The 57,671-nt window shown below is 47.1% G+C and carries 53 protein-coding genes (2 of these 53 only partly in view); 20 read left to right on the top strand and 33 right to left on the bottom strand.

From position 1 onward, the window contains the following. The 11 genes from OH773_RS06730 to OH773_RS06780 form a co-directional block, all read right to left on the bottom strand. Positions 1–190, bottom strand: partial view of a hypothetical protein gene (locus OH773_RS06730; protein ID WP_270144169.1) — the 5' portion only. The gene continues 53 nt to the left of window position 1, outside the view; the window shows 190 of its 243 coding nt (coding positions 1–190); it begins with the start codon at positions 188–190; the stop codon falls past the left edge of the window. 188 nt (positions 191–378) lie between these two features. After that, the gene (locus OH773_RS06735) at positions 379–579 is read right to left on the bottom strand and encodes a hypothetical protein (protein WP_270144171.1); all 201 of its coding nucleotides are present in this window, start codon (positions 577–579) and stop codon (positions 379–381) included. Then, positions 579–2,840, bottom strand: coding sequence for a portal protein (locus tag OH773_RS06740; RefSeq protein ID WP_270144173.1), 2,262 nt, complete (start codon positions 2,838–2,840; stop codon positions 579–581). Before OH773_RS06740 ends, OH773_RS06735 begins: the two co-directional genes overlap by 1 nt. 38 nt (positions 2,841–2,878) lie before the next feature. Continuing rightward, entirely contained in the window at positions 2,879–3,736 is an 858-nt protein-coding gene (locus OH773_RS06745; protein WP_270144175.1) for a phage terminase large subunit family protein, read from the bottom strand. 26 nt (positions 3,737–3,762) lie between these two features. Continuing rightward, positions 3,763–4,290: a hypothetical protein gene (locus OH773_RS06750; protein WP_270144177.1), complete on the bottom strand. Its 528-nt coding sequence runs from the start codon at positions 4,288–4,290 to the stop codon at positions 3,763–3,765. A 223-nt stretch (positions 4,291–4,513) separates the two neighbouring features. Continuing rightward, positions 4,514–5,197 (bottom strand): terminase large subunit domain-containing protein, encoded by a 684-nt coding sequence (locus tag OH773_RS06755; protein WP_270144179.1) that lies wholly within the window; start codon positions 5,195–5,197, stop codon positions 4,514–4,516. Position 5,198: 1 nt separating this feature from the next. After that, positions 5,199–5,549, bottom strand: a complete 351-nt coding sequence (locus tag OH773_RS06760; protein ID WP_270144181.1) for a hypothetical protein — start codon at positions 5,547–5,549, stop codon at positions 5,199–5,201. A 216-nt stretch (positions 5,550–5,765) separates the two neighbouring features. Continuing rightward, positions 5,766–6,302 carry a hypothetical protein gene (locus tag OH773_RS06765; RefSeq protein ID WP_270144183.1) on the bottom strand — a complete coding sequence of 179 codons (537 nt, stop codon included), beginning with the start codon at positions 6,300–6,302 and terminating at the stop codon, positions 5,766–5,768. A 277-nt stretch (positions 6,303–6,579) separates the two neighbouring features. Beyond that, positions 6,580–7,329, bottom strand: a complete 750-nt coding sequence (locus OH773_RS06770) for a helix-turn-helix domain-containing protein (RefSeq protein ID WP_270144184.1) — start codon at positions 7,327–7,329, stop codon at positions 6,580–6,582. Continuing rightward, a complete protein-coding gene (locus OH773_RS06775; protein ID WP_270144185.1) occupies positions 7,310–7,486 on the bottom strand; it encodes a hypothetical protein in 177 nt (58 codons plus the stop codon). Before OH773_RS06775 ends, OH773_RS06770 begins: the two co-directional genes overlap by 20 nt. Next, entirely contained in the window at positions 7,486–7,749 is a 264-nt protein-coding gene (locus tag OH773_RS06780) for a hypothetical protein (RefSeq protein WP_270144187.1), read from the bottom strand. Before OH773_RS06780 ends, OH773_RS06775 begins: the two co-directional genes overlap by 1 nt. Positions 7,750–8,793: 1,044 nt before the next feature. Between OH773_RS06780 and OH773_RS06785 the strand changes: the two genes are divergently transcribed. The 5 genes from OH773_RS06785 to OH773_RS06805 all read left to right on the top strand — a co-directional run bounded on the left by OH773_RS06785 (position 8,794) and on the right by OH773_RS06805 (position 12,266). Continuing rightward, positions 8,794–9,225, top strand: a complete 432-nt coding sequence (locus OH773_RS06785; RefSeq protein WP_270144189.1) for a hypothetical protein — start codon at positions 8,794–8,796, stop codon at positions 9,223–9,225. Between the two features lie 532 nt (positions 9,226–9,757). Next, complete coding sequence (locus OH773_RS06790; protein ID WP_270144191.1) at positions 9,758–9,994, top strand: hypothetical protein; 237 nt, start codon at positions 9,758–9,760, stop codon at positions 9,992–9,994. A 433-nt stretch (positions 9,995–10,427) separates the two neighbouring features. Continuing rightward, on the top strand, positions 10,428–11,648 hold the full coding sequence (locus tag OH773_RS06795; RefSeq protein ID WP_270144193.1) for a hypothetical protein: 1,221 nt from the start codon (positions 10,428–10,430) through the stop codon (positions 11,646–11,648). Between the two features lie 74 nt (positions 11,649–11,722). Next, complete coding sequence (locus tag OH773_RS06800) at positions 11,723–11,974, top strand: hypothetical protein (RefSeq protein ID WP_270144195.1); 252 nt, start codon at positions 11,723–11,725, stop codon at positions 11,972–11,974. 85 nt (positions 11,975–12,059) lie between these two features. Next, complete coding sequence (locus OH773_RS06805; RefSeq protein ID WP_270144197.1) at positions 12,060–12,266, top strand: hypothetical protein; 207 nt, start codon at positions 12,060–12,062, stop codon at positions 12,264–12,266. A 698-nt stretch (positions 12,267–12,964) separates the two neighbouring features. Here the strand turns inward: OH773_RS06805 and yejM are convergent. Further along, positions 12,965–14,728 (bottom strand): LPS biosynthesis-modulating metalloenzyme YejM, encoded by a 1,764-nt coding sequence (gene yejM / locus OH773_RS06810; protein ID WP_270144198.1) that lies wholly within the window; start codon positions 14,726–14,728, stop codon positions 12,965–12,967. Between the two features lie 19 nt (positions 14,729–14,747). After that, positions 14,748–14,975, bottom strand: coding sequence for a YejL family protein (locus OH773_RS06815; RefSeq protein WP_034458713.1), 228 nt, complete (start codon positions 14,973–14,975; stop codon positions 14,748–14,750). Positions 14,976–15,237: 262 nt separating this feature from the next. Here OH773_RS06815 and yejK point away from each other — a divergent pair, with 262 nt between their 5' ends. Then, a complete protein-coding gene (gene yejK, locus OH773_RS06820; protein ID WP_270144199.1) occupies positions 15,238–16,245 on the top strand; it encodes a nucleoid-associated protein YejK in 1,008 nt (335 codons plus the stop codon). 49 nt (positions 16,246–16,294) lie between these two features. On the opposite strand, the gene rplY is transcribed toward yejK, so the two are convergent. After that, on the bottom strand, positions 16,295–16,579 hold the full coding sequence (gene rplY, locus OH773_RS06825; protein ID WP_183269964.1) for a 50S ribosomal protein L25: 285 nt from the start codon (positions 16,577–16,579) through the stop codon (positions 16,295–16,297). A gap of 126 nt (positions 16,580–16,705) precedes the next feature. Continuing rightward, positions 16,706–18,466: a DEAD/DEAH box helicase gene (locus OH773_RS06830; RefSeq protein WP_270145712.1), complete on the bottom strand. Its 1,761-nt coding sequence runs from the start codon at positions 18,464–18,466 to the stop codon at positions 16,706–16,708. A 188-nt stretch (positions 18,467–18,654) separates the two neighbouring features. Here OH773_RS06830 and rsuA point away from each other — a divergent pair, with 188 nt between their 5' ends. From rsuA to OH773_RS06845, 3 genes are all read left to right on the top strand, one after another. Beyond that, positions 18,655–19,362, top strand: a complete 708-nt coding sequence (rsuA, locus tag OH773_RS06835) for a 16S rRNA pseudouridine(516) synthase RsuA (protein WP_270144200.1) — start codon at positions 18,655–18,657, stop codon at positions 19,360–19,362. A gap of 15 nt (positions 19,363–19,377) precedes the next feature. Continuing rightward, positions 19,378–20,574, top strand: a complete 1,197-nt coding sequence (locus OH773_RS06840) for a Bcr/CflA family multidrug efflux MFS transporter (RefSeq protein ID WP_270144201.1) — start codon at positions 19,378–19,380, stop codon at positions 20,572–20,574. Positions 20,575–20,923: 349 nt separating this feature from the next. After that, complete coding sequence (locus tag OH773_RS06845; RefSeq protein WP_183269960.1) at positions 20,924–21,268, top strand: YejG family protein; 345 nt, start codon at positions 20,924–20,926, stop codon at positions 21,266–21,268. A 16-nt stretch (positions 21,269–21,284) separates the two neighbouring features. Here the strand turns inward: OH773_RS06845 and yejF are convergent, their stop codons facing one another. The 9 genes from yejF to OH773_RS06890 form a co-directional block, all read right to left on the bottom strand. After that, positions 21,285–22,874 (bottom strand): microcin C ABC transporter ATP-binding protein YejF, encoded by a 1,590-nt coding sequence (yejF, locus tag OH773_RS06850; RefSeq protein ID WP_270144203.1) that lies wholly within the window; start codon positions 22,872–22,874, stop codon positions 21,285–21,287. A 1-nt stretch (position 22,875) separates the two neighbouring features. Next, positions 22,876–23,901 (bottom strand): microcin C ABC transporter permease, encoded by a 1,026-nt coding sequence (locus tag OH773_RS06855; protein ID WP_270144205.1) that lies wholly within the window; start codon positions 23,899–23,901, stop codon positions 22,876–22,878. Continuing rightward, positions 23,898–24,995: a microcin C ABC transporter permease YejB gene (locus OH773_RS06860; protein ID WP_270144207.1), complete on the bottom strand. Its 1,098-nt coding sequence runs from the start codon at positions 24,993–24,995 to the stop codon at positions 23,898–23,900. Before OH773_RS06860 ends, OH773_RS06855 begins: the two co-directional genes overlap by 4 nt. Before the next feature lie 8 nt (positions 24,996–25,003). Beyond that, positions 25,004–26,812, bottom strand: coding sequence for an extracellular solute-binding protein (locus tag OH773_RS06865; protein ID WP_270144209.1), 1,809 nt, complete (start codon positions 26,810–26,812; stop codon positions 25,004–25,006). A gap of 179 nt (positions 26,813–26,991) precedes the next feature. Continuing rightward, positions 26,992–28,578 (bottom strand): cyclic di-GMP phosphodiesterase, encoded by a 1,587-nt coding sequence (locus OH773_RS06870; RefSeq protein ID WP_270144211.1) that lies wholly within the window; start codon positions 28,576–28,578, stop codon positions 26,992–26,994. Between the two features lie 243 nt (positions 28,579–28,821). Further along, a complete protein-coding gene (gene mepS, locus OH773_RS06875) occupies positions 28,822–29,388 on the bottom strand; it encodes a bifunctional murein DD-endopeptidase/murein LD-carboxypeptidase (RefSeq protein WP_183269953.1) in 567 nt (188 codons plus the stop codon). Positions 29,389–29,809: 421 nt separating this feature from the next. Continuing rightward, on the bottom strand, positions 29,810–30,517 hold the full coding sequence (locus OH773_RS06880) for a phosphatase PAP2 family protein (RefSeq protein ID WP_270144214.1): 708 nt from the start codon (positions 30,515–30,517) through the stop codon (positions 29,810–29,812). A gap of 42 nt (positions 30,518–30,559) precedes the next feature. Then, positions 30,560–31,540 (bottom strand): CobW family GTP-binding protein, encoded by a 981-nt coding sequence (locus OH773_RS06885; RefSeq protein WP_270144216.1) that lies wholly within the window; start codon positions 31,538–31,540, stop codon positions 30,560–30,562. Between the two features lie 131 nt (positions 31,541–31,671). Further along, positions 31,672–33,135 (bottom strand): mannitol dehydrogenase family protein, encoded by a 1,464-nt coding sequence (locus OH773_RS06890; RefSeq protein ID WP_270144218.1) that lies wholly within the window; start codon positions 33,133–33,135, stop codon positions 31,672–31,674. Positions 33,136–33,343: 208 nt separating this feature from the next. Between OH773_RS06890 and uxuA the strand changes: the two genes are divergently transcribed. Further along, the gene (gene uxuA, locus OH773_RS06895) at positions 33,344–34,537 is read left to right on the top strand and encodes a mannonate dehydratase (protein ID WP_270144220.1); all 1,194 of its coding nucleotides are present in this window, start codon (positions 33,344–33,346) and stop codon (positions 34,535–34,537) included. A gap of 61 nt (positions 34,538–34,598) precedes the next feature. Here uxuA and OH773_RS06900 read toward each other — a convergent pair whose 3' ends face one another. From OH773_RS06900 to yeiP, 5 genes are all read right to left on the bottom strand, one after another. Then, entirely contained in the window at positions 34,599–35,135 is a 537-nt protein-coding gene (locus OH773_RS06900; protein WP_270144222.1) for a hypothetical protein, read from the bottom strand. 175 nt (positions 35,136–35,310) lie between these two features. Then, positions 35,311–35,850, bottom strand: a complete 540-nt coding sequence (locus OH773_RS06905; protein ID WP_270144224.1) for a hypothetical protein — start codon at positions 35,848–35,850, stop codon at positions 35,311–35,313. Between the two features lie 13 nt (positions 35,851–35,863). Next, complete coding sequence (locus OH773_RS06910; protein ID WP_270144226.1) at positions 35,864–37,495, bottom strand: LysM peptidoglycan-binding domain-containing protein; 1,632 nt, start codon at positions 37,493–37,495, stop codon at positions 35,864–35,866. After that, the gene (tssI, locus tag OH773_RS06915) at positions 37,492–39,753 is read right to left on the bottom strand and encodes a type VI secretion system tip protein TssI/VgrG (RefSeq protein ID WP_270144228.1); all 2,262 of its coding nucleotides are present in this window, start codon (positions 39,751–39,753) and stop codon (positions 37,492–37,494) included. The genes OH773_RS06910 and tssI overlap by 4 nt, the downstream gene beginning before the upstream one ends. Positions 39,754–40,051: 298 nt before the next feature. After that, positions 40,052–40,624 carry an elongation factor P-like protein YeiP gene (gene yeiP, locus OH773_RS06920; protein ID WP_183269948.1) on the bottom strand — a complete coding sequence of 191 codons (573 nt, stop codon included), beginning with the start codon at positions 40,622–40,624 and terminating at the stop codon, positions 40,052–40,054. Between the two features lie 143 nt (positions 40,625–40,767). Here yeiP and OH773_RS06925 point away from each other — a divergent pair, with 143 nt between their 5' ends. Continuing rightward, complete coding sequence (locus OH773_RS06925; protein ID WP_183269947.1) at positions 40,768–41,022, top strand: YkgJ family cysteine cluster protein; 255 nt, start codon at positions 40,768–40,770, stop codon at positions 41,020–41,022. On the opposite strand, the gene setB is transcribed toward OH773_RS06925, so the two are convergent. After that, positions 41,019–42,200 (bottom strand): sugar efflux transporter SetB, encoded by a 1,182-nt coding sequence (gene setB, locus OH773_RS06930; RefSeq protein ID WP_270144231.1) that lies wholly within the window; start codon positions 42,198–42,200, stop codon positions 41,019–41,021. The two genes, OH773_RS06925 and setB, sit on opposite strands and share 4 nt — an antisense overlap. 404 nt (positions 42,201–42,604) lie before the next feature. Between setB and fruB the strand changes: the two genes are divergently transcribed. The 3 genes from fruB to fruA are packed head-to-tail and all read left to right on the top strand — an operon-like array spanning position 42,605 to position 46,381. After that, on the top strand, positions 42,605–43,738 hold the full coding sequence (gene fruB / locus OH773_RS06935) for a fused PTS fructose transporter subunit IIA/HPr protein (protein WP_270144233.1): 1,134 nt from the start codon (positions 42,605–42,607) through the stop codon (positions 43,736–43,738). After that, positions 43,735–44,673 (top strand): 1-phosphofructokinase, encoded by a 939-nt coding sequence (gene fruK, locus OH773_RS06940; protein WP_183269944.1) that lies wholly within the window; start codon positions 43,735–43,737, stop codon positions 44,671–44,673. The genes fruB and fruK overlap by 4 nt, the downstream gene beginning before the upstream one ends. 16 nt (positions 44,674–44,689) lie before the next feature. Then, on the top strand, positions 44,690–46,381 hold the full coding sequence (gene fruA / locus OH773_RS06945; RefSeq protein WP_270144235.1) for a PTS fructose transporter subunit IIBC: 1,692 nt from the start codon (positions 44,690–44,692) through the stop codon (positions 46,379–46,381). 49 nt (positions 46,382–46,430) lie between these two features. On the opposite strand, the gene nfo is transcribed toward fruA, so the two are convergent. After that, positions 46,431–47,288, bottom strand: coding sequence for a deoxyribonuclease IV (gene nfo, locus OH773_RS06950; RefSeq protein WP_270145714.1), 858 nt, complete (start codon positions 47,286–47,288; stop codon positions 46,431–46,433). Positions 47,289–47,353: 65 nt separating this feature from the next. Beyond that, the gene (locus tag OH773_RS06955) at positions 47,354–48,403 is read right to left on the bottom strand and encodes a YeiH family protein (protein ID WP_270144237.1); all 1,050 of its coding nucleotides are present in this window, start codon (positions 48,401–48,403) and stop codon (positions 47,354–47,356) included. 229 nt (positions 48,404–48,632) lie between these two features. On the opposite strand from OH773_RS06955, the gene yieE reads away from it, so the two are divergent. The 4 genes from yieE (at position 48,633) to cirA (ending at position 54,771) form a co-directional block, all read left to right on the top strand. Beyond that, positions 48,633–49,499 carry a DNA-binding transcriptional regulator YeiE gene (gene yieE / locus OH773_RS06960; RefSeq protein ID WP_270144239.1) on the top strand — a complete coding sequence of 289 codons (867 nt, stop codon included), beginning with the start codon at positions 48,633–48,635 and terminating at the stop codon, positions 49,497–49,499. Positions 49,500–49,723: 224 nt separating this feature from the next. Then, positions 49,724–50,833 (top strand): SDR family oxidoreductase, encoded by a 1,110-nt coding sequence (locus tag OH773_RS06965; RefSeq protein ID WP_270144241.1) that lies wholly within the window; start codon positions 49,724–49,726, stop codon positions 50,831–50,833. A 204-nt stretch (positions 50,834–51,037) separates the two neighbouring features. Then, a complete protein-coding gene (locus OH773_RS06970; RefSeq protein ID WP_270144243.1) occupies positions 51,038–52,507 on the top strand; it encodes an amino acid permease in 1,470 nt (489 codons plus the stop codon). A 293-nt stretch (positions 52,508–52,800) separates the two neighbouring features. Further along, on the top strand, positions 52,801–54,771 hold the full coding sequence (gene cirA, locus OH773_RS06975; protein ID WP_270144245.1) for a catecholate siderophore receptor CirA: 1,971 nt from the start codon (positions 52,801–52,803) through the stop codon (positions 54,769–54,771). A gap of 93 nt (positions 54,772–54,864) precedes the next feature. Here the strand turns inward: cirA and fghA are convergent, their stop codons facing one another. Next, positions 54,865–55,695, bottom strand: a complete 831-nt coding sequence (gene fghA, locus OH773_RS06980) for an S-formylglutathione hydrolase (protein WP_270144248.1) — start codon at positions 55,693–55,695, stop codon at positions 54,865–54,867. Between the two features lie 107 nt (positions 55,696–55,802). Between fghA and OH773_RS06985 the strand changes: the two genes are divergently transcribed. Further along, positions 55,803–56,927, top strand: a complete 1,125-nt coding sequence (locus OH773_RS06985; protein WP_270144250.1) for a YbfB/YjiJ family MFS transporter — start codon at positions 55,803–55,805, stop codon at positions 56,925–56,927. Between the two features lie 116 nt (positions 56,928–57,043). Continuing rightward, on the top strand, positions 57,044–57,671 hold the 5' portion of the coding sequence (gene folE / locus OH773_RS06990) for a GTP cyclohydrolase I FolE (protein WP_270144252.1). Its footprint extends 38 nt past the window's final position; 628 of the gene's 666 nt are visible here — the first part of the coding sequence; its start codon is at positions 57,044–57,046; its stop codon lies off the right edge, out of view.

Below are 57,671 nucleotides of genomic sequence, written 5' to 3' on the forward strand. Positions count from 1 at the left end.
TTAGCTCGCCTACATTGTTATATTTATGAAAGATCTTTTCCCTGTCACTAGATTTAGGAGTAAGGAAAATAGATTCGTGCAATTCCTTTTGAAGATACTTTAAAAGGGTAATTGCCTTATCACCGTTAGCTATACATTCAGCTTTAAATTCTGCCTCTGTGCTAATAGTCATTGTGTTTAGAGTTTGCATTGATTATTATCCTATGGGATAAGAGGTAACTAGAATGCTTATTTATCTAGCCCCTCTATAGTGTCTGTAACGCTCTGTAAGCGTTTTTAAGGCTTGTTTTTAGCTAAGGTAGGCAAAGGTATTACCTACCTAATTTTGAGGTCTTAAAATGGCTTAGAATGCGTTACAATGGCTTATTTGAAGGGTTTTTAGAGAATTTCAAAAAGTCCGAGACTTTCTAAATGCTTTTCAGCCTTATCATTAAGAAAGGCGTTTAAATACTCTCCGTTATTACATTCAAACTTATAGTAAGAATCTTTATCAGTTCCCCACAATTCATTATCTTCAATCAGATCCTGAATGAGATTAAACATTTTAATTGTCTTAATTTTATGTGTAATCACTTTCATTACCTAACCCCATTAATGCGAGGTGTAGTAATATCTGCTTGGTGTTTCTGTGCTGCTAAAATAGTCTCATAGTTAACGGCTTTATTTTTTACTGCTACCTCTTGCGCCTTAACCTGAATTTCATTAGCTTTATTCTGTGATTCAGTCATAATCTTTTGCATCTTAGCAGCACTATCAGCCTGATCTTTAGATACTGTATTATGTGCCTCTAGTGTTGCTTTCTCTGCTTCACTTAGAAGTTTCTGAACCTCTGCGCCAATCTTCCAGTTATTCAGAATTTCAGCTTGTAATGCTACGCTATGGCGTTCTGATTCAATAGCCTGCGCTCTTGCCTGTTCTTCTGCTGCATGAGGATCTTGATTCTGTGAAGGATCAGTAAGGTACTGTGTAGAATCAATATCAAATTTCTCTAGCATATCACGGGCAATAGAATAGATATTCTGAGGTGTGATAACAGGGCTATTTAACTGTGCTGCTTGAAGTACAAAAGAAGCCACATTATTTATTTGCATGTTTTGTGCAAAATCATCATGCGTTGTGTTTGTATCGACAATGAAATCATAAACATTAGGTAGTTCAGCACCACTAATAATAGATCCATCTGGAGCAAAAAGATTAAATCCTTCATCTTTAATAATCTCATAAATTTTAATCATCAGAGGATGTACTAAAGTACGCTTGATGTTATTAGTTAAACTCTTACCCTTTAGAGATTCCTGATATAGTGAAAGATAAGCAGTAGCGGTAGCTACTTGTGGAACTCCACCATCACTATTAGCAAAATCTACAGCCTGTGCTACGGTCTGTTGCATTGATTCTTTAATAGCTTCTGTAGCCACTACGAAAGATTGATCAAGGCTCATAGGCTGGAACCGTTCCAACATTTCAGGGGCGTTAACTTCAATCACTGCACCCGGTCTATTATTTAAAAGGCTCTGGCGATCATACTGACCCTTAACAGCTTTATATTGTGGCCATGTAGTTTTCATAGCTACTTGCTGTTGCATACGCTGTGCAAGGCTTAGAGCGTCCTGATAAGGCTTACATACATCAAAGAAAGACCTACCAAAGAAATTACCCTGAACAGGTTCACCCTGACCATGTACAAACGGGAAGTGTTTAATCTCTACTGGATCTGCTACTAACTCATTATGTGTAGTGATTACCTGATATTTACGGGATTCACCTTTCTTATTAGGGAAAGAAGAATAAATATAATGCTCATACAGGCAAATAGGGCGCTCATTAGGATCAGTAGAAGCACCACGATCTAAACGGTTGTTCTGTGCATAGTTAGGGTTTTGATACATGGTGGCGCTGAAATACATTTCAGGTAATTGTGTATCTTCTGTTTGCACATCAGCAGCATTTTTAATAGCTTCTTCATCAAAGCCACGTAACAGGGCTTCACCTACTGTAGTACGGATACGATGGCAAATATAACGACACTTACCAAAATCTGTAGCGTAGTTAATATCAAACCAAAGATCATTTGGTTCACACTGTTCTACTACTAATTTCTTTTCAATATTCTGTAGTGGAATTTTACCGCGTACTAGATAAATAGATTGCTCTGCTACTTGTCCTGTTTGTGGATCTTGCTGCTTAATCTTTTCTTCTTTCCACTCAAAAGCACCCTTAGACCCTGAACCATTCAAGAAGCCTTTAGGCGCTGCAATGTTCCAACCTTCAGCAAGTTCACCCATAAAGGCGGATAACTCGATCCAATCTTCTACGCTTGCTACTTCCTTGTGTGTTACTTCATCTACAAAGACTTTAAGGAAAGCATCACCAGTTACTAGAATCTCTTTAAAAGCATTCTCTAAGATCCCGTAACCATCCTGATCACGTAGGAAGATTTTATTAATGTTATATTCTACCAGTGCTTCTACTACTGGATTCTTTCTAAAGCCACGGTTACGGAAAGCTACGGCTAATGAATCATCAGTAGTGAAAGAATCTAGTAGCTGTGGTAGTGCTGCTTTAACAGCATTGAACAATACAGGCTCTACGTACTCTTGATGACCTACTTTAAACGTATCACCGCCTGTAACATCACTAGAATTTTTAGTAGTGGCTGCTGGTAGCTGTGCTGTGTAGTACAGATAAGCGTTATTAAACTTCATCATATTAAGAGAGCGATAACTATCACCCTCATTTTTAGAATGGAAACACTGATCTAAAAGTCGTTCTTTCCATTCTTCTTTATTCTTACTAACTTGTTTTGCTAGAATATCTACTAGCGGTTTACTGTTTGCCATTCCTTAGCAATCTCCCTTTCTAATCCCTTATAAGGCAATTAGAAGTTATTAAATTGTACGGTATCAAAAGATCTAAACTGACAAGAAGCCATATTAGATCTATCACTCCAGTTACAGCCCTTATTATTAATAAGGCTCATAACTGCATATCGTGAAGCATCAATAGTATGATCTGCGCCACTTGGTTTAACTTCATTTGTTACGGGGTTATGTTTCCAGTAATAACTACGCTTCTCTTTAAACCAGTGATAACAGGATTCTTTAATTTTTAATTGCCCCTGATTAAACATCAAACGCATTTCCTCTAAACCTGTATCAATCTGCCTTACTGATTTGTTGTTATTATTGAATTTAGTAATCTGTAATTGTGAGTCAGTAGGATTACGGAAGATCAAAGCAGGTGAAGTATTAACACCCATACGCTGTAAGATCTTACCTTTCGTATCATTTGCGCTACTGCTCATTCCTGAATCATGAGGGTTAATTACAGGCACTGCACAATATTCAGATTTTAAAATAAACTGTGCAAGGTTTTCAGGGCTTCTAGCTTCTTCACTTTGATCAAAATAATATTCATCTATCACATAATATTTATCATTATCTGGATCATAAACAGCGATAACTAGAACCGTAGGATCTTTAACGTTACCCCAATCAATAGCCGCTACTACTTGCCAGTGTGCAAGAGGGTAGACGTTTTCACACCTAATCAATTCATCAGCTATAGTAAATACTGCACCAGTACCAAAAATTGGAATACCTTTAATACGCATTTCCCTTTGATATTCTGGAATAGCTGCAATATGTTTTTCTAACTGTTCTGGTGTGAATGTTGGATTGTCATAAACACTTGCTGTTTGCAAATACAATACGCCTGATTCGTCGTTATCAAACATTTCATTTAGTGGCGTGTTCGTTATGTTCAGTGTAGTACGCTACTACTACACCCGTTATTATTTCTGTATAGTCTCCAACCTTTGCAAGTTTGATATTTACCCTTAACCATTTTAGAGAAGTTGCCCCAATCAAGATTATTCTCACTACAGAATGTGCGTAACCCTCTAACGTGGATTACTTCACCTGCTGGAGAAATAAGATCTAATTCTTTCTTAACAGTGTTATAAAAACCTGTATCACTTGACTGTTTCATGTTCATCTTTTGATCACCCCATTTGAGATTATCCAAACTAAAGTTAGTTCGGTTATCATCTAAATGAAGTACCTGATCAAATTGCTTAGGGTTATCAATAAATGCTTTTGCTAATTCAACATGAATCATAGCTTTCTTTGTTTTAGCACCTCTGCCTTTATCTAGGCGCAAGGTAACGCAAGGATAGCCACCGTTATTTAATTGGTGTTTGATTGTGTTTAATGTTTCTTTGTTTCTAACTTCACCATTCTGATTAATTTCAAACAAAGGTGCATTAGCAATAGTTTTAAATACTTCCATGTGTATTAACTCCTTATAGAGTAGAAATAATAACTGCTATACATTTCTGTATAGTCCAGACTATATCTTAACTAATTAAATTAGTTTCTCCCGTTTCCATGCGCTTGCATGTACGCCTTGCGGCTAGTCGTTGAACGTTCCTATAAATAGGCTTCGCTGCTGATTGTCTTTAACTTAATAGTAAGAGTTTCCAGCAATTAGAGAGATTTATACAGAGCTAATATCAACCCTGTTCTGGTGTGGCTGTGAAGATTAGAAAACCATCTACACCGTTACCACCTGCATTAAGCAAACGTGTTTTAATCTGGCTGTATATCTCTAAGGATCTGTGTTCTGGTTCTTCATCGAACATACAGCCCCTTACTTTCTGACCCATCATTACAGCTTCATTTTGTGAACCATAGAAGTTAAGCGTATTGATTGATCCATCTTTATGACGTACACAAATAGATTTAACTGCGTTACCATCACGGCTAATAGAATCTAAATCTAAACAATCGCGGGGTAATGCGCCTGATCCTATTTCCTCTAATATCTTAGCGTTTTCTGTTCCTAGTAATTCCTTTTGAAGAACACGCCGTACAGAGTCTAAAGTAACACCTACACACCAGTAAGTATGACCACCATCAGGAACTACTAAGCCTTGCCACCAATCAGGGTAACGGCCTGTAAGGTGCATAGCAAATTCATTAGCAGCACCAAAAGTTTTACCACACCTGTTACCGGCTCTTAGATAGCGTATGTTATGTTCTTTACCAGCAGCCATAAATTTACGCTGATAAGGGAAGGGATCAAAGTATTCAATACGATTGTATTTTTGAAATGCTTTTACCCTTTGCTGTGTTTGTTTTAATTCAGTGAGAAGATCTAATAGTTCCTCATCGGAAAGGGTAGAAAGATCAATCATATTACTTAACCGCTTTAAGCTGGCTTACTAGCTCTAGCATGTTACGTACTTCACCCTCTGCCTGATCACGGCTTGTAATTGTCTCTACCACATCTTCATAATGTTCTTCTGACACTGTTTGATAGAGGTAAGAACCAATCTTAGCAATAATATTAATTAGCTCTGACATCTTCACTGATTCAGGATTATTATCTAAGCGGTTATTAATCTCTGTTACTGCTTTAAAAATAACATTTGTATTCATTAGGTGTTTGCGTAACTGTTCATTACGTTCACGAGTGCTTTTATTAATAGCACCCATTTTACGCCCACCTTCACCTTTTTTAAGTGGGATTAGATTAGCTGTATTCATTGTGGTTTATCTTCCTTGATATGGGTTAATAAAAAGAAAAAGCCACTAATAATAAATACACACCCTTACACCGAAAGAAGGGAGCATAGTTATTAGAAGTGGCTTTAAATAGTGCCTACATTTAGTTTTTATTCACCCTTTGTAGTAGGGCTTTCTTTTTTGGTTTAATAAGGCGGGAAGCATAACCCGCAGATACTGACAATAGGAGATCGCTTTTTAAATACTGCTTTCAATAAACTTAGAAAGTGAAGGAGGGAAAATAAATGTATTAGGGTATAACAGATCCTTTACTTTCCATGTTGCAAAGATTGCTTCATCCTCTGTATCAAACAACCCAATGTAACGAGTTTTACCACCTAAACTAACTTGAGCTTTATAACGATTACATTTTCTAGTTTTATTATAGATAGTTGTTACTTTGATCTTATTGAATCGTTTAGGGTGAGTGATAGTTTGTACAGAAGATTTATCAATATCTTTAAGATTCTTAAAGCGATAATCTGTTTTATCTTCTGAATCAATGAACACGTTTTCACACCATTCCCCAGTAACAAACCAGTACATAACATGGTGTGCTTTATATGCTTTAGCTTTATAGGTAATATCTGTAAATCCTGTAGTGCGGTTAGCACCAACTTTACTACAACCTAGTTTAGCAATTCGTTTCTTATTCTCTGGAATACTTTTCCAGTAAAAATAACCATCTTCACCAATAGTAAGAAGTTCTTTTAATCCTTCATCTGGCTTATTCACTTTAATTCCCTCGGTTGTACATCCATCACGACAATAGAACGTGTTTTATTATGTAGACCATTGTCACCATAATGGATATAAATTAAATCATTCTCTACAAACTTTGCTAACATGTAATTGATGTTAGGCAACTCATGTTTTTGTAGGTTGTACTTATTCAGTAGATGATCAATGATTCTACTGTTAGTAGGATTGTAATTCTTTCCATTATCTACAGCCCAATAGTAACCACGGTGTAGGTACTTAAATACATCCTTTTCTATTTCCGTATATTGCATTATCCGTAGATCCTTTTAATTGAGATGTTTAATTCTGGTTCTTCATATTTCATAGTAGATCCAAAGATATAATTAAAATCTTTCTCTTTAATCTGAGAACCCATAGAGCGTACATAGCTATATGCTTCATCTCCTGATCTAAATTCAGGAACCACGGTTAAGCTAGACACTGAATCAGCCTTAACAGGCTGTGACACTGTAGAAAGGAAAGACACTGTAGAAGGGCTATCCATTTCAATTTCTTTTTCTTTAACATAAGCTGTAGCTTTAGATTCAAATGGTTTCATTTCTTCTACTCCTTCTTCCTCTATTACTTCTTTAATCTTATCTTTAATATTATGAATAGTATTATCCATATTCTTATAGAGTGCTGTTGGCTGCACCTCTAGAGGTGAACTCATTGCACTAGGGGGTGAAGTGGCTTCACTAGGGGGTGAACTCATTGCACCTCTAGTATCTTCAACTCCCCATTCATTAACTGTATAAATGTTGCTGTTATTGTATTGACGTTGCTTTTTAATAAGCCCCATCCTTTCTAGTTCTGCTGTATTGTCGATTACTGCGCGTTTGCTTATTCCTATTTCATCAGCGATATACTGATTAGATGGAAATGCTTTTCCCGCGTTCTCTTGAAAACCTAACAATACACAATAAACTAACTTTAAATTCTGTGTTATCTTACCCTTGCAAGGTGTTCTCATTACCTTGTGATAAGATTTAATAAACGTATTACTTACTTGTTCCTTCATCTTTAGCAATCCTCTTTGATTCCTCAATACCTAAAGTGTACGCAACATGACAAGCTACCAACTCACGAATATATTGATAAGCGTTCATATCGTTTTCATTAGCAATCTTAATAACCTGATCAAACAAGCGATCATTAAATTCAATGTTTGCTTTCATTATTCCTCTCTATTCTTCATTACAAATTCAAAGAATTTATAGAACCTTTCAAACTCTATTTCTTTCTTTTGAAACATAATAGCCATTTCTATTAGATTCTTAGTGTAGTAATACATAGAGCAATCATTAGCTAGAGCTATATCATTCAGATCGTGTAACTGTTCACGGGTTAGCCTAATGCTAATTTCCTTTTCATCAGCGTATGGATCTGAACTCTGTTTAAATCGTTTCTCTCTAGTAGGAGAGCTATTAGCAGTTATCACAATGGCTACCTCTAGATAAAGGTAAGGGAGAGAATCTTATGGGTTTTTACCACTCTCCCTAATTCCTTAATTACATTCTATTTATATAGTAAATTGTGTATACACTGGCAATAAATTATAGGGTTTATATTAAGTGTATGTGAACGTCATATACATTGAAAATGTATAATTATCTAACGAACATAATAGATATATAGGATATACTTAGATCGCTTGAAAACATCTATAAACTTTCTTTTAATTATCTTCTAAATGATCTAAAAATCTCTGTTATGTGACGACATAATACAGAGGGGTTATTCCTCACAAGCAATTGACTAACACGGAAGGAAAGAAGAAAAGATAAACCACGTAGTGATAAGATTATTCCTCACTCACTATTACGTGTTCAATATTCCTTATGGTAAGGTGTGGTGAATAAGCTGGACGATGTGAGCAATAACATTATCAATTGAAGTTAACGTTAATCCCTCTGGTGTGCGATGTAAGAAAAAATAATAACTAGCCACCTAATAATGATCCTGCTAACTATTATTATCTATCGTGCAGGGTCGGTTCTCTCCATAACTTAATTGGCCTTCAACTCACACACATAATAACACGATCATGATCCAATGTGCAAGCACTTTATTTACTGATACGCGGTTTAGCTGTGTGACGTGGCACAAGAGGGAACCTATTCACACCGTTCACTGTGAACAGATACGGCTAAGTGATTGAATGAATAGAGATTAACCCATACTTAAACAGACTGTGCCTAGTCATCCCATTCGTTTAGCCGTCTAAACGTCCAGACATCTAGAAGGCCGGAAGGCTAGAGGGCTAGAAGTCCAGGCGGATCAGACACACCCCCCGCCCCCCACTTTCCCTTTTAGCCTGTGCTTTTATTTTTATCGGTTCTGATATAGAAAATTTTTAAATCAGAAATAATCGCCCAGTAACAATGAGTTAGCCCCTCACTAAAAATTTTTAATGCTATGTATTGCAATCATGAGATCATGATCATACACTGTTTGCAGTTAGGTTAATTGAGAGGGTTGTAAAATGTTTATTCCTGTATGGGTTCTGGTAGTTTGTGTAGTCGGTTGCATCAGTGCAATGATTCAGTATCACAAGGCAGTAGATCAGGTTGCTAAACTGAAAGAACAAAACAAAGAAATTACTAATTTCCTTAGTGTGCAAAGTAGGAAATTAAAGAACCTTCACAATGTTGCACAAAGTAATAGAACCAGTATACACCTTAAAGAAATGATTGAATCAGGGCATAAGCTAGATATTGCTAATTTCAAATTAAACTCTATTGATCCAGATGCAGACTTTTTAAAACATTGTGAAGCAGAGAGAGTTAGAAACGAGCATTCAGAAAACTTTAAAATGTATAAGCAGCGTTTAGAAAATGGTATTGATGATTTAACTAGAGGGATCATAGGTGTTTATGATTACAATACTGATTACTCACCTCTTAGGGCTAAGTAATGTTTAAATACAGTGCTAAAGAGATTCACAATAAACCATTGCACCACCTCTTACAGAATGGCTATAGGTTTTCTTTAGTCAGTGCTACAGGTGCAATCTTAAAGAGTGTGCGCTATTCGTATCAACTGGAGACAATGAAAAAGAGTTTCCCACGGTCTAAAATAGTAGAGATTAAGGATCTGTTAATTCATGACTAATGCACATATTAGCGCTATTTTATTTCTTACAGGTTTTATTATTGCTCTGAGTCTGCACATATGAAAGGATGTTTGTTTATCCTGTTAGTGTGCCTGTTCTTCTGGTTCAGTGTAATTAGTTCTATCTATTTTTATTAATGTACAAACATGATCTCATGATCATAAATGGAGGGTTTAAGATGATTACCGTGCTAATTATCCTTGCTGTACTACCTTTGATCTAAATCAATCTTTACTTAAATTGACACATTCACCGCGTTTATTTATTTGTGTCTAAAAATAAGTCTATCGTATATTTGTTTAAACCTTGAATAGTTTACTTGGGTAATTAAAAAATGAAAAAGATGTTAATGATTGTAGTAGCTTCTTCTGTTGTCCTGCTTGCTGGCTGTTCTACTCCTGAACAACGTAGGGCAGAGTGTGAGGCGCAAGGTATCTCTAAAGATACTTGCTATCTTGCTGAGGTTCAGCACAAGGAAGCGATCAACACTGCCGCATATAACGCACAATGGGCTAATGCCCGTGATGCAGCAGCAGGTACAGGTATTTGGGCTAAGAAGAAAAAGAAATGAAAGGGTTAATATTTTCAGCCTGTTTAGCTCTTTGCGGCTGTGCTGATTCTGTACCCGTGCAATCCTTTGTTACTCCGTTTGTGCCTCATGTATCGCGTTCTAATGCGGAAATAATCGCACGATACAAGAAAGCTAGAGAAAATGGATTTAGTCACGGTTCAGCGTATCAGTACGCAAGAGGGGATCGGACATACACCGATGAACAGCTAGACGTGATCGGACTAACTGAAATGTTAGGTAGTGTGCAATTAGTTTAAAGCGATAGTAAGCCTGTTAGTAGTTGATTTCTACAGCCTTTAGTTACCTGTTCGCGTAGGTTCTAGAGGCTTTTTTACGTCTGCATGAAAAACTAGTTGCAAGGTATCATGATCACATTGTACTATCTTCTCATTGAGGGCGCATAGGGCGCTTGAATCTTTGAGAGGTAGTAAAAATGTTTGATTTAAACTCTGTAGTAACTGGTCTGGTACATGCTCTTGAATCTATCCGTAATGAAGATCCAGAAGTACGGGAAGAAGGCTATAAACTGTTCAATGCTGAAAACAATGAACTGAAAGGGAACACCACTGTAGATAGTGAAGATTTCCGCGCTGTTCTGGTTCAGATGGGTATTGATATTCCGCGTTTTCAGGATGATTTTGCTACTGCTGAAAAGTTCATCCATGATCGCTATAACGCAGAGTGTGAACAGAAAGCAGAGTTAGCGAAAGCTACCGCCTTTGCTTCTACCGTGATTGATGAAATGAAACAGCAGGTAGAAACAGCAGCAGGTACGGATCGTAAAGCTATTATTGCTGGTGTGTCGGTTGATGTGTTCATAGCTATCACCAACTACGAAAACAACCGCGATGTAGAAAAACGTGCAGAGAAACAGGCTAAAGCAGGTGCTGAAATGGCACACCAGACGGGCGACACTGTAGCGATCGTAATGCTCGATCCTGTACGTAATGCTGCATTGTGGGAGCGTACAGAGCGTGTAGCTAAAGAGGCTGGTTTACCTCACACCCTGCCGTTTATCAAAGTAGATGGGCACACCCGCGCCTATGGCTGGAAAACTCCACACCCTAAAGAAGCAGGTAAACACCTGTTTAAACGTCCTGAATGCCTGTTCTTAACCGTGTACAAGAATCAGGAAGATCAGGAGATCTATCAACTGGTGCAAGACTATTGCAGCGGCGTTAACAAGGCTACTAATGGTGAGTTACAGCAAATGGGGATGAAGCGTGTAGAGTTTTCCCCTCAATCTGACTTCATCAAAAAAGATAGCTGGAAAACAGCTTTCCGTACTATCAAGCCTGAGTACGGTAAAGATGTAGATTTAGCTATTGAGACTTTCCGTGATGAACTGGAGGCTATCGACGCTGCAAACATCCAGACCAAAACCACACACCGTAAATTATCTGGTGTACGTGCTGCTATGATCACCACCTATAACGCTAAAGCGGTTGGTAAGTGGCGCGGGTTCTGGTCTATGTTCTTCAACCCTAAAACCCGTTCTGATCTGTTCCTTGATTTGCTGGAATGGTTAGAAATGAACTCTACAGAATCTTCCCGCAAGGTTAAGGAGAAAGTAGAGGAAGCATTTGCAGCGCACACCGGAAAGCCTGTAGCGGCTGCTAACTGTGATTCAGCAGAGGAAACGCAAGTAGCCTAAGATTGAACAGTGAAAGGGAAGGGCTACGGATAGCCACACCCTTTACAGTGTCCGATTGTTTAATGAGGTTTAAAATGGGTAAGTTTGAATTTCTGTTTTCTTGTGCTGAACGTGCAGTAGATGAAGTTAAGGAAGTAAACAAGGCTATAGACGTTTTGACGGCAGAAGCTAACATAGTTGCTTTACGTTTCCTGATTGGTGCAAAAGAAACTCACAAACAGTTTTTCAATGGAATGATTGATGAAATGAGTGAACTACCTGATCCGCTTACAGATGAACAAGCAACACAAGTAGCAGATCTGATAGAACAAATGGAAGAACTATAATTAGGTGGGGCGGGTTAATTCCCGCCTTTTCTATTGGAAAAGATCATGATACAATACGGCTTTGTTAGGTAGAGGATTAGAGACAATGGCAGGTAACAGAAGGCCGGAAGGTAAATCCGCTTTGCAGGTGTGGATCGATGATGAAACACACATGAAGTTCAAAATGCTTTGCACTATGCGAAAGCTGAAAATGACGCAAATCACGGAAGAATTAATTAACGAATACGTAGCCAGAGAAACAGATAAAATCTCATGGATGCAAAAAGCTATCAGAGATAGCAAAGAGAGTTAATGAAACTTAGTAATGATGCACCACGGCTACGCCGTCTGTATCTTCTCCTTTGTGACAAGGCACGGGAAAGGAACGGCAAGCCGTCCAGACTATCAGACACAAAACAGGGATATGAGAATCACCATATTCAGCCTGTGAAGTGGGGAGGGGTAGATCATCGGCATAACCTGATCAGATTTACCTACCGTGAACATTACGTAGCTCACCTGATTCTATCCGCGTTAATGGGTTCTAAGTTCAATATGAACGGGGGATCTAGTCGTGGTTATGCAGCGATGAAGGAGAGCATACGCGAGAAACTAAAGGCACTGGCAATAACACCAGAAGCCATAGCGCGAGCAGCAGAGAGGGCAAAGGTTCAGGACAATAGCCAACGGGCAAAACCTACTAAGCATAGTAACGGCTTGCGTAGTGAGTCACTGAAAGGGAGAGTTTACACTTGCCCCCATTGCGGGAAGGAGGGCGGGGGCGGTATGCTTAGGTGGCACTTTGACAGGTGCAAATTTAGAAAATAGGCGGTGTGAATTCACACTTAGGAGGGGTGAAAATACTTTATAAAACAGGTATTTACACCCTATGACTGTTACCCCATGACGATGCGCTACCAGGCTGCGCTACGTGCCGACTGAAAAATAATACTACCTATTTTGCCATTGTTTGCAAGATTACACGTTGCTAACTGGTTCATAAATAAACAATCAATTGGCGATGAAGCGTTTCTCGTCGGTCAGGACTTGCAGCAATAAACCCAGCTGTGGCTTGGTTTCTTTGATGGTTTCGCCTTTCAAATCGTACATCCGATAGTTGCCGTTGTTATCGAGCACTAACGTCATGGTCGGCAAAGTAATCGCAAGGCTATTATTGTCCGCACCCACTACCCAGTTATTACGTCGAGTTGCAGCAAACAGGTCTTCACCTTGTGAATACTCATTCGCTGGGTTTTTGACGTGCAGCAGACGTTGCATCAACGTGGTCATCACATCCTGATGATCGGTGAGTTTTGCGATGTTTTGCGCTGGAGTACCCGGCCAATGAATAACCAGAGGTACCTGAATACGCGAGCGCGACCAGGCGAAAGAATCCTGCTCTTTACCCAGTGGTACACCGTGACCTGCGGTAATGATCACCACCGTATTCTGGAGTTTTCCGGAAGCTTCCAACGCATCCAGCACGCGTTTAATTTGCTCATCAACGTTACCTGCCGCACGGGTATAGCGACGCGTGAAGGCTTGCTGATTGCTGTCTGCCGTGATGTTGGTGCCATTAAAGGCAACCCAGGAGAACCAGCGGTTATCGTCAGAGGCGTATTGAGTCAGCCAGTTAATCCATTGCGAAGCAGTTTGTGCGTCAGACTGGCTTTGCGCAGAAGGCAAAGAGAAGTCAGATAACAAAGCCTGGCGATACATTGAAGAATCGAAGCCATCGGAAGCAAAAAGCCCCAATTGATAGCCTTGCTGGTTCAATGCCGTAATCAATGCCGCAGGGGTGCGGGAGGATAAAACACCGTCCATGTAGGCCGGCGAGATACCATAGAACAGGCCAAAGATGCCGTTATCGGTACCATTACCCGCGCTCATATGCTGCGTGAAGTTAATGTTGTTGCTTGCGAATTGGCTCAGATTCGGCAGATCTTTCTGTGCATGTTCGGCATTCAGACCATCGACAGTAATCAGCAATACATTACTGCCCGTTCCCATATCGCGGAATTGCAGGTCACTCAGCGGATACTGTACCGAAACGGCTTCAGGATTACCCTGTTCCACGAGGCGGCGCTGGTACTCTTTCGCATCCAGCAGGCCATGTTTTTCGAGGAAGCGGCGGGCCGTCATCGGGTAAGAAAGTGGGAGGTTCGCGCGCTGCATGGTAATCGGGCGATAGAAATTCGCATCTGCCCAGATATACATAATGTGGCTGCTGAAGAAGGCGACAAAGAACAGCACGACGACCGGTTTTGCATAGTGCCTGCGACGCCCGAGGCTGCGCAGTTTCTGCCAACTCCAGGTCGCAAACAGCATTTCAATCAGTAAAATCACCGGCACGCTGATAAACATCAGCTGCCAGTCTCGTGCCATCTCACTCTGGTCTGGGTTAATCACCAGTTCCCAGACAATCGGATTAAGATGGAGATGGAAACGAGTAAAGACTTCACTGTCGATAAGCAGCAGCGTCATACCTGCGGTGGCAAGCGCTGCAGAGACAAAACGCATCAAACGTTGTGACATCACAACAAACGTCAACGGGAAGAGGATCAGCAAATAGGTGGCGAAGACCACAAAGCTGAAATGGCCGATAACCGTCAACCAGGAATAAATACGACCCGTGAGCGTTGTCGGCCAGTCGGCGACAAACAGATAGCGGCTACCCAGCAGCGTTGCCAGCAGGATATTGAACAGGGCGAACCAATGTCCCCAACTGACCATCTGGGAAACTTTTTCGCGGTAGCGCTGACGGTTAGTCACCATAACGTGTAACTACGATCCCTTAATGAGCTTTGTCTTCGCTCACGGAGGCTTGCAACGCCTCAGCGAAAGAGCGAGCCAGCGAGCGACGCTGAGCAGAAGCTACGCTGGTATTAATCAGGTTGGTGACCATATTTCCCAGTACCATCAGGGAAAGATCGGTTGGCGTTTGGTGCTTTTCCAGCACGCTTGCCAGTTCACTCAACAGTTCTTCGACGCGTTCGTCACTATAACGGGATATTTGTGGCATAAATTAACAATCAATTAGAATCGGGAAAGGGCGTTATCTTACCGTAGCAGGCGCGATTTTTCTGCTTTTTTATCTCCCCGTCATACTTTGAGTCACAGGTGCGTTGGCTGCTCTCCCTCACCCGAATCACTTACTAAGGTAAGCTCATCGGGATTTACTCAATTGCCGCCTTCCTGAGCCTCAAATTATTTAGGGGATGGAGATGTTGCAGAAGGCTTCTGGCAATGGTTGAATACCGCCGAGTCTAAAAGGAGAGTTTATCATGAGTCTGGATATCAACCAGATTGCCTTACACCAGTTGATCAAACGCGGCGAACAGACACTTGAAGTTGTGCTGCGCGATTCTCTGTTGGCAACGAACGGCGCCGTAGAAGAAATGATGGCCGAATTGCACCGCGTCTACAGTGCAAAAAATAAAGCATATGGTCTGTTCAGCGAAGAGAGTGAATTAGCGGAAGCGTTGCGCTCGCAGCGTAAAGGCGAAGAGGATTTCCTGGCGTTCAGTCGTGCTGCGACGGGGCGCTTACGTGATGAGCTGGCGAAGTATCCTTTTGCTGACGGCGGCATCGTGCTGTTTTGCCAATACCGTTATTTGGCCGTGGAATATTTGCTGGTGGCGGTGCTGAATAATTTAAGCAGCATGCGTGTCAACGAAGAGCTGGATATCAGTTCCACCCATTATCTGGACATCAACCACGCAGATATCGTGGCGCGTATTGATTTGACCGAATGGGAAACCAATCCTGAATCCACTCGTTACCTGACTTTCCTGAAAGGGCGAGTAGGGCGCAAAGTGGCCGATTTCTTTATGGATTTCCTGGGTGCCAGCGAAGGTTTGAACGCCAAAGCGCAAAACAAGGGCCTGTTGCAGGCGTTAGATGATTTCACTAACGAAGCGCAACTGGATAAAAACGAGCGTCAGGCTGCGCGTCAGCAGGTTTATGCGTATTGCAATGAGCAGCTCCAGGCGGGAGAAGAGATCGAGCTTTCTTCACTTGCGGATGAGTTGCCGTGGGCAGTTGATGATAAAAACTTCCAGCAGTTCACTGCTGATAAAGGCTATGAGCTGGAAGAGAGTTTCCCGGCTGACCGTAGTACGTTGCGTCAGTTAACCAAATTCGCCGGTAGCGGTGGTGGGTTGACGATTAGCTTTGATTCGATGTTATTAGGCGAACGCATTTTCTGGGATCCCGCGACCGATACGCTGACCATTAAAGGCACACCGCCGAATCTGCGCGATCAGTTGCAGCGCCGGAGCTCTGGTAAGTAACCATAAAAAAACCCGCCGAGGCGGGTTTTTTTTCGAGCTAAATTCGCGATCAAGCGCGAACGAAGTCGATGTGGCTCAGTTTTGGCTTGAACGGGTGACGCTGAACAGCCTGAACTTTAACCTTAACTTCTTTACCGTCTACAACCAGAGTCAGAACTTCTTCGTAGAAACCTGGTTTAGTTTGCAGGTTCATTACGTTGTCGTGATCCAGTTCGATAGAGATCGCAGCTTCGGAACCACCATAGATGATTGCCGGGAATTTGTTAGCTGCACGCAGGCGGCGGCTCGCACCCTTGCCCTGCTCTTTGCGTTCTACTGCATTGATAGTAAACATTAACTGTTTCTCTCTTAAATAATCCTGTTACAGGCGACCCAGCAACAGGTAAGTGATCTGCCTTGCGGATGCAAAAGCGGGCGGGATTATAGCCATATCTGACCCTGGCTTCAATGAAAAGTACCTTTAGCCGCGCAATTCATTCGCACGGCGGAAGCGGCCTTCGTAATCAAATACCTTTTCGCGCACGTTCCAGAAGTTGCCGTTCTTACGCGCAACGACAAAATCTGGATGACGAAGAGCGGACTGCTGTGCCACGACATCCGCGGCGTTTATCCAGCGTAACGGCACGCCGGGGGTACGGCTGTGTGGCCGAATAAAGATCTGTTCAAACGCCATTCGCTGGGCGGGTGTTTGCAGGCGGAATCGCTCGCTGACATCCGCGCCATCTTCATCAAAGTAGGTAATCTTTAGCCACTCGCCTTTGTCATCACCGCCATGTTGCAGCGTCATGCCACCACAGCGCAGCACCAGCGCATCTTTTAATTTCAATGCAGCTTTCAACATATCATCAGGATCGACCAAAACCTGGTCGCACTGGTGGCAGCGGCGCGCGGCAATATCATTTTCAGCATTACATTGTGGGCAATTTTTGAAGCGGAAGCGGAAATCGCATTGTTCACGCGTCCCTTCGTCATCTTCAAACCACCCCTGGCAGCGGCGGCCAAAATGTTCAATCAATGTGCCATCGCTGGTGGTTTTGCCCCAGAACGTGTTGGCAAAACCACAGGATGGACAGAATACCTGCACGGGTACATTGTCGCTTTTGCCTTTCGCGGCCCCGACTTCAGGGGTGAATAAATCATGAGGATTACCCGCGTAATCCAGAATCAAACAATCTTTTTTTCCCGGAGCCAGACGCAACCCACGACCCACAATTTGCTGATACAGACTCACGGACTCGGTCGGCCGTAAAATAGCAATCAAATCGACATGAGGAGCGTCAAAACCGGTGGTGAGCACCGAAACGTTGACCAGAAAACGAAATTGCTGGTTCTTAAATGCTTCTATTAACGTATCGCGCGCAGGGCCAGGGGTATCGGCGGTAATCAGTGCCGCATCGGTTGCGGGCAGCAGCGCGGTGACTTCTTTCGCATGTTCAACCGTCGAGGCAAAAATCATTACGCCGCGTCTGTCGGTCGCAAACTCAACAATCTGGCTGATGATGTGCGGCGTTATGCGCTTTTGCTGTTTTAACTCGCGATTAAGATCCGCTTCGCTGAACAAACCGTTAGATTGCGCCTGCAAACGGCTGAAATCGTACTGCACGACGGGCATATCAAGCCGTTCAGGTGGCGTTAAATAGCCGTGCTTAATCATATAGCGCAGTGGGAGTTCATATATGCAGTCACGGAACAGGGCATTTTCGTTACCCCGGACCATGCCGTGATAGTGAAAATGGTAAATCCAGCCTTTCCCAAGACGATAAGGTGTAGCGGTCAATCCGAGCAGACGCAGCTTAGGATTTGCCGTGCGTAAATGGGCAAGGATTTGCTGATACTGGCTGTCGTCGGAGTCGCCGATGCGATGGCATTCGTCAACAATCAGCAAGGAAAACTCACCGTGGAACTGCTCCAGATTGCGCGCCACCGATTGTACGCTGCCAAAAACCACTTTGCCGTGGCTCTCTTTGCGTTGCAGACCCGCTGCAAAAATGTCGGCTTCCAGTCCAAGCGCACAATATTTAGCGTGGTTTTGTGCGACTAACTCTTTGACATGCGCCAGCACCAATACGCGCCCACGTGCCACTCGGGCGAGTTCGGCGATGACCAGACTTTTCCCTGCCCCCGTAGGCAACACAATTACCGCGGGCGTAATGTGTTTGCGGAAATAGTGCAGGGTGGCGTCTACAGCTTCTTGTTGGTAGGGGCGTAAGGTAAAGGGCATCATCACTCAGTCTGAAGAAAAATAACGCGTTCAATTATGCCATGGTAAGCGTTTTACCTTGAGAGAGTTTTTGTTACCGCTATACTGGCAAACTAATTAACAGGCGAACGATTTTTACCACTTGTAAACGGGCTTATGCCCTGTCGGCCATTTCGTGCTGGCACCTCTTTGAAACAGGCAATATTTTAATGCGACTCGATAAATTTATCTCTCAGCAGCTTGGCGTGAGCCGTGCTATTTCTGGCCGTGAAATCCGTGCGAGCCGTGTCACCATTGATGGTGAAGTTGTGCGTGACGCCTCTTTCAAACTGAACCCTGAACATCAGGTTGAGTTTGATGGTCGTTCGTTGACTCAGCAAAATGGCCCTCGCTACTTTATGCTTAATAAGCCGCAGGGGTATGTTTGCTCCACCGAAGACCCGGATCATCCAACCGTGCTGTATTTTCTGGATGAGCCGATGGCGCATAAACTGCACGCTGCCGGGCGTCTGGATATCGACACCACTGGCCTTGTGCTGATGACCGATGATGGCCAATGGTCACACCGTATTACTTCTCCGCGCCATCATTGCGAAAAAACCTATTTAGTCAGCCTTGAGAATCCGATCTCCGATGACACGGCAGAACAATTCGCTGCCGGAGTTCAACTGCATAATGAAAAAGATCTGACGCTGCCTGCGGTACTTGAAGTCATTACCCCGCAGGAAGTCCGTCTGACCATCAGCGAAGGGCGTTATCACCAGGTAAAACGCATGTTCGCGGCCGTGGGCAACCATGTTGTTGGCTTGCACCGTGAACGTATTGGTGCCATTGCCATGGATGCGGATCTCGCGCCGGGTGAATATCGTCCATTGACTGAAGAAGAAATTGCAAGCGTCGGCATGCCGCCACGTTGATTTCAGGAGGATGTGTTGAGCAGTAAGCAAAACTCGTCAATCGGTATTGTGGTGATACTTGGCCTGCTGGCCATGTTGATGCCCTTATCAATAGATATGTATCTGCCAGCGTTACCGGTCATCGCCTCGGAATTTGGCGTGCCAGCAGGCAGCGCGCAAATGACACTAAGTACATATATTCTTGGCTTCGCTATTGGTCAGCTATTTTATGGCCCGATGGCTGATAGTATTGGCCGCAAGCCAGTTGTGCTCGGTGGTACGTTAATCTTTGCGGCAGCGGCGATTGCTTGTGCGCTTTCACAAACCATTGATCACCTGATTGCGATGCGCTTCTTGCATGGTCTTGCTGCGGCTGCCGCAAGTGTCGTTATCAATGCTTTGATGCGTGATATTTATCCAAAAGAAGAGTTTTCACGCATGATGTCGTTTGTCATGCTGATCACGACGATTGCGCCGCTGGTCGCGCCAATGGTCGGTGGGGCGGTGCTGGTGTGGTTTAGCTGGCACGCCATCTTTTGGATTCTGGCGCTGGCCGCACTGCTTGCATCAGCGATGATTTTCTTCCTGATCCATGAAACGCTACCGGTAGAACGGCGGCAGAAGTTTCATTTGCGCACCACGATAGGCAACTTCGCAACACTGTTCCGCCACAAACGTGTGCTGAGCTATATGTTGGCGAGTGGCTTTAGCTTTGCGGCGATGTTCTCATTTTTGAGCGCCGGGCCATTTGTTTACATCGAGCTCAATCATGTCGCGCCGCAGCACTTTGGTTACTACTTTGCGCTTAACATCGTGTTTTTGATCGTGATGACACTGATTAACAGCCGCTTCGTGCGCCGTTTTGGTCCATTGGCGATGTTCCGCTTCGGGTTGTTTGTGCAATTTGCCATGGCAATCTGGCTGGTCGTGAGCACAGGGCTGGGGTTAGGTTTTTGGTCAATGGTGCTGGGCATAGCCGTATTTGTTGGCTGTGTGTCGATGGTGTCGTCAAATGCGATGGCGGTCATTCTTGATGAATTTCCCCATATGGCAGGGACGGCGTCTTCGCTGGCGGGCACGTTCCGCTTTGGTATCGGTGCATTAACCGGTGCGCTGTTATCTATCGCAACTTTTAACTCCGCGTGGCCAATGATTTGGTCGATTGCGGTGTGCGCAACATGCTCCATCGTTTTCTATCTCTACGCCAGCCGCCCCCGACTCGCCACTAATTAATCCTAAAGTGTAAAAACGGGTATCGCCAGATACCCGTTCTTTAATCTAAATCAACGAAAATTCCCTTCGAATGCCTACAATTTGTTTCTCAAATGTAAACGCATCAACAACAAAAAGTCATATTCTTGTAGTTAAAAAGGTTGAGTTAGATCGAAGAAAGCGTTACATATAGCGCCGAAACGTGTGCAGCACCACAAAAGTAAAACGTTAAAAATGAAATGGTAGACAAATAATTACAACGGATGTAGGCGGTTTTCAGTTGTGTTTACACACAAATCATCAACATTGTGTTAACCTTCATGTAAATCGTTTGTGAAAATATTTTGAGTTTTTCCAGGGGAATACCATAGTGAATACGTTACAACTTTCCATCGTTCATCGTTTACCGCACAGGTATCGTTGGCTGGCGGGTTTTGCAGGCTCCAGAGTTGAACCGATTCCGCAAAATGGGCCGAATGCTGAAAATTGCTTGATTGGTCTAAAATTGCTGAGCGACACCAGCGATGCCGCATGGCCGACGATGCACAAGCTAAGCCTGGCCTTGCGAGATATTGAAGTGGATTGTTCTGTTGTGGAATGTGAAGGCGAGCCGTGCTTGTTCGTCAATCGCCAGGATGAACTTGCCGCAACGTGCCGACTGAAAAATTTTGGCGTTGCCATTGCGGAGTCTTTCTCCAGCGCGAATCCTTTTTGACGGTAAAACCTGCGTGTCAGGCAAGCGCAAGTAACTGGCGTGTGTATTCCGCCTGAGGTGCAGCGAAAATCTGCTGACATGCCCCTTGCTCGACCACTTCTCCCTGCCGCAGTACCACAATCTGATGGCACAACGACTTCACCACGCGAAGATCATGGCTGATAAAAATGTAGGCCAACTGATGCTTTTCTTGTAACGATTTCAGCAATGCCAGAATTTGCGCTTGCACTGAACGGTCAAGAGATGACGTCGGCTCATCCAGAATAATCAATTCCGGTTGTAGAATGAGTGCACGGGCTATAGCGATGCGCTGTCTTTGCCCGCCTGAAAATTCAGCCGGATAGCGGTGCATTGTTTGCGGATCTAACCCCACTTCTTGCATAGCGACGATCACTTTCTGCTCACGTTCAGCCGAACTTAACGCAGGCTGATGGACGCGCAAACCCTCTTCAATGATCTGCAAAACATCGAGCCGCGGATTGAGCGACGAATTGGGGTCCTGGAAGACCACTTGTATACGGTTTCGCAGCGGCAGCAGTTTTTTGCGATTAAGGTCATGCAACGGTTTACCGTCAAACCAAATCTCTCCGCTGGAGTGAATAAGACGTAACAGCGCAAGCCCCGTCGTACTTTTCCCCGAACCTGACTCCCCAACCAGCCCGATGCTTTCACCCGCACGCAGCGAAAAACTCAGATTTTTTATCCCATAGTGGTAACCCACCGTTTTCCTCAGTAGCCCGCGGCGAATCGGGAAAGCGACCTGTAAATCATGAACCGTTAATAGCGGCGCGTTGGTTTCATCGACCGGGCGCGGAGTCCCCGCTGGTTCTGCTGCCAACAATTGTTGGGTATAAGGGTGCTGCGGTGCAGCTAACAATAGGGTTGTCGAATTCTGTTCAACGCATTTTCCGTTACGCATCACGGCAACGTTATCAGCCAGCTTTTTGACGATATTCAGGTTATGAGTGATAAAGAGCAGGCCCATATTCAGCTCTTGTTTGAGTTCTTTCAGCAATTGCAGGATCTGCGCCTGAACCGTGACATCCAATGCTGTTGTGGGCTCGTCGGCAATCAGTAATTCCGGGCGCGTCAGCAACGCCATGGCAATCATCACGCGTTGGCGCTCTCCCCCAGAAAGCTGATGCGGGAAGTCAGTCAAACGGCTCGCCGCGTTGCGAATACCTACCCTGTCAAGACAGGTCAGCATTTCAGCGCGAGCGGCTTCCCGACGCATCCCCCGATGGAGCGATAACACTTCGTAAAGCTGCTTTTCGATATTGTGCAGTGGATTAAGCGAAACCATCGGTTCCTGAAAAATCATGGCAATTTTATTACCACGCACGCTGCGCAGCGTGCGTTCAGGCGCATGCAACAATTCCTGGCCTTTAAAAAAAATCTCCCCTGACGGATAAATCACCGGCGGAGCAGGCAACAAACGCAGCACTGATAGCGCAGTAACACTTTTCCCGGAACCCGATTCCCCGACTAACGCCAGCGTTTCACCGGCATTCACTTCAAGGGATAAATCGTCCACCACTTGCCGGACGATATTACCGCTACGGAAGGCGACAGACAGATGATTGATGGACAGCAATGGAGTTGTCATCTCAGTACACCTTGCTTGGGTCGAAGGCGTCACGCACGGCTTCGCCAATAAAAATGAGGAGTGTCAGTAAGATGGCCAGCGAGAGGAACGCGGTGATGCCAAGCCACGGAGCCTGAAGATTATTTTTGCCTTGCAACAGCAATTCACCCAGTGACGGTGAGCCGAGTGGTAAGCCGAAACCGAGGAAATCCAGCGAGGTAAGGGTGGTAATCGAACCGCAAAGAATAAAGGGCAAAAATGTCAGCGTAGCGACCATGGCGTTGGGGAGCATATGGCGGATAATTATCGACCCGTCACTCACGCCCATTGCCTGGGCTGCCCGAATGTAATCGAAGTTGCGAGTACGCAAAAACTCAGCGCGCACCACGCCGACCAGACCCATCCAGCCAAACAGAACCGTAATACCGAGTAGCCACCAGAAATTCGGCTGGATGACGCTTGAAAGAAGAATGATGAGAAAGAGTGTCGGCATCCCCGACCACACTTCAATAAAACGCTGGCCCCACAAATCCACTCGTCCGCCGTAATAACCTTGTACTGCGCCGGCCAGTATTCCAATGACGCTGGATAAAATCGTCAACATCAGGCCGAACAGAATGGAAATACGCGTGCCATACAAAATCCGCGCCAGCACATCACCGCCGTTGGCATCAGTCCCAAGCCAGTTTTGACTGCTCGGGGGGGAAGGGAAGGGGACAGTGGTGGCAAAGTTAATTGCATTGTAGCCAAAGCGGATCGGTGCCCACACCACCCATCCTTTTTGGTTCAGGCGTTCTGCAAGCCATGGATCCTGATAATCCGCAGGTGTCGCCAGAGGGCCACCAAAATCACTTTCGCTGTAATTGGCAATAAACGGGAAATAGAGACGTTCCTGATAATGCACGACCAACGGGCGATCGTTTGCAATCAGTTCTGAACCCAGAGTGAGTAAAAAAAGAATGGCGAAAATCCACAACGACCAATAGCCGCGTTTATTATGCCGAAACCGTGCCCAGCGGGCTTGATTAACAGGACTTAAATGGCTCATCCACGGCCCTCGAAATCAATACGTGGGTCAACCAGCGTATAAGTAATGTCGCTCAGAATATTCAGCAGCAAGCCAATCAGGGTGAAAATGTACAAGGTCCCAAACATCACCGGATAGTCGCGGGAAAGGGTCGAGTCATATCCCAGCAAGCCCAGTCCGTTTAGCGAGAACATCACTTCGATAAGCAACGAGCCGGTAAAAAACATACTGATGAACGTGGCAGGAAAACCGGCGATCACTAACAGCATTGCGTTGCGGAACACATGGCGATAGAGAATTTTACGTTCATCCAACCCTTTGGCTCGCGCAGTGACCACGTATTGCTTGCGAATTTCATCCAGAAACGAGTTTTTGGTCAACATCGTCAAGGTCGCAAAGCCCCCGACCACGGTTGCCAACACCGGCAATGTAATGTGCCAGAGATAATCCATGATCTTGCCGTACCACGGCAGGGTATCGAAATTCGTCGATACCAGGCCACGCAGCGGGAACCAGTCCAGATAACTGCCGCCAGCAAACAACACAATCAGCAAGATAGCGAACAAGAATGCAGGGATCGCGTAGCCAATGATAATAAACGTGCTGCTCCAGACATCAAAAGCACTGCCATTGCTGACGGCTTTTCGGATACCGAGCGGGATCGACACCATGTAGATAATTAAGGTGCTCCACAAACCAATTGAGATAGACACCGGCAAGCTATCTTTAATCAGATGCAGAACGGAAGCGCTGCGGAATAGGCTGTCGCCAAAATCAAAACGCAGATAATCCCCGAGCATTTTGAAGTAGCGTTCATGAATCGGTTTATCGAAACCGTAGCGGTGAGTGATTTCTGCAATGACTTCCGGGTCAAGGCCACGAGCGCCGCGGTACTGGCTGTCGCCAACATTTCCGACACCGACTCGGGCATGACCGCTTCCCATAGAGTCCGTCGCCAAACCGGGGACTCCAGAACCATGGCCAAATTGAATCGCCGCGATCGCCTGATCTACAGGGCCACCAGGTGCAATCTGTACGATGAAAAAATTGATGGTGATAATTGCCCATAGTGTCGGGATTATCAGCAGCAAACGACGTAACAGATAGCTTCCCATAGATACCCTTAACGCCGGTTTGCCGGTAATTGAGCGGCTTTGTTGACGTCATACCACCAGGTGTCAAAGCCTGAGGTGTATAACGGATGAATGGCCGGTTTGGAGAATTTACTCCACCAGGCGAAGCGGTCTGCTGCCATGTACCACATCGGAATCATGTAATTATTCCATGTCAGTACCCGGTCTAGCGCGCGCCCCAATGGTAGCAGTTTTTGTTTGTCACCCTGATGAGCCACAATTTGAGAAATCAGTTTATCGACCACCGGGCTTTTCACTCCCGGCGCATTGTAAGTCGAGTCGACGTATTCCGAAGCCCACGAAATTTGCACATCCGCACTGGGATAAGGCATGGCGCTGTACAGTGTTGGCATCATGTCGTAATCGCGAGAACGCAGGCGGTTGGTAAGCTGCGAGTTATCCACCTGGCGAACCTCCATCGTGATACCCAGCCGTTGCAAATTATGCTGGAACGGTAAAACCCACTGTGTGTTGCCATTGGAGCCAATCAATAACTCGAAACTTAACGGTTTACCTGTTTTAACATTGACGAGTTTTTGGTCTTTTAGTTCCCACCCCGCCTCTTTCAACAAGTTCAGGGCTTTGAGCAGATTGTTACGGTCAAAACCATCCCCGCGCGATTTTGGTGGGTTGTAGATAGTGGTAAATACCTCTGGTGGTAAATCTTTCTTCATGGGGGCCAGAATAGTCAGCTCATCAGCATTTGGATAATCTCGCGCGGCATATTCCGTGTTCTGGAAATAACTGTTTGCCCGATTGTATGCGCCATAAAACAGCGCTTTGTTCATCCATTCAAAATCAAACGCCAGGCCAATCGCTTCACGAACTTTTCGGTCCTCAAAGATAGGGCGTTGGATGTTAAACGCCAGCCAGCGCGTGTCCTGAGCGGCATCGTTGGGTTGCTCTTCTTTTACAATGAAACGATTCGCAAAGTTCTTTCCGGTATAACGCGTCGCCCAGTTCTTTGCGCTGACTTCGAGACGATAATCGTAGGCTCCGGCCTTAAAGGCTTCAAAAGCGACATTGTCATCGAGATAGTAATCGTAACGGATAGAATCAAAATTCCAGCGGCCACGGTTTACCGGCAAATTGGCAGCCCAATAGTCACTGACCCGAGAGTAAGTAATGTACTGGCCCATGCGCCATGCCGTTATTTTATACGGACCGCTGGCTGGAGGAGGTGCAGACAGTGGGTCGCTGAGCTTATGATCTTTCCAGAATTTTTCAGGAAATACCGGAAGCGAGAATAACCCTAACATCCGTTCTTTACTGGGTTCTGCCAGTTCGATACGCACCGTTAAAGGCGAGATGCTTCGCACCTTTGCACCTTTATAAACCAGGCGAAACTGCGGCACGCCTTCAGTCATGAATTTATTAAAAGTGAAAGCGACATCACTGGCTTTGATGGGCGTCCCATCATGAAAACGGGCACGCGGATTAATTTCGATTTCAGCCCAGGCAAAATTGCCAGGGTAGCGCGCCATTTCGCCGATCAGTGGGTAATAGCTGCCTGGCTCATCATCTGAGGTGGTAAAAAGCGTGTCATACAATGCTTCGGTGCGTACACCAGGATTGCCACGTAGTGCATAACGGTTGAAGTTATCAAAGGTGCCAATCGCCGACAGTGTGATGTTCCCACCCTTTGGTGCCGCCGGGTTGACGTAATCAAACTGCGTGAAGTTGACGGCGTATTTAGGTTCACCTAAAACGGCAAAGGAATAGCTTTCCTTGATGTTTTCAGCCTGACTTGACGCAGCAATCAGGCAAAGGCTCAGTAGGGCGAGGGTGCGGGAAAACATCGTATAGGTCATTCCTTGTCAGGGAGGAGATTACCTTATTGTTTCATCCCGAAACAATATCAATATCCAGGTAACGTACCACCGCATTATAACGTCATGATGGTAAATCATAAGTTAAGCACGTGATACTTCAAGCTGCATCTTTGCAGGCAGTGGATATTGGTTGTCAGACAGAGAAATTAACGGCGGATAACCAACTCATCGTAATCTTTTTGCTGGTTTTCCCATTCCTGCAATTGCACAAGAGTCAGAGGGCGGGCGAAATAGTAACCCTGTAAATAATTCACGCCCTGGTCAATCAACCATTTGGCTTGCTCGCGGGTTTCAACGCCTTCCGCAACGGTGGTCATGCTGAGTTTGCGTGCCAGCGTAAGCACGGCATCGAGCACCGGAGAGGTGACGGTCTCTAAGCCAATCGAGTTAACAAAGCCACGATCAATCTTGAGATAGTCCAGCTTAAAGCGTTCGAGATAGATAAGCGCACTGTGCCCGGTACCAAAGTCATCGACAGCAATTTCATACCCTTGCTCATGCATCCAGGAGAACAGGCAACTGGCTTCGTTTTCCTTAATCATATCGCGTTCGGTAATTTCAAAAATGAGCTGGAAATGATGGGGTGACAACGAGGCGGCAAAAGCTTGAATATCTTCTTTGAAAGTTGGGGAGTGCAAATGGCTGGGCGCCAGGTTAACACCAAGTCGTGCACCAGGCGGTAAAACATGCTGGAGCTTTTTGGCATCACGCGCAATCAGTTCAAACAAGTGGCGGGTGAGGGGAACAATCAACTGCTGGGCTTCTGCAAAGGCGATAAACGCATCCGGAGGAATAGGGCCAGCAATAGGATGATTCCAACGCATCAACACTTCGACACCAGACATTTTTAGCTCTTTGGCATTCACTACCGGTTGATACACCACATAGAACTGCCCGCGTTTAATACCGGTCAGGATCTCTTTGCCTGAGCGTAAGCGCACTGTCAAAAAATAGGCGCACAATGCGCCGCAGAGAATGCCGAAAACTAAACCCGTAAGAATGGAAATTTGAATGTCTTCCACAGGCCAGGTTTCACCGTACAGTTCTATCTTAATGGGATAACCCGGAATAGAGATGACGCGAGTAGGGTGAGTGGGGAGCTCTGACACGTTCATCACGTTGTTGGATATCGTTGTTAGCGCTTTATCGCCCGCGATAATGGCCATCGACACCCGATCATTCTGGCGTGTGGTGAATAATAAATAGGGGGTGAGATTGACATTCAGGGTGGTGAATATTCCCCGGCCTTCCATTACGGGATTTTTGAACCACGCGGCAATAGTCGGCTTACCTGGCACCATCGGCGTGCCTTGCATAATAGTCAGGTCGATATTTTCATTGATGTTGATATCAGGCACCAACTGGTCCATGCCCATCAACATGCTTCCGGTTGCTGATGAGCAGTAGGCTTCATCGTTACGGACTAATACAAAGGCGCGGATATTGGCATTAAAGGCGGCACGCGAAGTCAGTTCACTTGAGACTTGATGGCAATCAGAGAGAGTTAACGGTTGAATGCTGGTGACTGTGGACTCAAGCTCATCGAAAAAGGCATTGAGATAAGTTCGTACGTCTTCAGTGAGTGTGTCATAACCCGTCTCACGCTTACTGTGCAATGCCAGGCTGGTCATACCACCAATCAGTAGCGCGGCAAGACATCCCGCCAAAATACTGAAGGTGACTATTTGCCGTACTGAGGTAAAGTAGCGTGAAAATATATTTTTAGAAAACATGGATAACGGGTTCCTGCAAGCGCAAGAGACTGGTTGTTTATTTGTATTTTTTTGGACTATAACTCAAAAACTGTCATTGAGTCATAAAGTTTCGAACGAAAGTTATAATCATTTGGGAATCGTTTATTTATTGCACTTAATGAAATTCAGGCAATAAAAAACGCTGTATAAAACAGCGTTTCTTGTCTCGTCGAAGTGTTGTCTTGCAAACAGCCAAGGGAGTAACTGTTTGCAAGAACCGCATTAACTGCGGCTCAGTACGCGTCGTGCTTCGTTATAGCGCTTCTTCCAGTACGGCTCGTCCATGCTTGAAATCGTCACACCACTGCTGGTGGAAGCATGCACAAACTGATTATTGCCGATATAAATACCAACATGTCGACCGGTTGAACCTGCGCGGAACAGAACTAAATCGCCAGTACGTAATTTATTACGTGAAATCGATTTACCTGAATCCTGTTGTTCAGAAGTTGAACGAGGCAACTCTAAACCAAATTGTTCGCGGAATGTACGCTGCACGAATGCAGAACAATCAATACCGCTTTTATTGCTGCCACCAAGGCGATAACGAACGCCTTTCCAGCTTGCATATTGATCCATGAGACGTGATTTCACATCTACATTACGGACCATCTCTTCGAATTCATCCTGAGAAGCTTGCAGTAAAAAACCATCTTTATTGCCGACTGCATGCGTCTCAGAATGCATATTTGCGGTGTTTGTCGAACTACATGCTGACAGCATCACTGCCACAGCAACGGCGGGAATTACCCGCAAGATATATCTCAAAATAGGCTGAGATGTGACCATTATGTTTGTTATCCCTTGATGTCCTTAACGATAAATATCGTTATACAAAATGCCAACGTGACGAGACTAATTACCTGAGCGCCATGAAACAATTGCTTATGCACAAAACTGTGGTATGACGCACAAATTTATTCACACTGCGAATGATTTGGCTTTAAGCACAAAACGTATTCGAGGGTACCCTATCAGCACTGGCGTGGCGAGAGGTTTTATCTGATTTTTTATAAGAAATTGTGATGTTAAGGAATGATAAGAAATATTGCGTATTTGTTAAACGAAATTGCTGCTTAAATGTGCAAATGCTTCTTTTGTCTGGAGAAGCGGAAAGGTTAAATATTAGACGGTTTTGGTGAGGGAATGAAAAATCACCAGAGATCATTCCGTTCTCTGATGATTAAAATTTAATCGTGTTTATCAGATGTTAATCATTTGCTTTGTGCAGTTGAGGTAAATAGCGGTCCAGGAGGTTAATTAACCCGTCACTTATTGTGGTTAAAAGCACCCATGGTAAGCAAACAAGCGCAATAGAGAGTGAACCGACAAAAATATCAGTAAACCAATGTGCGCCTATCATCATGCGCGGCATCATGAAAATCAGAAAAATAATAACGGCAATGGCGAACGCTTTTTTGCCGAAATATCGCAGCATGAAGCCGGTGTAAATCAGCAGCATTAATCCATGGTCGCCAGGAAAACTGTCTTTAGACGCATCCTTTGTCGGGAAATGCAGCAGTTCGCTGACCCGATAAATATCGGTGAAATACAGCGTAGGGCTGACGTGAGATTCCGGAATCAGATGGCCGAGTTGATTAATAATAATTGCGCAAAATAACATCACGATGCCCATGATAACCATACGGCGGCGACCGGCTGCTGACTCTTTGCGCCAGTAGAAGAAAAACAGCGAACCCATAGCTAATAACGAAATGCCATCGAACACCCGATTATTGGTCACAGCGACAAGTACCAGGAAGGCATGGCTCTTAACCAGTTCACGGTTAAAGAAATGGAAGATGTTGGAATCAATAACGAACCAATAGCCGTGTCCTGAAGGCAGATACCAGCTAAAAAAGAGAGCAAATCCCAGTGCGTTCAGCACCAGGATAAGAGGAAATCGAATAGTATTCATACAATATCACGAGATTTTTTAACAAAGGGCGAAAGGGTAGGCTTACAAACTTAAACGTAACTTCAACAACGATGATTGCAACGTATTCCAGTCAACTTCACCGCTATGGATCAACTCAATACGGCTATCTGGCGGCGCAACATTTTGTGTTTCGATATGGAAATCAAGACCCTGACGATTAATTCGTACTAAGCCTTCCGGAATACGCAGGACACCTTTAACGCGGTCGACTGGGGCAAGCCTGGCCCATTCCAGAATCCCAACGGTGTCAAAGACTGTGTCTGCATCAAATATCCAGCCGCAACCGACATAGCCCTGGCCACTATTAATGCTGCGTCTCCAGCGTTGATGCTCGGGCAGACTTAATGCAGCAAGCCCCTTAGATACGGCGTGACTATGATTATGATCGGGGCTGGAAGGCAGTTCTCGGTGATTTTGACGCGGTTTATCGAGGAGGCTGCTGTCGATGTTGCCGTTATGAGCGGGAATAATTTCACGACCCGCCGCTTCGCGCTGTTGCCATTCGGCCAATGCACGGCGGCTTTCATCGCTGGCACGGTCTTCTTTGTTCGCAATGATAATATCGGCCGCGGCGAGCTGATCGCGGAAATTATCATTATTCACAACCCGTTCATCAAGTAACTGGCGCGGGTCGAGCAAACAAATCGTGGCGTTGAGTTCTATCCACGGTTGGTAAACCTCGGCAGTCAGCATGTCGAGAATTTGTTTAGGATGACCCAGACCGGTAGGTTCGATGAGCAAGCGGTCGGGTTTACCCTGGCGCAGAAGCGTGTTTAGGCCAACTTGCATCGGCAGCCCATTCACACAACACATACAGCCGCCGGGGATTTCTTTCAATAATGCACCACTGTCAGCGAATAACGCGCCGTCGATACCGACTTCACCAAATTCATTGACCAGCACCGCCCATTTTTCATGCTCGGGTTTATTGGCCAGCAAATGTAAAATGGTGGTGGTTTTTCCGCTACCGAGAAAACCGGTAATCAGGTTGGTTTTAGTCACAGGCGCTCCGGACAGGTTAAGTGAACCTTACGTGAATGATTATCACAATCCTGAACAACATTTGCGAGAAAAGGAAGCCTGAGTGGGCATCACATCCTTGTGAAGCACGCTTAAAGGCATTGATTGTTAAATTAACCGACCCGTTTAGCGACGGCTGCGCGTGCGCCATTGCTACATAATTCGTTCCATGCGGCACAGATGTTTTCGACAAATTGTTCATCAGCAGGCAGGTCGCTACCGAAGATTTCTTGCAGGCTGAGCAAAGCGTGAACACGTTCTTCAGGAGTGCTGCCTTCAACCAGCGTTTTTATCTTCCCGGCCAACGGATCGCGAATATCAATCTCGTTGCCAGCGTCATCGGTGCCGCTGACATAGCGCATCCATCCGGCAATACCCAATGCCAGGCATGGCCATTCGTCACCTTGTTGCAGGTGCCAGCGTACACTTTCCAACATGCGCTGTGGTAGCTTCTGGCTACCATCCATCGCGATTTGCCAGGTTCGGTGTTTTAGCGCTGGATTTTCGAAACGCTCAAGTAAGTTATGCGCATACCGCTGCAAATCAACGCCCGTAACGCGTAGTGTTGGCGCTTGTTCGTGCATCATTAAACGATGCGCGGCCAGGCGGAAATTGTCATCAGCCATGCAATCATTGACATGCTGATAGCCCGCGAGGTAGCCGAGATACGCGAGGAAGGAGTGGCTACCGTTGAGCATGCGCAGCTTCATCTGTTCCCACGGCATCACGTCGTCGACCATTTCAACGCCCACTTCTTCCCATGCCGGACGGCCAGCAACAAAGTTATCTTCAATAACCCATTGGATAAATGGTTCACCTGAAATCGCACACGGATCTTCGACGCCTAATGTTTCAGTGATTTCGCGCAAAGATTCTGGCGTTGCAGCAGGGACAATTCTGTCAACCATAGTGCTAGGGAAGGTCACGTGCTCTCGGATCCAGTCGGCCAATTCCTGGCTGCGGGTTTCTGCCATGCCAATCACCGCATTGCGTACCACATGGCCGTTGTCAGGAATGTTGTCGCATGAAAGCACGGTAAAGGGACGTAATCCTCGTTCGCGGCGGCGATTGAGGGCTTCAACCAAAATACCGGGCGCTGAATGTGGCGCGGTGGGATGCTGTAGATCGTGAATAATCCGTTCATTATTGCTGTCGAGTTTTCCGGTCGCGGGGTCGATGCAATAACCCTTTTCGGTCACGGTCAGGGAAACAATCGCCACCTGCGGCTCGCAGAATTTCTCGATAATGGCTTCCAGGCCATCGAGTTTTGCATTCAGACATTCGTTAACTGCACCAACAACAATCGCCTGATTACCCTCGCGGCCTTTTTCCAGCACGGTATAGAGGTGGTCCTGGTCTCGCAACGCACTCATCAACTTGTCGCCGCTAAACAGACTTATTTCACAAATGCCCCAATCACCCCCCAATTTATTGAGCACCCGATCGGTCAACAATGCCTGGTGCGCGCGGTGAAACGCCCCAAAGCCAAAATGGACGATGCGGGTTTTTAACGCCAGGCGATCATAGCGTGGTTGCTGAACATCGGCAGGGAGCGTGACCGAAGCAATTGTATTCATAAATGTAAATCCTGATTAACGAATTGGTAACATTGCGCAGTCTAAAGTTATATGACAGCAAATTAAATTGGTGTGCCGTCTTTATCCATTTAATGTGAGCTGGATCAACCAATGTAACCGCAAAATTTGACCGAAAAGAAGAATTCAGTATGGTAGTAGTCAATGTGGTAAAAAGAATTGGTATGACAACTTAACTGAGGAACTGTCGATGGAACAAACATGGCGTTGGTACGGCCCAAAAGACCCGGTATCTCTGGATGATGTGCGTCAGGCGGGCGCGACCGGTGTCGTTACTGCTCTGCATCACATCCCAAATGGTGAAGTGTGGCCAGTTGCTGACATTAAAGAGCGTCAAGCCGTGTTGGCAGCGAAAGGACTGACCTGGTCAGTAGTAGAAAGTATTCCGGTTCATGAAGAAATTAAAACTCACACCGGTGAATACGATAAGCATATCGCTAACTACCAGCAAAGCATTCGTAACCTGGCAGAATGTGGCATCGACACCGTGTGCTACAACTTCATGCCAATTCTGGACTGGACGCGTACCGATCTTGAGTACGAATTGCCAGATGGTTCAAAAGCGTTGCGCTTTGACCAGATTGCTTTTGCAGCATTTGAATTGCACATCCTCAAGCGCAAAGGCGCTGAGGCAGATTACAGCGAAGAAGAACAGCGTCAGGCGCTGGACTACTTCAGCAACATGTCAGATGCCGAAAAAGAAAAACTGACGCGCAATATCATTGCCGGTTTGCCGGGCGCGGAAGAGGGGTACACCCTGGACCAGTTCCGTGCACGCCTTGCTGAATACGACGGTATCAATAAAGAACAACTGCGTGAGAACATGGCGTATTTCTTGCGTGCGATTGTTGCGGTAGCGGAAGAAGTCGGTGTACGTCTGGCGGTTCACCCGGACGATCCACCGCGTACTATCCTCGGTCTGCCACGCATCGTATCGACAATTGAAGATATGCAATGGCTGAAAGAAACCGTTGATAGCATTCATAACGGCTTCACCATGTGTACCGGTTCTTATGGCGTTCGCGCGGACAACGACCTGGTGCGTATGATTGAAACTTTCGGGGATCGTATTCACTTCACCCATCTGCGTGCAACGTGCCGCGAAGATAACCCGAAAACCTTCCATGAAGGCGCGCACCTGCAAGGTGACGTAAACATGGTTGCGGTGGTAAAAGCGATTCTGACGGAAGAACAGCGCCGTAAAAACAGCGGTGATGTACGTCCAATTCCGATGCGTCCGGATCACGGCCACCAGATGCTTGACGATCTGCACAAGAAAACCAACCCTGGTTATTCAGCGATTGGTCGCCTGAAAGGTCTGGCTGAAGTGCGCGGTGTAGAGCTGGCTCTGAAACAGACGTTATTCCCGGATTTGCTGAAGTAGTTTGAAACCAGGCGGGTGTGCACAACATCACCCGCCTGGTGCAATACTTTGTAGTAAATGTCTATTTACCTTCAATGCTAGTGCCAGCAGCATCTTTCACTTTGGTGACTTGTTCAACGTGTCCATTTGCATATTTAAACCGTAAATAATCATCAATAACAATGATCGAATTGGCTTTACCCCATGAGACCCAGGTGATACGTGAGGGGCCATAATCGGCATAAAATTCATTGGAAATAACAGGTTTGCCGCTAGTTAAGTCAAGAATAACCTTCATAGAGCAATGTGCTACAACTTTATTGGAATAACACGCATCATCTGATGTGTACGAAATGGTAGCTTTTGTCATTAGATATTTTTTTTCTTTAAAAATACCATCGCTATCACTTTCACCTACAACCATATAATCAGCTTTTGCTTTATATATCTCTTTGCCGTTAAGCGTCAGATATGAATAATCATCACCTGAGTGAGATTTTGTTATCTGTTCAAGTGGTCCCGTTATTGTGTTAATGCAATTTGAAGCATCAGGATTGCAATCGGCAAATCCTGTAATAGTGTACAAAAATAAAGATATTGTTAATAAGTGCTTCTTCATGATAACTCCAGTGTTAAATTATTTCCAATAACATCAACTCAGTCTACATCTCCCTGCTTTTGGGAGGGGCATAAATAGCCAAAAGTTTGATAGCATAGTTAATATATTTCATTAGTCATCCTCTGTGGGCGTGGTTATAACGCCCACAGATTTCATACCACTCAGTAATTAAAGCCTATTTCCCTTCACTGCTAGTGCCAGCAGCATCTTTCACTTTAGTGACCTGTTCAACGTGTCCATTTGCATATTTAAACCGTAAATAATCATCAATAACAATGATCGAATTGGCTTTACCCCATGAGACCCAGGTGATATGTGAGGGACCATAATCGGCATAAAATTCATTGGAAATAACAGGTTTGCCGCTAGTTAAGTCAAGAACAACATTCATTGAGCAATGTCCTACGATCTTATTTGAATAACACGCATCATCTGACACATAAGAAATGGTAGCTTTAGTTATGAGGTATTTTTTATTTTTAAAAACACCATCACTACCACCTGTATCTATAACCATATAATCAGCTTTAGCCTTATATATCTCTCTTCCGTTCAGGAGTATGTGGGAATAATCATCACCTGAATCCTCTCGATCTTTTAGCTCAATAAGACCCAATGTTGTTTTTTCACATGTTTGATATTTAGAATTACACGCTGCAATGCTAACGGTGGAATAAGTTAGTGATGCGATTATTATTAATAAAAACCTGTTCATAATTGTATCCAATTTAAATTTCATCTAAAATTTTTTCTAGTTTCACATCTTTTAGTTGAGGCGATTTGGTTAGTTCAGGACAGAAATAACCAAAAAGATTAATGTTGTAGTCTATATATTCTATTAACCATTTTCTGTGGGCTTTGACATAACACCCTTCTTCTGTACACCTTGCAGCAGCAGATCTCCTCCCCACCTGAGCTTTCAATAATTTGGTAGCTTTCTCTTCTGAGATCTTGTTTTTGATAAATAACATGGCATCACCTAATCCCAGATGATGAGTCAAATAAATGAGTTTGGATTTTTCTGCATCGTTGAGGCCATCAATGTTATAACCCGCATTTTTCAGGGAGGCTAAGTTTGCCACGCCATAATCCACGGCGGCCATAATCGCATATTCGGGTTTGAACCGGAGATTCAGCCATTGTTGTACAGCCGACGTGGCTCCACGAGGATAGGGCGTTTTACCTGTAATGAAGCGTTGCCTGATGAGTTCGTTTAAGTTTTTCCAGACATCAGGAGCGACCTCAAACTTCTTTTCATATTTAATTTCGCCGTGGCGATTTCTTCGTTCAACTCCGTTTCTGTCTAATGCTGGCTTATCCGCAATCAACCCTTGCGCATTCGCTTGTTCATAGAGATAAGTGCCTTCCCTGAAGGTTTCAGACATCCATGAACCATTTAAAAACTGTGTCATGCCCGCTGCAGAGCTTTTATAAACAGTTTCCAGGGCTGTTGTGTTCCCAGAGTCAATACAGACTGAAGTCGGTTTCCATACGCCACCGGTATATTTTGCTGCTTCAGCACTGATTACCGCAGCAATACACTGTGGAATAATACCGCTGCGCTCGGATGCCGCAATAATCTGATTCCAGTAAATGACATTCTTGAGTAGCATCAGGTCATATTTATTAGGACAAGTATGGCTTATATGAATTCTGGGGCCACCCTGTGCATCTCGACCTGTATTCACTTTGTTAATTTCTGTGCTGTCATTTCCGACATGACCTGCTGGCCCTGTTAACGCCATGCTTTTTCCTTTTACCCTGACTTTGGGACTGGAAAGAATAATATCCAGCGTCCCGAATAGCGGTGTAAAACTGGCGACTTCTTTTATCTTTCCAGTTGCGCTGGAAACAAAGACTTTCAACTCGGTTTCAGCTCTGATGGTGAAATCTTCTATTTTCCCCATTCCATCAGTGATGGATTCATACACATCGCCCAGTGCTGATACCACTTTAACTTTCAAACCCGCAATGGGCTTCTCAATTAAGTCCTCAAAAGAAAATGACAATGTGCATTGATCGCTGCCTTGTTCATCTCCGGCTTCAGGGTACGCATAGTGCTTAGGTGGGATCTTTATTGTCTGCCCTGGGTAAATCAATGCTGGATTTGTTATTCCATTAAAAGAAGCCAGCTCATCAACTGAACAGTGATGTTCTTTCGCTATTTTCCCAAGCGTGTCTCCCTGATGAACAATGACGCTCTCTTCTTCAGGCGATAATGACCATATGTCGTCGAGAGGCACGGGCTTATTTACCTGATCAATATAACATTTCCAGTCTGCTGACCATCCCAGCAAGCCGTCGTAGTCTTTCGGCTTATCATGTGGTTTATCAAAAATTGGCGTTTTTTGAGAAGTCATTCCATTTCTCCTTCAATAAGCAGTTTGTACACAAGCTCAGTACTCTGAATACCATCAACGCCTTTCAGCGAAGCAAGCATGTTATTCAACTCTGGCGGTAAGTCAGGTGGTTCAGATTCCTCAGGGGGTTGTGGTGGAGGCTGATTTTCATCGTGTGGAGACGTTGACGTATTTTCGTCTTCATCCGCCAGCTCTTTCAGCACCGATGGCTTCAGTGTCTGTACGGGCGTTCCCGGGCTGCCACCGCCATTCAGGTTGATTTTCAGCCCCATGATGTCCACGCCACCCGCATGTATCGCGACAAACGACGCTCCCATCTTCAGGGTGATTTTACTGTTGCTCTCCAGCACGACAGCCCCCTGTACCTTTATTCCCAGCGCACCGGCAATCTTCTGCGCCAGATCCCCCTTCACTTCAAGACTGTGTTTCCCTTCCACCAGGCTGATGTGATCGCCGCTGGTTTTGTGGTGCTGATTGCCGTCCACCGTGACTTTCCGGTCATTTGCCACATACAGCCCGTCGTCGTGACTGATGTTGGCGCTGCGGTCGTTTGTCACTTTCAGCGTCTGGTCGTTGCCGACGTTCACCTTCCGGTCATTTGCTACTGTGATTTTCTGGTCATACCCACCCGCATTCTCTTTTCCCACTGTGACTGTCTGCCCCAGCCCCACGGTGATTGTCTGGTTATTGCCGATGGTTTCGGTGTGATCGACTTTCACATCGGTAGTGCGATTGTTCAGCACTTCCGTATCCATGTTCTTTTGTGCATGGATATAGACCTGCTCCTTGCCGGTTGCGTCATCGAATTTCAGCTCGTTAAACCCGCTGCCTTTGTAGGTTTTCGACCGTATCGTCATCTGGGTTTTGGTGCCCGGCAGGTCGCCTGGTGAACGGTTGTCTTCGTGATAGGCCCGCCCCATCACGATGGGCTGGTCGGGGTCACCATGGAGAAAATCAACAATCACTTCCTGGCCGACGCGCGGAATGGCGAGGTTGCCGAATCCCGTGCCTGCCCACGCCTGGGAAACGCGTACCCAGCAGGAGCTGTCTTCGGTGGTGCCGTGATAACGGTCCCAGATGAATTTGGCCCGAATGCGTCCGTACTCATCGCAGAAGATTTCTTCGCCTGGCGGGCCGGTGACGACCGCGCTCTGCAGGCCATCCACTTTTGGCTTCGGCAGGGGCGTAGAGCGCCAGGTGCGGTCGGCGGGTATCACTTCAAACTGGTTGCTGAGTGTGGTTCCACGACGCTGGCTGCCATGCAACGCCTGTGGTTGCTCTCCCACAAGCAGGCTGCGAACCACCTGCCATTTGCGGTTCATATTTTCCTGCGGATGTCTGGTCAGCGTAAAGCACACACCGGGCCACAGTTTTGGCGTATTGGCCGAGCCGCTGGCTTTTTCTGCATCATTGCGCAGGCCTTCCATCCGGTAGCGGGTAAAATCGTTGCCGTGCTGTTCGTCTTTATAACGCCCCGGATAATTAAAGATTTTATATTGCGAACGCTGGCCGTTGAGATGTCTGGCATCGTGGTCATAGAGACCCGGCCAGTCGGGTATTTTAAAGGTGTAGTCCCGGCTTAATACCGATGAGGGGCTAATGCAGGCTTCATAGCGAAACACGCTGATACACTCACCGGTGACTTCGCGGGTGTTCGGGTTAAATGGTAGAGGGTTTTCAGCCCGGGCCAGGCCAGCCTTATCATCGCACAGCGTTAATGTCTGGCTCGCGCCGTCCGGGGAGTGCTTGTCGAAGAAGAAAATCCCCTCTTCAGCCCATAGACGTGACAAAAATGCCAGGTCGCTTTCCCCGTACTGGACACAGAACTCGCGATCGGCATGGTCTTCATAAAACCAGGGCTGCCAGTCAGTGATGCCGTTTTCCTGCAGCAGGAGCGCTGAAATAGTCTGAATATCCTGCTGCTGGAAAATACGGAAGTTCTGGCGCAGGCCTGCACGCCATAGGGGAGGATGGATAGTGAAACGGTATAACATCTGCCAGCCGGTGTTTTCTTTCATGCCGAAGGTGGTGATTACACCCGTGACATAACGCTGCGGCGTATCGCCCTGCCAGATGGTCAGCGTGGCGTTCTTCTCCAGCACTCTCTCCGCAGTCAGCCGGAAAACGTCGCTGGCGACATCCACCTCCAGCACAAACGGAACGGAATAACACTGCTGAAGCTGGAAATGCACGACGGCGAAGGTATTTTTCTCCGCACCATCCACGTCCAGTGTGAAACGTAATCCCTGTAAAGACATGTCGATCTCCTTCTCGTTGAGTGACGACAAGGAATAATCCGTTTCTGTGTTTGTTTTTTTGATGCAGATTACTTTTTTTAAGTAAACTCACAGTAAAAGCATTAAATATCAAATGGTTAATTTGTTTTGTGAATGTGTGTTCTAAACAGATTTAACAGATGGATGGGTATTTAAGCCGCCATGACGGCGGAGGCATAAGAGGGTGCGATTAAACCGAGCAGGTCACTGAGAAGTGACAAAAAAGAAAACGGCTCCCTGTAGTGGAAGCCGTTGGAATATAGGGAATGTTTGCGTCTTATTAGTCTGCGCGACCCATAGAACGTTTTTCAGCGATATGAATACGGATCTTCTCACCCGTAACCATATATTCTGGAACCTGAATCACAAGCCCTGTAGACATGGTTGCAGGTTTGGTGCGAGAGCTTGCTGACGCGCCTTTGATGCCAGGTGCGGTTTCAATGATTTCTAAATCCACAGTCTGTGGCAATTCCAGCGCCAGCAATTGTCCATCCCAGGTCAGAACCTGCATGTCAGGCATGCCACCTTCAGGAATGAATTGCAGCTCTTCTTCAATCTGATCTTTGGTGAAGATATACGGGGTGTAATCTTCTTTATCCATGAACACGTATTCGTTGCCATCGATGTAAGAGAAATCAACGTAACGGCGGGTCAGAGTAATGGTGTCGACGATATCGTCGCCTTTGAAGCGCTCTTCAACTTTCTGGCCAGTACGGACATCAGAAAAACGCATTTTGTAAAGCGTTGCTGCGCCACGTGCGCTGGGTGCCTGAATATCAATATCTTTAACAATCAGCAGCTTGCCGTTGTAATTCAGTACCATACCTTTTTTGACTTCGTTAGCTCTTGCCATCGATGTTTCCTGTAAAAAATTGAGGGGCGAAAATATTGCGTCAAATTACTCGCGGGGCGCAGTTCAGGCAAGCAGATTATGTAGTAAAGCCGCGTTGCTACTGCTACAGTCCAGATCCTTGTCAGCCCACCGGAGCATTGCAGATGGACTGTCGTCCCGATTGCGGCGCATGTTGCACCGCGCCTTCCGTATCCAGCCCAATCCCCGGCATGCCCAATGGCAAACCGGCCAATACGTCATGCGTTCAGCTTGGTACCGACATGCGTTGTAAAATCTTCCTTTCACCGCTAAGACCCAAGGTCTGTGCAAGCCTGCAAGCCTCGCGTGAAATGTGTGGCACGACGCGCCAACAAGCCATGGATTACCTGATTTATCTCGAAGCGGCGACCGCCCCTTAGATGTCTTTGATTTTCACCATGCAATAAGCGGTGATGGCTATCATTCCTAACGCGATATAAAACACGGTGTGGTAATTCCAGATTTCAGCCACGACACCGGCCATCGACCCCGCGATAATCCAACCGACACGCGTGGTATTGGTATACAGCGTGGTTGCTGCTCCAGCCTGGCCTGGCATTAAATCCTGAAAATAGAGCATGCCGATACCCGCCAAAATACCGATGAAAATCGCGTTCAGCAGTTGCAACCCCAGCAGCATGATCTCGTTGTGCAGCGTCAGCATCCCAATGTAGAACATCAGACCCGCAACTGCCGCAATACGCATCAGGAAACGCTTACCGAAGCGTTTGGCGTAGTAACCGGCGATCAGCATGGTGGGTATCTCAAGGCCAGCAGCCGTCCCCATCATCACGCCCGCCAGTTTCTCCGGCAGATGTAATTCATGAATGATGTAGAGCGGCATATTAATGATATAGAGACTGTTACAGCCCCACATCATGGTGCAGGCGACAAACAACATCAGAGCGTCACGGCGATTGCGGCGGGGAGCCTCAAGGGTGGTTGTTTTCGTCACCACCTCTTTTCGCATCGAGGGTAACAACATCCGCACCATTACACTGCAAACCACAAACGCCAGCGCGGCACTAAGGTACATCGTGGTAAAACCAAAACCTAACGCAAGGGCGTAAGCGATAGGTGGGCCAATCACCCAGGCAAGTGATACCTGCGCACGCAGAATCGAGCTGAACATGACGGCCTCGCGACCGGTACGGTCGGCGTGTTCACGCGCCAGGGCAAACATTTGCGGGTTAGCGGTTGATCCAAAACTGCTGAGAAAAACTCCGACGAACAGCAACACAAAATAGTTGCGATTCCAGGCAAATAGCACGCAAGCGAGCGCGCCTAACAAGCAGCAGACAAAAATGAGTGCTTTCCGATCGCCTTTCCGGTCAGAGCGACCCGCAAGAAACTGGCTGACAGCAATGCCAATGATTGCGCTGCCGGTGAAAAAGAAACCCACCATTGCTGGACGAACATGAACTTCTTCGGTCAGAAACAGGCTCAGCGTTGGAGTTTGTAATGCACCTGCAATCCCGGTTAGAAAAGCGACAATCAAAAAGGCGGAAGACGTTAAATCAAGGGGCTTACGGGTTGCTGCTATGGGGGAGTTTTGCATGCTCTCGGCGTCGCTAATCAATGAACGCGCGGAGTTTACGCGCCTTGTTAGTAAATAAACAGTTGATCAAATCAAAGGCGGCACGAAAAGCCTCTTCGGATCTCCATCGCGGTGGGGGACTGCCGTTTAGCTTTTTATGAAACTGCCGCCATACTTAGTAAAAGAGAAAACGGTTCAATAGACGAATCCGCTTTAACTCGTTCAGCTTTTACATCCTGGTTTGAGTGAAATGTGCGGAAGCTCTAAATTTCAGTAACGAAACATCAACATGTCTTGCCTGAATCATGATGAATATGCACACTAATTGAAACGTTTCAGCGTCGTCTTATTTAGTTTCAGGAGTGGGATGGCGCATTTTTTCTCATTACAGCTGAATCGTTTCAATTCAGCAGGAGAGGAGACCCATGTTCCAGTTATCTGTGCAGGACATTCATCCGGGGGCGAGCGCCGGAAATAAAGAAGAAGCCATACGTCAGGTTGCCGCAGCACTCGCGCAAGCGGGCAACGTCAGCATTGGCTATGTGGAAGGTATGCTGGCTCGCGAACTGCAAACTTCCACTTACCTGGGTAATGGTATTGCCATTCCACACGGCACCACCGATACCCGCGATCTGGTGCTGAAAACGGGTGTTCAAGTATTTCAGTTTCCGCAAGGGATCGAGTGGGGCGAAGGCCAAACCGCCTATGTTGCTATTGGCATTGCCGCAAGCTCTGACGAGCACCTGGGTTTACTGCGTCAGCTGACGCATGTGCTTAGTGATGACGACGTTGCTGAACAACTCAAAAACGCAACTTCAGCAGAAGAGCTCCGTGCATTGCTGATGGGCGAAAAACAGTCTGCATCGTTGCTTTTTGACAACTCATTACTGGCACTCGATGTGACTGCCACCGACCTGATGACGCTGCAGGCGTTAAATGCCGGGCGCATCAAGCAGGCAGGTGCGGCAAACACGGCGTTTGTAAGCAATGTCATTTCCAACAAGCCACTTTACTTAGGCCAGGGCATTTGGCTGAACGACAGCACTGAAGGCAACCTTGCCAGTGCTGTGGCAATCAGCCGTCCTGTTACTGCATTTGAAAATGAAGGCCAACCGGTATCGCTTTTGATGACGGTTGCTGTGGCCGACGATCAACCGTTACAGGTGCTTAACCGTCTGAGCGACATGCTGATTAATAATACAGCTGACCGCTTGCTGAATGCGGATGCACCCGCGTTGCTGACGATGCTGACCAGCGATGTCGCTACCGAACAAAACAGCCTGAGCGCAGATTTCCAGATTCGTAATGAACACGGTTTACATGCTCGTCCGGGCACCGTGCTGGTGAACACCATCAAACAATTTAATAGTGAGATTACCGTGACCAACCTTGATGGCACAGGCAAACCTGCCAATGGACGCAGTTTGATGAAAGTGGTGGCACTTGGCGTGAAGAAAGGCCACCACCTGCGCTTTACTGCACAAGGTGACGATGCTGAACTTGCGCTGAAAGCGATTGGTGAAGCTGTTGCAGCCGGTCTGGGCGAGGGGGCAGCATGAGTCGTCGTGTCGCAACTATTACGCTAAACCCGGCTTACGACCTGGTCGGTTACACACCGGAAATTGAGCGTGGTGAAGTTAACCTGGTGCGTACCACTGGCTTACATGCTGCTGGTAAAGGCATTAACGTTGCTAAGGTTCTGAAAGATCTCGGTATCGATGTCACTGTTGGTGGTTTCCTTGGGAAAGACAACCAGGATGGCTTCCAGCAACTGTTCAGCGAGTTGGGAATTGCTAACCGCTTCCAGGTTGTACAGGGCCGTACTCGTATCAACGTAAAACTGACAGAAAAAGACGGTGAAGTCACCGACCTGAATTTCTCCGGTTTTGAAGTGACTCAGTCGGACTGGGATCGCTTTGTTGCAGATTCACTTAGCTGGCTTGGTCAGTTTGACATGGTTTGTGTCAGTGGCAGCTTACCGGCAGGTGTCTCCCCGGAAGCGTTTACCGACTGGATGACCCGCCTGCGTAGCCTGTGTCCGTGCATTATTTTCGACAGCAGCCGTGAAGCGTTAGTTGCGGGTCTGAAAGCGGCGCCGTGGTTGGTGAAACCGAATCGCCGCGAGCTGGAAATCTGGGCAGGCCGTAAGCTTCCGGATATGAAAGATGTGATTGATGCCGCCCACGCGCTGCGTGAACAGGGTATTGCTCATGTGGTTATTTCTTTGGGTGCCGAAGGCGCACTTTGGGTTAACGCCTCCGGTGAATGGATAGCGAAGCCACCAACATGTGAAGTCGTCAGCACCGTAGGTGCCGGGGATTCCATGGTGGGTGGGCTTATCTACGGCCTGTTAATGCGTGAATCCAGTGAACATACTTTACGTCTGGCGACGGCAGTTGCGGCGCTGGCGGTGAGTCAGAGTAACGTCGGTATTACCGATCGCACTCAACTGGCAGCCATGATGGCTCGTGTTGATCTGAAACCTTTTAACTGACAGCAGGAGAGGAACAATGAAAACGCTGCTGATTATCGAACCTGGTCTGGGGCAAGCTCGTGCTTACCTGGCGAAAACGTTACTGGGTTCCGCCGCTCAAAAAGCGCACTTGCAGATTATCGACAATCCGAACGAAGCCGATATGGCGATTGTGGTGGGTACTGCGATCCCTGCTGATAACTCGCTGAATGGCAAAAATGTATTCCTCGGTGATATCGACCGTGCAGTACAACACCCAGAACTGTTTTTAAGTGAAGCAAAAACCAAAGCCAAACCTTACACGGCGCCCGTCAATGTAGCGCCAGTGGCTGCGGCTAAAGGCCCAAAACGCGTGGTTGCGGTAACAGCTTGCCCGACAGGTGTCGCGCATACCTTTATGGCGGCTGAAGCGATTGAAACCGAAGCCAAAAAACGCGGCTGGTGGGTAAAAGTTGAAACGCGCGGTTCTGTTGGCGCGGGTAATGCGATTACGCCTGAAGAAGTGGCTGAAGCGGATTTAGTGATTGTCGCGGCGGATATCGAAGTGGATCTGGCTAAATTTGCTGGCAAGCCGATGTACCGCACTTCAACGGGTTTGGCACTGAAGAAAACCGCGCAAGAGCTGGATAAAGCGGTGGTTGAAGCGACGCCTTTCGTTGCGAATGCCCAGAGTGCTGCGAATGCTAAAGAAGGCAAGAAAGAGGCGGCGGGTGCTTATCGTCACCTGTTGACCGGTGTTTCATACATGCTGCCGATGGTTGTTGCGGGCGGCCTGTGTATTGCACTGTCATTTGCTTTCGGTATTGAAGCGTTTAAAGAACCCGGCACGCTGGCAGCAGCACTGATGCAAATCGGTGGCGGTTCGGCCTTTGCGTTGATGGTGCCAGTTCTTGCGGGTTACATTGCGTTTTCCATAGCAGACCGTCCAGGCTTAACTCCTGGTCTTATCGGCGGCATGTTAGCTGTTAGCACTGGATCTGGTTTTATCGGCGGTATTATTGCGGGCTTCCTCGCCGGTTACATCGCGAAGATGATTAGCACTAAGCTGAAACTGCCAGCCAGTATGGAAGCGTTGAAGCCAATTCTGATCATCCCGCTGTTCTCAAGCCTGGTTGTTGGCCTGGCGATGATTTACCTGATTGGTACGCCGGTTGCGAAAATCCTCGAAGGTTTGACTCACTGGCTGCAAACCATGGGCACCGCGAATGCGGTACTGCTGGGCGCAATTCTTGGCGGCATGATGTGTACCGACATGGGGGGCCCGGTGAACAAAGCGGCTTACGCATTTGGTGTCGGTCTGCTGAGTACCCAAACCTACGCACCTATGGCCGCGATTATGGCTGCAGGGATGGTTCCACCGTTAGCCATGGGCCTGGCAACATTTGTCGCGCGTCGTAAATTCGACAAGGCGCAGCAAGAGGGCGGTAAAGCGGCGATGGTTCTGGGTCTGTGCTTTATCACCGAAGGGGCAATCCCGTTCGCTGCCCGTGACCCGATGCGTGTTCTGCCATGTTGTATCGTGGGCGGAGCGGTAACTGGCGCAATCTCGATGGCGGTAGGCGCAAAACTGATGGCTCCGCATGGCGGTCTGTTTGTTCTGCTGATCCCTGGTGCGATTACCCCGGTTGTGGGTTACCTGATTGCGATTGTGGCGGGTACGTTGCTGGCGGGTCTGTCTTATGCTTTCCTGAAGCGTCCGGAGACAGAGTTAGCGGTTAAAACTGCATAATTTATCGGTCATACGCTAAGCTCCCTGCATTGCAGGGAGCTTTTTTTGTTTAAGCCGTGGCTTCTTCATGTTGCTGTGCTTTTAGCCAGGCAATCTCTTCAGCCCAAATATCCGGGTTAGTCGTTTCCAGAATCATTGGGATCCCGTCAAAGCGGCTGTCACGCATGATCCAGGCAAAAGGCGTATGGCCGATATTGCCTTCACCCAGGCTGTTATGGCGGTCAACTCGGCTCCCAAAGGCACTTTTCGCGTCATTCAGGTGCATACCGCGCAAATATTTAAACCCAACAATACGGTCGAATTCAGCAAAGGTCTTTTCGCAATCGGCTTCAGTACGCAGATCGTATCCCGCAGCAAAAGCGTGGCAGGTATCGATACAAACGCCGACACGGGATTTGTCTTCTACGCCATCTATAATCGCGGCCAGATGCTCAAAGCGGAAACCGAGATTACTGCCCTGGCCCGCAGTGTTTTCAATCACCGCCGTCACGCCTTCAGTCTTATCCAGTGCAATGTTTATCGACTGCGCGATACGCGCCAGGCACTCTTCTTCAGGGATTTGCATCAGGTGACTGCCTGGATGGAAGTTCAGCAGGGATAATCCCAGCTTCATGCAGCGTTCCAGCTCATCAATAAAGGCTTCGCGGGATTTTTCCAGCGCTTCTTCGACGGGATGTCCGAGGTTAATCAGGTAGCTATCATGTGGGAGGATTTGGCCTGGACCGTAATTGTACTTTTCACAGGCACGTTTGAATTGACTGATAACTTCTTCACTCAGCGGCGCGGCGCGCCACTGGCGTTGGTTTTTGGTGAACAGGGCAAAAGCAGTGGCTTCAAGCTCATGCGCGCGAATCGCAGCATTTTCCAGACCACCAGCGGCACTGACGTGTGCGCCAATAAACTTCATCATTCTTCTCCTGTCGTAACCCGCTACCGGGAAACCGTCAATGATAGCGGGTTAGACAGTAAATATCAGGCCATTAAATGGTGAATACCGAGGTTAATCGCGCCACCACCGACGATAAGCCAGATAAACAGCACCAGTGCCATCAACAGTGGGCGCACACCGGCTTTTTTCAGCGCGCTGATGTGAGTCGTTAAACCCAGCGCCGCCATCGCCATGGCTAACAAGAAAGTATCCAGGGTTACCAGACCGTTAACCGCCCAGCTTGGCAGCAGGTGCAACGAGTTAAACATCGCCACAACAATAAACAGCACCGCAAACCATGGGATCGTAATTTTACTTTTCTGTGCCTGACCTGCCGGAGCCATCTGTTTAACGCGCGCTGCCAGGAAAATCAGGAACGGTGCCAGCATCATGACGCGCAGCATTTTCGCAATCACCGCAGCATTTTCAGTCTCAGGGCTAATGGCATGCCCAGCAGCCACGACTTGCGCCACTTCATGCATGGTCGAACCGGTATAAATCCCAAACGTTTCCGGCGTGAACCACTGCGCGACATACGGATACATCATTGGATAAATGAAGATAGCCAGCGTACCGAAAATCACCACCGTTGCGACGGCCACGGTCACTTTGCTGGCTTCAGCTTTTACAACCGGTTCCGTCGCCAGAATTGCGGCGGCACCACAAATGCTGCTACCCGCACCAATTAACCAGCTGGTCTGTTTATCCAGACCAAATACTTTCTGACCCAGCCAGCAGGCGAGGGCAAAGGTGCTGCTTAATGTCAGAACGTCGATAATGACGCCGCTGACACCGACATCTGCAATTTGCGAAAACGTCAGTCGAAAACCATAAAGAATAATGCCAAGACGCAATAAGTGTTGCTTGGCAAACAGCACGCCACCATCACAGTGCTGCCAGATTTTCGGGTACAGCGTATTGCCGATGACCATCCCGCACAGAATGGCGAGCGTCAATGCTCCCAACCCAAGGCCGGCAACGGAAGGAATGTTACCCAACCACAGAGCCAGTGCAGTAATGCTCCCTGCCAGCGCAAGGCCAGGCAGAAAATGCCACAATGAATGTCGATGAGTGGGAATTGATAACGTAGCCATAACCTTCTCCTTTGTGTAGCCGTCATACTTCAAGCCGCAGGTGCGTTGGCTGCGCGCGTTCACCCGAATCACTTACCGGCGTAAGCTCATCGGGTTTCTCGCGCTTGCCGCCTTCCTGCAACTCGAATTATTTTGGCTTTATTGGCAAAAGAATAAGGCCTGCTGGCTTAAAAATAAAATTGATTATATATTTATAACCAATCTGAATAAGTGTTAAGGCGTAACCATCATGCATATCACACTACGGCAGCTTGAAGTTTTTGCCGAAGTCCTCAAAAGCGGCTCGACGACTCAGGCATCACAGATGCTGTCGCTGTCGCAATCAGCGGTGAGTGCCGCACTGTCCGATCTCGAAGGGCAATTGGGGGTGCAGTTGTTCGACCGCGTCGGTAAGCGACTGGTGGTCAACGAACATGGTCGCCTGTTGTATCCGCGTGTGGTCGGGTTGCTTGAACAGGCTGCGGAAGTCGAACAGCTTTTTAAAGAAGATAACGGCGCCATTCGTGTTTTCGCCAGCAGCACCATCGGTAACTATATTCTGCCGGAAATGATTGCCCATTATCGCCGCGATTTCCCTGCACTCCCTCTGGAGATGAGCGTCGGAAATAGTCAGGACGTGATAAACGCCGTGGCGGATTTCCGTGTCGATATCGGTCTGATTGAAGGCCCAAGCCATATGACCGAATTAGTCTCAGAACCCTGGCTTGAAGACGAGTTGGTCGTCTTTGCGCCGCCGAGTGCACCTTTCTTGCAGCAACCCATTACCCTGGAAACCCTGGCACAACAGCCGTGGATCCTGCGTGAAAAAGGTTCTGGTACCCGAGAAATTGTTGATCACTTGCTACTTTCGCATTTACCGAAGTTCCAGCTCTGCATGGAGTTAGGTAATTCGGAAGCGATTAAACACGCCGTACGTCATGGGCTGGGCATTAGCTGCTTGTCACGTCGAGTCATTGAAGAACAGTTAGAGGCGGGAACGCTGGTGGAAGTGCCTGTACCATTGCCACGGCTGGTGAGGACTCTGTACCGCATTCATCATCAGCAGAAGCATATTTCAAACGCATTACAGCGCTTTTTAAAGTATTGCGACGAGTGATTTTCTTTATATAAACTCGGAAATAAATAAAGAGCGGATTTTGGTTAATTTAATGTTGGCTGTTTGTTTTGAGCTGGCATTAAATTTTTCCAAAATCAATATACCTTTATTAAACATCTTTAATTTAAAAATGGTTTGTTATGTTTTATTGAGAGAAGGATTTATTGATGTGCCGTTTAAAAATCGCCCCTTAATATGGCGTTTTTAAATTCAGAGTATTTCTAATGAGCAAACTACTGATTACCGGTGCGACAGGCTTTCTGGGCGGCGCTGTGTTAGCGCGTGCGCTTTCTGATACATCTATTGAATCAATTCTGCTGCTAGTCAGAGCAGACAGCGCTAATGAAGGTGTCGCTCGGGTCAAAAATAACCTGGCTAATTTTGGTTGTAGTGAAACATTACTCTCTCAAATTAATGAAAATAATATATTACTGGGTGATCTGGCTTATTCAGAAAACTTTTTGAATGACGAAAGACTTTCCTCTGTGACTCATGTGATTAACTCCGCCGCCGTCGCGTCATTTGGTGATAATGCGTTAATCTGGAAAGTGAATGTTGAAGGGACACTGAAGTTCGTAAAACGTATGGCCGATGTTTCTGGTTTAGTGCGGTTTGTGCATGTGGGAACTGCCATGTCGTGCGTACCCGAAGCCGGAACCTTGGTCACTGAGAGCATGGCGCGCAAACCGGAAGAAGAGCATTTAGTTCAATACACCTGGTCTAAATCCACCATTGAGCAATTAATGATGGAACACTGCCCGCAGTTGCCATTGGTGATTGCACGTCCATCGATTGTGGTCGGACACAGCGAAGAAGGGTGTCGCCCGTCGAGCAGTATTTTTTGGGTCTTCCGAATGGCGTTAATGCTCGGGAAATTCATGTGCTCGATGGAAGATAAGATTGATGTTATTCCGGTCGATTATTGCGCTGAAGCTCTTCTGCTACTCGCCAGGCGTTCTGAACTGACCGAAAAGGTCTACCACATTTCCGCTGGAGATGCCGGGAGTACCCAGTTTGTTGAAATAGACCGAGCGATGGCATCAGCATTGAATCAAAACCCTATTTATGCCACTTATCAACAGGTTGATTATAGCGAGCTTGTGAAAAATCGTAGGGATTTCAAAGATATTTATGGCCCATGCAACGAGCGTCTGATGCTCAGAGCGATGCGTTTGTACGGGGAATTCTCCATGCTAAATGTGCGTTTTTCGAATAAAAAACTGCTGGATTTGGGCATGTCGCCGCCGCCGCGTTTTGTTGACTACATTAGTCGCTGTGTAGAGACGACCCGCGATTTCAGTATCCCTGAATTAATGAAGGTGGATTTTAAGTAGCAGATCCTACCAGACCGCGTGGGGAAAGGATTCCCGCATATCACGACTGATTTACCCACTCCCTTCAGCACCCCCTATCATAAGTGCCTTGCTTATAATTCCTCCCCGATCATGAAGCTCTCTTATATTTTCGTATTTCTACTATATGTATAAGACTGTTTTGCTACAATCTCGCCTCATTTTTTGGAAGGACCGCAATTTTCTATGGTTTCTCAAGATAAAACAACACAAGCGCCTGGCTTACGACGTGAGCTAAAAGCGCGCCACCTAACGATGATCGCCATTGGCGGATCCATCGGAACCGGGCTATTTGTTGCCTCTGGTGCAACCATTTCTCAGGCGGGCCCTGGCGGTGCGCTACTCTCCTATATGCTGATTGGTCTGATGGTGTACTTCCTGATGACGAGCCTGGGTGAGCTTGCGGCATACATGCCGGTTTCTGGTTCTTTTGCCACCTACGGTCAGCAATACGTTGAAGAAGGCTTTGGCTTCGCGCTGGGCTGGAACTACTGGTACAACTGGGCGGTCACTATCGCGGTTGACCTGGTCGCCGCACAGTTGGTGATGAACTACTGGTTCCCCGATACCCCAGGCTGGATCTGGAGTGCGTTGTTCCTCGGCATCATGTTCCTGCTGAACTACATCTCCGTTAAAGGTTTTGGTGAAGCGGAATACTGGTTCTCACTGATTAAAGTGACGACGGTTATCATCTTTATCATTGTCGGCGTGATGATGATTATGGGTATCTTCAAAGGTGCGCAACCTGCGGGCTGGAGCAACTGGACGATTGGTGATGCACCCTTCGCTGGTGGATTTTCCGCCATGATAGGCGTGGCGATGATAGTTGGCTTCTCCTTCCAGGGGACTGAGCTTATCGGTGTCGCTGCGGGTGAATCGGAAGATCCAGGTAAGAACATTCCACGTGCTGTGCGTCAGGTGTTCTGGCGTATCCTGCTGTTCTATGTGTTCGCGATTCTGATTATCAGCCTGATCATTCCGTATACCGATCCGAGCTTGCTGCGTAATGATGTGAAAGACATCGGCGTAAGCCCGTTCACCCTGGTATTTGAGCACGCAGGTCTGCTGTCTGCAGCGGCTGTCATGAACGCTGTCATCCTGACTGCGGTATTGTCTGCGGGTAACTCCGGGATGTACGCATCAACCCGTATGCTTTACACCCTGGCCTGTGATGGCAAAGCACCACGCATTTTCTCTAAGCTTTCTGTAGGCGGTGTGCCGCGTTATGCGCTGATTGCGACGACAGTCGTTGCGGGTTTGTGCTTCCTGACATCAATGTATGGCAACCAAACGGTTTACCTGTGGCTGCTGAACACCTCAGGTATGACGGGCTTCATCGCCTGGTTAGGTATTGCGATTAGCCACTACCGTTTCCGTCGTGGTTATGTGAAACAAGGCCTTGATCTTAACGATTTGCCGTACGTTTCAGGCTTCTTCCCTATTGGCCCAATCTTTGCCTTCGTTCTGTGCCTGATTATCACTTTGGGTCAGAACTACGAAGCCTTCCTGGCCGACAGAATTGACTGGGCTGGCGTAACCGCAACTTACATTGGTATCCCATTGTTCCTGGCGATTTGGTTCGGCTACAAGATAACTAAAGGTTCTCGTTTCGTGAAATATAGCGAAATGACGTTCCCAAAAACGTTTAAAAAGTAAGAATGTACGATTGAAAAGGGCGCGATTATCGCGCCCTTTTTTATTGTTTGACCCGTCCTGATGACACTACATTAGTGGCTTTTTCCCCGGTTACAACTCCACTTGATACATTACAAATTTTAACAATTTGATTGATAACCATTCTCGTTTAATTTATGGTGTCGCCACGCTTTTCCTCGGCTGGATGTCGATGAGTTAAGCCTGACGTCTGTGGCCAAAGTAGCCAGAGACGCACCAAGGAATGTGAGCGTAGTCCCTTGTTAAAGTTTGCTATTCACCTCATGGAGAAAGGAATGTTAAGGTTGAATCCCATCGTCCGGGGAGGACTTTGCGCGTCAATAATCACTGCTGCGTTTCCGGTTATTGCCGAAGAACGTGAAGACACTATGGTGGTTACTGCGTCTGCTACCGAGCAAAACCTCAAAGATGCCCCCGCCAGTATTAGCGTGATCACTCAAGAAGATCTGAAGAAAAAGCCTATCCAGAACCTGAAAGATGTCTTGCAGGAAGTCCCGGGTGTGCAATTGACCAACGAAGGGGATAACCGCCAGGGCGTCAGTATTCGTGGTCTGGACAGTAGCTACACGCTGATTCTGGTGGATGGCAAGCGTGTGAACTCGCGTAACGCTGTATTCCGTCACAATGATTTTGACCTTAACTGGATCCCGGTTGATGCGATTGAACGTATCGAAGTGGTGCGTGGGCCAATGTCATCGTTATACGGTTCAGATGCATTAGGCGGCGTGGTTAACATCATTACGCGCAAAGTGGGTAAGGCCTGGCACGGCACCGTGACGGCGGATACCACCATCCAGGAAGACCGCGACCGTGGTGATTCTTATAACAGCAACTTCTTTGCCAGCGGCCCGATCATTGATGATCTCCTTGGGGTCAAAGTATATGGCAACCTTGGCAAACGTGAAAAAGACAAACAAGAGCCGTCCAGTACCAGCGCAACGGGTGAAACGCCACGTATCGAAGGCTTCACCACGCGTAGCGGTAGCGCTGAATTTGCCCTGACGCCAACTGAAAACCAGGACATGAACTTTGGTTATGGTTTTGATCGTCAGGACAGGGATTCAGACTCCCTGAACAAAAACCGAATGGAGCGCCAGGATTACTCGATTTCCCACAATGGGCGTTGGGGTTACGGCAATACCGAACTGCGTTTCTATGGCGACAAGATTGATAACCTCAATCCAGGCAACAGCGCGCCAATCACGTCACGCAACAACAGCCTCGACGGTAAACTGGTTCTGCCTTTGGGCGACATTAACCAGTTGCTGACTTTTGGCGGTGAATGGCGTCACGATAAGCTGACTGACCCAGTTAACCTCACCGGCAGCAACAGCACCGAAGCTTCTGCCAGCCAGTACGCCCTGTTCCTCGAAGATGAGTGGCGGATCTTCGAACCGCTGGCGTTGACCACCGGCGTGCGTATGGATGACCACGAAACCTACGGCGACCACTGGAGCCCGCGTGCCTATCTGGTGTACAGCGCGACCGATACCATCACCATGAAAGGCGGTTGGGCAACGGCATTTAAAGCGCCATCGTTGCTGCAACTTAGCCCGGACTGGACCAGCAACTCCTGCCGTGGATCTTGTAAGATTGTCGGTAGCCCAGATCTAAAACCGGAAACCAGTGAAAGCTTCGAACTGGGTCTGTACTTTGCCGGTGATGAAGGGGTGTTGGATGGGGTCTCAGGCAGTATCACCACCTTCCAGAACAATCTCGACGACATGATCGATATTAACCGCACGGCAAACAAAGCTCAGGCACCGTCATATCCTAACTTTGTTGGCTTTGACAGCGCGGGTCGCCCAATTTTCAAATACTACAACGTCAACAAAGCACGGGTTCGCGGTGTTGAAACCGAAGTGAAAGTGCCGTTCAACGATCAATGGAAATTGACGCTGAACTACACCTATAACGACGGTCGTGATTTGAGTGGCGGTGGCAATAAGCCTCTGGCTTCACTGCCATTCCATACCGCAAACGGTACGGTGGATTGGGCACCACTGGATGACTGGTCATTCTATGTTTCTGCAAACTATACCGGCGAGCAACGTGCAACAACCGATGGAGAAGCAACGCCTGGTGGTTATGTGGTGTGGAATACCGGTGCTGCATGGAAGGCGACGAAAAGTGTCAAATTACGTGCTGGTGTGCTGAATCTGGGCGACAAAGATTTGAGTCGTGATGATTACAGTTACAACGAAGATGGCCGTCGTTACTTTATGGCGGTGGATTACTCGTTCTAGTTTTTCCCTTGCTTCCCCTCTCCCTCAGGGAGAGGGGATTGCTTGGCGTTCTCCCTCTCCTGTGGGAGAGGGTCGGGGTGAGGGCAAAATCAGCTAAGCCAAATGCTCCGCATGGAAGCGCAAATGATCTTCAACAAATGAAGAAATGAAGTAATAACTGTGATCGTAACCAGGCTGCACGCGCAACGTTAAAGGCCAGTTTTTCTGGCGCGCAACTTCAGCAAATTGTGCAGGTTGCAGTTGATCCGCGAGGAATTGATCGGCATCGCCTTGATCAATCAGCACGGGGATCGCCTGTGCGCTATCGGCCTGCATCAGTAAACAGCAGCTATCCCACTCGCGCCATTTCTCTTCGTTCTCACCTAAATAAGCGGTAAAGGCTTTTTGCCCCCACGGCACGCGGGTTGGATTCACAATAGGGGCAAAGGCAGACACGGAACAATAACGTCCTGGGTTTTTTAACGCGATGCTTAATGCGCCGTGACCGCCCATGGAGTGGCCAAAAATAGAGGCTTTATCGCTGATACTAAAATTATTGGCAATCACCGCAGGCAGCTCGTCATTAATGTAGTCGTACATGCGGAAATGCTCGGTCCACGGTTGCTCGGTCGCGTTCAGGTAAAAACCTGCGCCCTGGCCGAGATCGTAACTTTCATTATTTGGTACGTTCTCACCGCGTGGGCTGGTATCCGGCATGACCAGCACAATACCCAGTTCTGAAGCCACGCGCTGTGCACCCGCTTTGGTGGTGAAGTTTTCATCGTTACAGGTCAAACCGGAAAGCCAGTACAGAACCGGTGGAGGAGTCGTGCGTGGCGTTGGCAGAAAAATACTGAACGTCATTGGGCATTTCAGTACCGCAGAATCATGGCGCCAGCGCTGCTGCCAGCCTTCGAAACAGCGGTGTTCTTCGAGGAGTTCCACTAAGCAATTCCTTATTTATATTCAAGATCGATGAATAACTTTCACTTCTCCTCAGTCTAGCCATGCGGCATCATGCTGGCAACGAAATCGTAACAATTGGGGGTTGCGTGGCGGCACGTATCGCGTTGACGGGATTTCTGGTGTTGGTCGTCGCAATGGGCATTGGCCGTTTTGCGTTTACTCCGCAAGTCCCGCTGATGATAGCGGAAGGGCAACTGACCTTAACCAGTGCGGGTTTGGTTGCGGCGATTAACTATCTCGGTTACCTGGTGGGCGCGTGGGATGCCATGCGTGCACATCGGCGTGTCGAGCTACGGTTAATGCTCGGTGTCTGGGGGGCGGTGATATTAACGCTGCTGTCAGCCGCCGTAGATGCGGCATTGTGGCACGCACTGATCCGTTTTCTGATTGGCGCAGCAAGCGGCTGGGCGATGGTGCTCATTGCCGCCTGGAGCAATGAGAAACTGGCTCATTTAGGTAAACCCGGTTTAAGTGCTGCGGTTTTCGCAGGCCCGGGAGCCGGGATATTTATCAGCGGGTTGTTGGCCGTTGCGATTCACAGTTACGGTTTATCCGCAAGTCTTGCCTGGTTGGTCTATGGTTTTCTGGCGCTGTTTTTCATCGTGTTGATTGCCCGCAACTTGCCGCGAAAAGGGGAGTTGCATCGACCGGAAACGGCACCTGAACCGTTAGTCTTAACGGCGCAACTTAAACGTCTGGTCTGGAGCTACAGCCTGGCCGGATTTGGTTACATTCTGCCCGCCACGTTTTTATCGCAGATGGCCAGCGTGCGTTTTCCCGGTAGCGCATTTGCGCAATTCGTCTGGCCAATATTTGGCGGGGCGGCGGTGTGTGGCATTTTACTTGGCATTGCCGCACGAGGTTGGCTGCAAACCCATCAGCGGCTGGCGTTGGTGCTCTGGTTACAGGCCCTCGGCGTGTTTGCCTCAGAAATGATCCCGGGTATGACTGGGTTGGTTCTGGGGTCGTTGCTGGTCGGGGGCGGGTTCTTATGTGCGGTGCAACTGTCGTTACAATATGGCCGTGAGCTGGCTCCACAGCATATGCGTTACATGGCGGGACTGCTGACCACTGGTTATGCGCTGGGGCAGCTGGTCGGGCCGATGCTATCGGCAATATCCACATCACTCACCGGCCAACTTGAGCCCGCGTTATACATCGCCGGATTGGCATTATTGATTGGCGGCGGGTTGGTGTGGCGAAGGTATTGACGATTTCAATAATTATCGTTCGCACTACTGGATTATGCGACCGCGCTCACGCACAATGAGTGCACACTTTGCCCCACGTAGGGCCGAGGTCAGCCACACCTGCAGGAGAAAATAGCATGTCATCATTAAGTCCAGAAGCCGCATTGGTTCACGAAGCATTAGTTGCACGCGGCCTGGAAACCCCGCTGCGTCCGCAACTGCGTGAACTGGATAACGAAACCCGCAAACGTCAGATTGCCGAGCATATGACGGAAATCATGCAGTTGCTGAATCTTGATTTAAGCGACGACAGCTTGATGGAAACGCCGCATCGTATTGCCAAAATGTATGTCGATGAGATTTTCTCTGGCCTCGATTATGCCAATTTCCCGAAAATCACCGTCATTGAAAATAAGATGAAGGTCGATGAGATGGTCACTGTGCGCAATATTACGCTTACCAGTACCTGCGAACACCATTTTGTGACTATCGACGGTAAGGCGACCGTTTCTTATCTCCCGAAAGACACTGTGATTGGCCTGTCGAAAATTAACCGTATTGTGCAATTCTTCGCGCAGCGTCCGCAGGTTCAGGAGCGCTTAACCCAGCAAATCCTGATTGCTCTGCAAACATTGCTTGGCACCAACAATGTGGCGGTATCTATCGACGCGGTCCATTATTGTGTGAAAGCCCGTGGTGTGCAGGATGCAACCAGTGCGACCACCACCACGTCGTTAGGCGGGTTGTTCAAATCCAGCCAGAATA

It is taken from the genome of Buttiauxella sp. WJP83 (assembly GCF_027594725.1).
In the GTDB taxonomy this organism is placed as follows: Bacteria; Pseudomonadota; Gammaproteobacteria; order Enterobacterales; family Enterobacteriaceae; genus Buttiauxella; species Buttiauxella selenatireducens.

Excerpts from the sequence above, each read along its gene's own strand:
- yeiP (WP_183269948.1), bottom strand. The coding sequence starts at position 40,624 with ATGGCAAGAGCTAACGAAGTCAAAAAAGGTATGGTACTGAATTACAAC.
- OH773_RS06775 (WP_270144185.1), bottom strand. The coding sequence starts at position 7,486 with ATGAAAGCAAACATTGAATTTAATGATCGCTTGTTTGATCAGGTTATT.
- OH773_RS06760 (WP_270144181.1), bottom strand. The coding sequence starts at position 5,549 with ATGAATACAGCTAATCTAATCCCACTTAAAAAAGGTGAAGGTGGGCGT.
- OH773_RS06755 (WP_270144179.1), bottom strand. The coding sequence starts at position 5,197 with ATGATTGATCTTTCTACCCTTTCCGATGAGGAACTATTAGATCTTCTC.
- OH773_RS06815 (WP_034458713.1), bottom strand. The coding sequence starts at position 14,975 with ATGCCACAAATATCCCGTTATAGTGACGAACGCGTCGAAGAACTGTTG.
- OH773_RS06740 (WP_270144173.1), bottom strand. The coding sequence starts at position 2,840 with ATGGCAAACAGTAAACCGCTAGTAGATATTCTAGCAAAACAAGTTAGT.
- OH773_RS06785 (WP_270144189.1), top strand. The coding sequence starts at position 8,794 with ATGTTTATTCCTGTATGGGTTCTGGTAGTTTGTGTAGTCGGTTGCATC.
- OH773_RS06900 (WP_270144222.1), bottom strand. The coding sequence starts at position 35,135 with ATGAAGAAGCACTTATTAACAATATCTTTATTTTTGTACACTATTACA.
- OH773_RS06965 (WP_270144241.1), top strand. The coding sequence starts at position 49,724 with ATGAGCAAACTACTGATTACCGGTGCGACAGGCTTTCTGGGCGGCGCT.
- rsuA (WP_270144200.1), top strand. The coding sequence starts at position 18,655 with ATGCGACTCGATAAATTTATCTCTCAGCAGCTTGGCGTGAGCCGTGCT.
- OH773_RS06830 (WP_270145712.1), bottom strand. The coding sequence starts at position 18,466 with ATGCCCTTTACCTTACGCCCCTACCAACAAGAAGCTGTAGACGCCACC.
- setB (WP_270144231.1), bottom strand. The coding sequence starts at position 42,200 with ATGCAAAACTCCCCCATAGCAGCAACCCGTAAGCCCCTTGATTTAACG.
- yejM (WP_270144198.1), bottom strand. The coding sequence starts at position 14,728 with ATGGTGACTAACCGTCAGCGCTACCGCGAAAAAGTTTCCCAGATGGTC.
- uxuA (WP_270144220.1), top strand. The coding sequence starts at position 33,344 with ATGGAACAAACATGGCGTTGGTACGGCCCAAAAGACCCGGTATCTCTG.
- OH773_RS06745 (WP_270144175.1), bottom strand. The coding sequence starts at position 3,736 with ATGTTTGATAACGACGAATCAGGCGTATTGTATTTGCAAACAGCAAGT.
- tssI (WP_270144228.1), bottom strand. The coding sequence starts at position 39,753 with ATGTCTTTACAGGGATTACGTTTCACACTGGACGTGGATGGTGCGGAG.
- yieE (WP_270144239.1), top strand. The coding sequence starts at position 48,633 with ATGCATATCACACTACGGCAGCTTGAAGTTTTTGCCGAAGTCCTCAAA.
- fruA (WP_270144235.1), top strand. The coding sequence starts at position 44,690 with ATGAAAACGCTGCTGATTATCGAACCTGGTCTGGGGCAAGCTCGTGCT.
- yejF (WP_270144203.1), bottom strand. The coding sequence starts at position 22,874 with ATGACAACTCCATTGCTGTCCATCAATCATCTGTCTGTCGCCTTCCGT.
- OH773_RS06870 (WP_270144211.1), bottom strand. The coding sequence starts at position 28,578 with ATGTTTTCTAAAAATATATTTTCACGCTACTTTACCTCAGTACGGCAA.
- mepS (WP_183269953.1), bottom strand. The coding sequence starts at position 29,388 with ATGGTCACATCTCAGCCTATTTTGAGATATATCTTGCGGGTAATTCCC.
- OH773_RS06855 (WP_270144205.1), bottom strand. The coding sequence starts at position 23,901 with ATGAGCCATTTAAGTCCTGTTAATCAAGCCCGCTGGGCACGGTTTCGG.
- OH773_RS06790 (WP_270144191.1), top strand. The coding sequence starts at position 9,758 with ATGAAAAAGATGTTAATGATTGTAGTAGCTTCTTCTGTTGTCCTGCTT.
- yejK (WP_270144199.1), top strand. The coding sequence starts at position 15,238 with ATGAGTCTGGATATCAACCAGATTGCCTTACACCAGTTGATCAAACGC.
- OH773_RS06800 (WP_270144195.1), top strand. The coding sequence starts at position 11,723 with ATGGGTAAGTTTGAATTTCTGTTTTCTTGTGCTGAACGTGCAGTAGAT.
- OH773_RS06750 (WP_270144177.1), bottom strand. The coding sequence starts at position 4,290 with ATGGAAGTATTTAAAACTATTGCTAATGCACCTTTGTTTGAAATTAAT.
- OH773_RS06970 (WP_270144243.1), top strand. The coding sequence starts at position 51,038 with ATGGTTTCTCAAGATAAAACAACACAAGCGCCTGGCTTACGACGTGAG.
- OH773_RS06890 (WP_270144218.1), bottom strand. The coding sequence starts at position 33,135 with ATGAATACAATTGCTTCGGTCACGCTCCCTGCCGATGTTCAGCAACCA.
- nfo (WP_270145714.1), bottom strand. The coding sequence starts at position 47,288 with ATGAAGTTTATTGGCGCACACGTCAGTGCCGCTGGTGGTCTGGAAAAT.
- fruB (WP_270144233.1), top strand. The coding sequence starts at position 42,605 with ATGTTCCAGTTATCTGTGCAGGACATTCATCCGGGGGCGAGCGCCGGA.
- rplY (WP_183269964.1), bottom strand. The coding sequence starts at position 16,579 with ATGTTTACTATCAATGCAGTAGAACGCAAAGAGCAGGGCAAGGGTGCG.
- cirA (WP_270144245.1), top strand. The coding sequence starts at position 52,801 with ATGTTAAGGTTGAATCCCATCGTCCGGGGAGGACTTTGCGCGTCAATA.
- OH773_RS06925 (WP_183269947.1), top strand. The coding sequence starts at position 40,768 with ATGGACTGTCGTCCCGATTGCGGCGCATGTTGCACCGCGCCTTCCGTA.
- OH773_RS06805 (WP_270144197.1), top strand. The coding sequence starts at position 12,060 with ATGGCAGGTAACAGAAGGCCGGAAGGTAAATCCGCTTTGCAGGTGTGG.
- OH773_RS06860 (WP_270144207.1), bottom strand. The coding sequence starts at position 24,995 with ATGGGAAGCTATCTGTTACGTCGTTTGCTGCTGATAATCCCGACACTA.
- OH773_RS06795 (WP_270144193.1), top strand. The coding sequence starts at position 10,428 with ATGTTTGATTTAAACTCTGTAGTAACTGGTCTGGTACATGCTCTTGAA.
- OH773_RS06955 (WP_270144237.1), bottom strand. The coding sequence starts at position 48,403 with ATGGCTACGTTATCAATTCCCACTCATCGACATTCATTGTGGCATTTT.
- OH773_RS06865 (WP_270144209.1), bottom strand. The coding sequence starts at position 26,812 with ATGTTTTCCCGCACCCTCGCCCTACTGAGCCTTTGCCTGATTGCTGCG.
- OH773_RS06770 (WP_270144184.1), bottom strand. The coding sequence starts at position 7,329 with ATGAAGGAACAAGTAAGTAATACGTTTATTAAATCTTATCACAAGGTA.
- fruK (WP_183269944.1), top strand. The coding sequence starts at position 43,735 with ATGAGTCGTCGTGTCGCAACTATTACGCTAAACCCGGCTTACGACCTG.
- OH773_RS06905 (WP_270144224.1), bottom strand. The coding sequence starts at position 35,850 with ATGAACAGGTTTTTATTAATAATAATCGCATCACTAACTTATTCCACC.
- OH773_RS06880 (WP_270144214.1), bottom strand. The coding sequence starts at position 30,517 with ATGAATACTATTCGATTTCCTCTTATCCTGGTGCTGAACGCACTGGGA.
- OH773_RS06910 (WP_270144226.1), bottom strand. The coding sequence starts at position 37,495 with ATGACTTCTCAAAAAACGCCAATTTTTGATAAACCACATGATAAGCCG.
- OH773_RS06735 (WP_270144171.1), bottom strand. The coding sequence starts at position 579 with ATGAAAGTGATTACACATAAAATTAAGACAATTAAAATGTTTAATCTC.